Genomic DNA, 56,569 nt, shown 5'->3' with positions numbered 1-56,569 from the left:
CGCCGTCGCCGCATGTCCGCGGCGATCACGGTCGGCAATATCGCGGTCAGGCGCAACGCTTTCGTCAGCAAGGCCCCCTGTGTGGGCGTACCGCCGAGGTCATCTTCCGCGTCCTCGGCCCCCAGGTAGCTCACCACCGTGCGCACCACGTCCATCGGATGACAGGACTCCGGCATCTTCTCGACCAGCGACAGGATCGACCGGTCGACGCGCCGCTGCGCGCGCTCGCGCTGACACAGCAACTCCAGCTGCGCGACATCGGGCAACTCGCCGTACCAGAGCAGGTACGCGACCTCCTCGAAACCGCAGTGCCGCGCCAGGTCCGGTACGGCGTAGCCGCGATAGGTCAGGGAGTTGGTCTCCGGCATCACCTTCGAGATGGCGGTGGTGTCGACCACCACTCCGGCCAAGCCCTTCTTGATCTCGGTCATGTCGGTGACCCGCTCCCGGTGAAGGTGAATATTCCGGCGTCGAATTCGGTGTACTCCCGGTAGCGCAGCAGCTCGTAGAGCCGGGACCGGTGCTGCATGGTCCCCAGCAGGGCGGATTGCGTTCCGGTGCGGGCGATCTCGCGCAGCCCGTGCTCCACGGCATACATCGCCAGCCGCAGCGTGGTCACCGGATAGATGACCGCGTTGTAGCCGATCTCCTCGAGAGTGGATGCGGAAAGCAGCTCGGACTTGCCGAACTCGGTCATGTTGGCCAGCAGCGGAACTCCCACGGCGGAACGAAATTTCGTGAACTCCGCGGCGTTCGCCAGCGCTTCGGTGAAGATCAGATCCGCGCCCGCGTCGGCGTAGGCATCGGCCCGGTCGATCGCGGCGGCCAATCCTTCGGTGGCGCGCGCGTCGGTGCGGGCACAGATGACGAAGTTCGGGTCGCGCCGGGCCGACACGGCGGCCCGCAGGCGCCGCACCATGTCCTCGACCGGGACCACGGCCTTGCCGTCGAGGTGCCCGCAGCGCTTGGGGTTCACTTGATCCTCGATATGGCAGCCCGCCAGGCCCGCGTCCTCCAGAAGGGTCACCGTGCGCGCGGCGTTCATCGGCTCCCCGAAACCGGTGTCGGCGTCGACGAGCACCGGGAGATCGGTGACCCTGGCGACCTGCCGACCACGGGCGGCAACCTCGCTTGCCGTGGTCAGACCGATGTCGGGCAACGCCAGCTCGGCCGACATCACGGCGCCGGAAAGGTAGACGCCCTCGAACCCGATCTCCTGGATCAGGCGCGCCACCAGCGGATCGAACGCGCCCGGTAGTCGCTGGATGCGACCCGACTCCAGACCCGCCCGGAACGCCACACGCTTCTGCGCCGCGCTCGTCACGGCGGCCAGCAGGCCGGTCACCGCGCCCACCGTCCTACCCTCGGACCATGACCGACGAACCCCTGCGCTACCGACTCATCACCGGCGTGGACGACGCACGATTCTGCGCGCGGATCAGCGCCCTGCTGGCGCAGGGGTATCGGCTGCACGGCTCGCCCGCGATCACCTTCGACGGCAAGAACGTGATCGCCGCGCAGGCGGTGATCCTGGACGACAACTAGCGCAGCCATCAGAAGATGCCCTCCGGAGTGCGCGGCGCCCGATCGAGCACCGCGCCGGACACGGTGAAGTTCAGCTGGTCGAGTTCTCCGGCGGCCAGTTCGGGCGTCCGCTGGGCCGCGTCGAGGAAGCGGTCCTGCTCGGCCGCATCGAGCACCCCTTCGGCGAGGGTGCGGAATTTCTCGATGTACTCCGCCCGGCCGAAGGGGCGTGCGCCGAGCGGATGCGCGTCGGCGACAGCCAGTTCGTCGACGATCGTCTCGCCGCTGGTCAGCGTCACCACCGCTCGCGCGCCGAACGCCTTCTCGCCGGGGTCGGTCGCGTGGTAGCGCCTGGTCCATTCCGGGTCCTCGGTGGTGCTGATCTTGCGCCACAGCGCGACGGTGTCCGGCCGCCGCGCCCGCTCCGGCGCGTACGACCGCTCGTGATGCCAGCTTCCGTCTTGCAGCGCCACCGCGAAGATATAAGGCACCGAATGATCGAGTGTTTCGCGACTGGCGTGCGGATCGAACTTCTGCGGATCGCCGGATCCGGTGCCGATCACCACGTGCGTGTGGTGGCTGGTATGCAGCACGATCGAGGCGATCCGATCCAGATCGCCGATTCGCGAGCGCATCCGGCGCGCCAAGTCGATCGGCGCTTGGCTTTGGTATTCGGCCGAATGCTCCTTGGTGTAGCTGTCCAGGATCGCGCGCTTGGCCTCACCTGGACCGGGCAGCGGCACACGGTATTCGGCGTCCGGGCCGCCGAGCAGGCGGGCGAGCACCCCGTCGGCGCCCTCCCAGATCGGCGCGGGCGCGGTTTCACCACGCAACGCCCGATCCACCGCTTCGACCGCCATCTTGCCCGCGAAGGCGGGAGCGTAGGCCTTCCAGCTGGAGATCTCCCCCTTGCGGGACTGCCGCGTCGCGGTAGTGGTGTGCAACGCCTGGCCGAGGGCCTGATAGATGGTTTCGGTGTCGAGCCGCAGCAGCGTCCCGATGCCCGCCGCGGCGGACGGGCCGAGGTGAGCGACATGATCGATCTTGTGCTCGTGCAGGCAGATGCCGCGCGCCAGGTCGATCTGGATCTCGTAGCCGGTGGCCAGCCCGCGGATCAGATCGGCGCCGCTGCGGCCGAGATGCTGGGCGACGGCGAGGATCGGCGGAATGTTGTCGCCCGGATGCGAGTATTCCGCGGCGAGAAACGTGTCGTGGAAGTCCAGTTCACGCACCGCGACACCGTTGGCCCAGGCGGCCCACTCCGGCGAAACCCGCTGCCGCGCGGGCAGTCCGAACACCGTCGCCCCCGAACGGCCCGCGCGCGGCCGGTAGGGCTGCGCGGTGGCCTGGGCACGCGCGGCGGTCACCGGGCGGCGGGTCAGCGCGGCGGCGGCCACGGCGGCGTTGTCGATGATCCGGTTCACGATCATCGCGCCTACCTCGGCGGTCACCTCGACCGGATCCGCGGCGACCTCGGCGATCTTGGTGGCGAGATGTTCCGAGCGCGGGAACTCCTCGGCGGCGGCGCGTGCGCGTACGATGTGTCTCTTCATGCATCCTCCCGGAGCGTGTACGAATCCACTCTTCGCACGCTACGCAGGCCGGACATATTGCTGAATACCTCGCAAAAGCATATTTTCGCGGGAAACAAACCCCGATTTTGCGATGATTGCGAATAGGCGCCGTTACCATCGTGCACGTGCGCAAGATGTATGCGGGCGCCCGGCTTCGGCGGTTGCGCGAAGAGCGGAGGATGACCCAGGCGGCCCTGGCGAAATCGCTGGACCTGTCGCCCAGCTACCTCAATCAGCTCGAGCGCGACCAGCGGCCCCTCACCATTCCCGTACTGCTGAAACTCAATTCCACCTTCGACCTCGACGTTCAGTTCTTCGCCGCCGATTCGGACGCGCGCCTCGTGTCCGATCTGCACGAAGTGCTGGTGGACGCCGCGGGCGGGCACACCGCCCCGATTACCGAGGTGGAGGAGCTGGCGACCCGCCAGCCGGAGATCGCCAGGATCGTCGTGGCGATGCACCGCCGACTACGCGCGGCCACCGATCAGCTCGACCTGCTCTCGGCACGGGTGTCCGCGCCCGCCGGCGCGCCCGGGGTACCGATGCCCTACGAGGACGTGCGCGACTTCTTCTACGACCACCACAACCACATCCCGCAGCTCGACATCGCCGCCGAGCAGCTGTTCGAGAACTCGGGCCTGTCCATCGGATCGCTCGATCGCCAGCTCGCGCGGATCGCCGAGGAACGGGCCGGGGTGACGGTCCTGGTGCGCGGCGACGGCGCGGACCCCACCATCCCCAAGCGGCACTACGACTCGGAGAGCCGCACGCTGACGCTGGCCCGGCGATTGCGTCCCGGCCAGCGCGCTTTCCAGATCGCCACCACCATCGCCTTCCTGCTGTACGGCGCCGAACTGGACGCGGTGCTGGCCGAAACCCCGTCGCTGACCGGCGAATCCCGCACCCTGGCCCGGATCGGGCTGGCCAATTATTTCGCGGGCGCGCTGGTGCTGCCGTATGGGCGGTTCCTGCGGTCGGCGGAGGAACTGCACTACGACATCGACCTGCTCAGCTTGCGTTTCGAGGTCGGCTTCGAAACCATCTGCCATCGGCTCAGCACCCTGCAGCGGCAGGGACAGCGCGGCGTCCCGTTCTTCTTCGTCCGCACCGACCGTGCGGGCAATATCTCCAAACGCCAGTCCGCCACCGCGTTCCACTTCTCCCGGGTCGGCGGCAGCTGCCCGCTGTGGGTGGTGCACGAGGCGTTCGCCCATCCCGGCCGCATTCTCACCCAGATCGCCGAGATGCCCGACGGACGGCGCTATCTGTGGATCGCCCGCACGGCCGCGATCGCCCCGCACGGGTTCGGCACGGCGGCGAAGAGCTTCTCCATCGGGCTCGGCTGCGACATCGAATACGCCGAGCGCCTGGTGTATTCGGCGGGCTTGCAGCTGGACGACCCGGCCACCGCGGTGCCGATCGGCGCGGGCTGCAAAGTCTGTGAGCGTCCCGCCTGCCCGCAGCGCGCGTTCCCGCACATCGGCAGCCCGCTGGCGATCACCGAGCACACCAGTACCGATCTGCCCTACCCGCGCGTCGGCCGCTGACCGGCTTCGATCCTGGTGAGTTTGTCCGGATTGGACACGGCGTAGATTCCGCGGATCCGGTCGGTTGCCGGATCGATGTCGAGGACGAGGACCGCGAACGGCGCGCCCGCGGAGAAGATCAGCGCGGCCGGGTCGCCGTTCACGAACCGATATCCGACACCGAAATCGGGCACGTCGGCCAGTAGGTTCTGGCCGGTGAGCAGGCGAGCGACCTTGTCCCGGCCGTGGATCGGGCGCAGCGCGGCCCGCCGCTTGCCGCCGCCGTCGGACCAGAAGGCGACGTCCGGCGCGAGCAGTTCCAGCAGACCGGCCAGGTCGCCGTCCGCCTGGGCGGCGACGAGCTTCTCGGTCACCTGTCGCTGCGTGTGCGGGTCGGCTCGGTAGCGTGGCCGCCGCGCGTGGACGTGCTCCCTGGCCCGGTGGGCGAGTTGACGGATGGAGGCGGGGGTGCGGCCGAGGATCTCCGCGATGTCGGTGTGCGGATAGCCGAATACCTCATGCAGTACGAAGACCGCACGCTCGAGTGGGGTGAGCGTCTCCAGCACCACGAGCACCGCCATGGACACCGATTCGGCACGCAACGCGCCCTCCGCCGCGTCCTCGGTGAGCTGTTGCGTGTCGCTGACCAGCGGCTCGGGCAGCCACGGGCCGACATAGGTCTCGCGCCGCCGAGTGATCGCCGCGCGCCGCGCGAGCGCCTGGTTCACCGCGATACGCACCAGATATGCCCGCGGATGCCGGACTTCCTCGCTGCCCTCACTTACCCGGACAGCCCAGGAAAGCCACGTCTCCTGTAGCACGTCCTCGGTGTCGGCGACGCTGGCGAGCATGGCGTAGACCACCGAGAACAGCAGTTCTCGGTGGTCGGCGAACACCCGCGTGGCGGCTTCGTCGGCGGTCTCGGTCATCGGACTCCCGTTTCTGTGCGGACGACCGCGCTTGCATCGGTCTCACGCATAGGAGCGAGACAGCGCCGCGATATGTGACGTCCGGCTCCGAATTGTGATCCGTCTCTCGACACCGCGCCGCGATGTCACATCCAGCCGACGCGAAGCCTCTCGGTTCGCAACGGACGACAACGTCCGCATCGAGAGAGGACATCGGAGTGCTCGCACCCACCGAAACACCATCGTTCTTGGCGACCCGTCGCGGCAAACTCACGCTGGCGCTGCTGTGCACGGTCGCCTTCCTCGACTTCGCCGACGGCTCCATCGTGAATGTCGCGCTGCCGACCATCCAACGCGAACTCGGCATGTCGTTGCCTACGCTGCAGTGGGTCACCAGCGGATATCTGCTCACCTACGGCGGGTTGCTGCTGCTCGGCGGCAGGTTGGCCGATCTGCTCGGACGCCGCCGGATCCTGATCGCCGGGACCGTCGTCATCGGCGTCTCCTCCGCGCTCGGCGGGCTCGCCGACAGCAGCGGGCTGCTGATCGGAGCTCGCTTCGCACAAGGTATCGGCGCCGCGCTGATGCTGCCCGCCGCCCTGTCGATCCTCACCACCAGTTTCCGGGAGGGCTCGGATCGGCACACCGCGGTCGGAATCTGGGGTGGTGCCGCGGGTTTGGCATCGGCAGCCGGCGTGTTCCTCGGCGGGGTGATCACCGAGGGGCCGGGCTGGCGCTGGGTCTTCTACGTCAACACGCCGGTCTCCGTGCTGGTGCTGGTGGCCATCCCGCTGCTGATTCCGAACGATCAGCGCAATGACATCCGGCGCGGCTTCGACGTGCTGGGTACGGTCTTGGCGACCGCGGGCCTGATGACGCTGGTGTTCGGCTTGGTGAAGGCCCCGGATTACGGATGGGGCGACACGCGCACGATCGGCCTGCTCGGTGTGGCCGCGGTTCTGCTCGTCGCGTTCGTCGTCAACGAGCGCGCCACCGCCGACCCGCTGGTCCCGCTGTCGATCTTCGGCATCCGCGGACTGGCCGCGGCGAACCTGTCGCACCTGGTGATCGCCGCGGGCATGCTGTCGATGTTCTTCTTCGTCACGCTGTACATGCAGACGGTGCTCGGCTACGGCGAGTTCGAGGCGGGCGTCGCCTACCTCCCGGTGAGTTTGACCATCGGTGTGGCCGCGGGCCTGGCGACGAAGTTCTTCACCCGGACCGGGACGCGGATCTTCACCGTGGTCGGGTCGCTGCTGTGCGGGATCGGTGTCCTGCTGCTGTCGCGCATGTCGACCGACGGGTCCTACGTCACCGATCTGCTGCCGGGAATGCTGGTGATGTCGCTGGGCGCCGGTGGTGTCTTCGTCGCGAACACCACCGCGGCGAACGCGGGCGTGCCACCCGAGCAAGCCGGTCTGGCCGCCGCGCTGCTCAATACCGGGCAGCAACTGGGCGGGGCGCTCGGCCTCGCGGTGCTCACCGCCGTCGCGACCTCGCACACCAATGCTCAGCTCGCGGCGGGTCACGCGCCGATCGAGGCGATGAATGCCGGGTTCGGGCGGGCGCTGTTCGTCGGCGGAGTGATCGGCGTGGTCGCCGCGATCCTCGGGTTGTGGACCGTCAACGCGCGCGGAGATGCCGAATCCACGGCATCGGCCGCAGAGCCCGCGGCGGTCTGAGGTCGATAGGGGCCGGGAATCGAACGACTCCCGGCCCCAGTACCGACGTCGTCCACTACGCAGAGGCCGCACGATCCGCTGGCGACCCTACCTTCGTTCCTGAACGGGTTGCATAGACGCCGCTATCTACCGGGGACGCGGGGCTACTCGCGGGGCGAGCATGTGCAGCCAAATGAAATGTCGCCGAGGCGGGACGCGCTGATCTTTCCGCACCGGCGGCAGCGGGTGTGGTGTGGGTCGTCGGGCAGCGATGGATCCGTCAGTGGTCCGAGGTAGTCGAACCCGTGCTCCTCCGCGACTGCTTTGGCCTTCTCATGCGGGACCGGTTCGACGTTAGCCCACGCTCCTTGCATCGCGCTCGCGTCGGTCGCCCAACTCCGCCAATAACATGCTCGGCAGGTCGCCTCACCGTAGGCGTTCTTGTCGAGGGTGTAGTTGAAGCGGTAGTGCGCTTGGACGGCGCAGGTGAGGCATTCCGTCAATTGCCAACTGTCGGGATGTGAAAACGGCTCCAGGGGCTTGATCCCACCAGCACGCTGCAATTCGGTGACGTGCTCGGCGCACCAAGTCGGCTTCGATCGGGTCCTGAATGCGGCGGTGTTTGCGCATCCGTCGGCGGCGCATATCTGGTCCGTCGGAACGGGTTCGCGTCGCAGTGGTCTCGGCGGCTTGGGCGGCTTGGGCTTTGGACGCTCCGCCAGCGGCACTGAGCGAAGACGACTCGGGGTAGGTGCCACCGCAGGCGCTTCCGATTCATGATCATGGAAACGCGCCAGGATATCCGCTACGCCTAGTGGTTTCCCGTCCAGGCATCGAAGGAAGTCGTCCTCGGTCATCACTTCGATCCGTTGGCCTTTGTCTTGTAGCTGAAATGCCTTGCGTGCCTTGCCGGTGACGTTCGAGCCGGGTCTGAGAATGGCAGGGTTGATGTCGCCGACAACGAGTACGTTGGTTCGCCTCGTCACGTCGTTGTCTGCGACCGCGCCGATACGTGCGCACTCCTCCCACGCTATCTGGCGGGTCATCGACATCAGGGTGCCGGTGAACACGACGACATTTCCGTAGAGGTAGCCGTCGGGGTCAGCGTCCGGGTTCAGCTCAGGTCGGACGAGCCGCGAGGCGCCGCCTCCCGAGGTCGCAACGCTGCCCTTATAGAGACCGCTCACCATGCGACCGATGCACACACCCGCCATATCGGCCAGTTCGCCGAGGTCATCGACGCCGTTGTCGGTGGCGAGTCCACGAACAACATCCACGACCGCCCGGGCGTCGGCCAGAGGGTCGTGGTGGTCCTTGATCGTGCCGCCTAACGTCTCAAGGACGAAGGGCAAGCGGTACGACGGAAGTGATAGTGTCCGGCGTGCGAGGACCATCGTGCAGAGGAATCGAATCTCCGGCCATTCGATGTTGTCCACCGCGCAGGCGTAGCGGATCACACCGATGTCGAACGCGGCGTTGTGGGCGACCACTACGTCATCGCCGATGAAGTCGACGATATTGGGAAGGACATGCTTCCATCGGGGTTCGTTCGCAACCTTCTCCTCGGTAATGCCATGAACCCACGTGTTAAAGGGGGCGAAAATGATCGACCCCCTCGGGCGGTCGTATCAGCCAGCGGCGTTCTGCCACCGGGCATCCGTCGCGAACACGGACGAGGCCGACCGCGCATGGGGAGCCGCGATACGAGTTTGCGGTTTCGAAGTCGATGGCCGTGTAGTTGAGCATCAGGCCACCGATTCCGGTTCCACGCGCTTCGCGAACTCAGGTGGGAACTCCGCAAGCACGGGGCTCGCCAGTTCCTCGGGCATGATCCACGGGTTCACACCGGTCCGGGGGTCAACCGTTCGGCGGACGCGTTGCTGGTCGGTGGCCAGCCACGCCGTCCATACGTTCGCTACGTAGTTCGCGGCCGACAGTGCGCGGTACACGGGCTCGTCTCGTTCGTCAACAGTGAGTTTGGGTGCGACCGGGAAGTCCGGCATGACGAGATTCCGATTGCGAGTCCGTGCCGCGTAGTCGGCGACGGCGTCGGAGATCAGCCGCTGGTGAGCGGTTGTCTCGTCGATAAGGCGGTCGAAGGCGTCGAGACCAAGCGCGTGGACGAAAGCCAACGGTGGCGTCGTGCCGTGAGTGAGGACGACCGACCGATCGATGGTCAGCGCCCTGACCTTCGCATCGTGCCGTTCGTCATCATGCGAGATGACGACCGCGTTCGTATGGCTGACCAGAACACCCTCGCCGTGGCATGTATGCCACACGGCAGTTGCGTCTGCGGCCAGTTGCCTATCAACGATTGCGAATCCAAGCATGCCCCCTCCATCTCCTCGCGGTGACGCGTCGTTACTCTATGACGAGAGTCCGACAGCTACAGCGAATCGCACGAAACATGCTCGGCGCGTGCCATTCTCGGAGATGCCGGTGCGTCACTGCAGGATAAAGCGTCAGCCGTGCCCGCGCGGGGAACGACCCGGGGATGTCGATCACCAACCTCACATGCGGGGGAAACCTGCTCTGTCACAAGGTATTCGAGTGATTCGAAAACTCCAGGTAACGGATCAGTGCGGCTGCGTCTGGTGGAATCGCCAGGCATCGCGGACGATTTCCGTGATGTCGGGCTTCTCGGGTATCCAGCCCAGCTCGCGGTACGCCTTTTCGGATGACGCGTAGAGAGTCGCCGGGTCACCTGGCCGCCGCGGCGCGGTTTCGACCTCGAACGATACGCCGGTGACCTCGCTAACCGCCTCGAGCACCTGGCGGTTGGAGAATCCAATTCCATTGCCGAGATTGAAGATTCGGTGCTCACCGGGCCGGATGGCACCCAGTGCCAGTAGATGCGCGCGGGCAAGATCGGTGATGTGGATGTAGTCACGCACACACGTCCCATCGGGTGTTGGGTAGTCGTCGCCGAACAGCGAGAATTTGTCCACCCTGCCGAGAGCTGCGTCCAGCGCGAGCGGGATCAGATGGGTCTCTGGATCGTGGCGCTCGCCGATCATCGTTCCGTCGCCGCAGTCGTGCGCACCTGCGACGTTGAAGTACCGCAACGAGATGGCACCGAACGTGTCGCTCGCACGGGTGTAGCTGGTGATCGCCCGGTCAACGCTGAGTTTGGTGTCGCCGTAGGTGTTGACCGGGCTGGTCGGCGAGGTCTCGACGAGCGGCAGTTCGGTCGGCTCGCCGTAGACGGCTGCAGTGGAGGAGAAGACGAGCTTGTCGACCTCGGTGGCGCGCATGGCGTCGAGCAACGCGAGGCTTGCGCGGGTGTTGTTGTCCCAATGCCAGTCCGGGTGATGCATCGACTCGCCCGCCGCGATCAGCCCAGCGAAGTGGAGGACGGCGTCGAAACCGGCCCCGGGAGTGAGGACCTCCGCGATGTCCTGGACGCGCAATTCGACGAACTTCGCGCCGTCGGGTATCTGCTCGTCGGAGTTGCGGGACAGGTCGTCGACCACGACGACCTCGTGCCCGATGTCGAGCAGCATCATCGTGACAGTGGCGCCGACGAAGCCCGCGCCCCCGGTGACCAGTAGTTTCATCTGACCTGCACTTTCATGGCGAGTAGGTGATCGTGGATTTCCTGCTTGCAGTCGCCGAAATAGCTCTCCGGCGTCGTCCGCGGCCGACTGCCGGTCCAGCCTGTGATCCGCTCCCAGGCGCGACGCTTCACGGTAGCCAATGCCTTCGGATCGGGGTCAGCGATCCAGGTCTCCGCCATCGCGCGAGCTAACGCATATACCGCCTGATGATGGCGGGCGACGATCTGTCCGCTGCTGGTCGTCGCATACCGGCTGTAGTTGACCGCGTCGGCACGCGGTCGGCCGAACTCGCCGTCGAACCGTTGAAACGCATCGTGCAGATAGCTCCAGTAACGGCCAGGGTTCATCGGCGGTTGGGTGGGGTTGATCCGCCAGCGGAGTTCGGCGCGCATCTGCTCCGCCAGGTGAGGAGCCATCTGGCTGAAGTCATGGTGTGCGTATGCGCCATCGAGCATCCCGGCCGCCCGCAACACCTTCGTGCACAACCGGCTCACCGCCAGGTGGAAGCGTGCCGAGTCATGCCCCGCCAGCCACTGTTCGTGCAAGCCGAGCCAGAAATATGCCTGCGTGTAGTACAGCAGGATCTCGTAGGCATCTCGGGCCTCCAGCTCGACCGGGTCATGATCAGGTAGCCCATGCTCGGTAACGGCCAGGCCGATGTTCTTGAAGTCGTGCCCGAGAGAGGTCTGAATGGCACGGTAGTCACTGAGTGAGAGCTTCATCAGATCGACAGTGGGGAAAGACTTCTCGGCTAGCTTCACCAGCTCGAACACCGGAGTCGAGGGTTCGTCCCCGTAATGCACGTAAAGGAAATCGACGTCGCTGATAAGCAGGCGACCGGCATCATGTCGTATGAAGGTAGGTTCGCCGCGGGCGAGGCTGCCGCCGACGATCAGCCAGTCGTCGGGCGGAACGGATTGCCCGAGGCTGAGCAGGTCGGCGGCGATGCTCATTGCCGCGGGTTCGAGCTCTGCCGCGTCAGCTAGGCGGCCGGTGATGCGATGGGCCATGGCCCTGGTGTCCACGTCACGCCTCCCGCTCACCGGTTGCGACGCGCATGGCCGCCTTCGATTCCTGCTCGCTTTTCACAATCTCGGGCACGGGCAACAGCACCGGCCCGGACTGTACCGCCGCTGTCGGTTGTTCCTCGTGCTCTTTCTTCGCGTGGATGTGCGGGCACAGCGACGCACAGATGGTGCAGGGCGCTCCCTTCTTCAGACCGTTCGCGATGAAGACGTTGCCTGCGAGACCAGGGTAAAGAGCGTGGCCTGCTTGGGTTTCCCAGTCGTTCGCGCGCCGGGCGACGCTGATCGCACGTTGCCGGGCAATCTCGGCAGGCCAGCCGCGGACGAGATCGAGCGCGGTGATCGCGACCCGCACGTTGCGGATTGCTTCCGCGGTGTCAGCCGCGGTGGGCATCGCGTAGTGCTCGACCTGTGTGATCGAGGCGAACATGTCGCCGCCATGCTGACCGCCGTTGGCGACGCCGATCGTGTTGACGATGCTGTCGAGCGTCACCGCGTTGTCGACGACCATCGGCCCGGCCAACCACAGCGGTGCACCGCCGAGCGCGTCCTTGTAGGCCGGGATCAGTTCGGGGATGAGGTGTAGCGGAATGTGCCCGCCTGCTTCGCACAGGACTTGGACACCACCGGCAAGGGCCTCCCGGCGCAGCTTGGCCAGGAGTTCGATCTCGCGCCACTTCAGTTCGTCGCCCGCGTCGGCAGTGGCGCCGGGACGGAAGATATCGCCGAGATCGAGGACGACTTCGCGACGGCGGCAGATCTCGACGATGCCATCGAAGTACTCGATCAGCGGATTGTCGCAGTGGTGCATCCGCATATATCGCGCGATCAAGCCACCGCCACGCGAAGTGGTGGGCATGATCCGATCGGACTTCTCACTCAACTGCGCCAGCGCTGGAGTGATGCCCGCGTGGATGAGCACGAAGTCGACGCCCGGTGCCAGTCCAAGTTCGAATCGGTCCAGGAATTCGCTGCGGCCCAGCTGCTTTCGCGGGTCCGCGAACAGGTCGTAGGTCAAGCACGCACCCAGGGGCACGCCCACGACTTCTTTCAGATCGGCACGCAGCGCCACCCCTTCGGGATTTGTGGTCAGATCCATCACCGAATCAGGACCCGCAGCGAGGATGACCGACATGCTGTCGACGATGGCCTTCCGGTCGGTGTCGCGCGGCCCCAATCCGATAAGGCCCGCTACCTTGCGGCGGGTTCCGGTGCCGACGAGCAGCGGCCGGTAGTCCGTCATGTGTCGGCTTGCTTCGGAGCGAAGAAACACAAGTGTTCCGTCCGCGACTCGGCGCGCGGCGTCAGCGGGGTCGATCCCTTCCTTGCCGCAGGTCGACACGAATTGGGGATCTGTTGCGAAGTCGAGCATTTCGAAACTTCTTCCTTCAATCGGGGTTACTTCGGTGTGGTGCGTTGGGGGCGCCATGGAACCGGTGGCTGACCGTCGACAACTTCGGCGACCAGATCGGTCCAACGAACGGCGAGGCTGCTGGCCTCGCTCCATGCGTCGTGAACGCATTCCGCGGACCCGTGCTCGGCGGCGATCAAGACGAACTCGGCGCCCACATAGGCACAGGCCAGTTCGTCGACGGCTTTCCCCACGCGCTCGGCGGCCGTCGAGCGCGGACATACGTTGGCGGCGACCCAGCCGTTGATCATCACAACCAGCTCGCCTCTACGGCGGTCGATTCGTTCAGCGGCATCGGGATTGACGTGCCGAACCCGCTGCAAGTGTGCGAGGTTCTGCGCCCAGCGGAGGATCAAGTCGTCGCCGGGGTTGTGACCCGTCTCCCCGCGAAAAGCCTGAAGGAGGCGATGCCAGTCCGGGAGTGTCCGCCGGGCCGCAGTCCCCTCCATGAGGAGCGACCGGTATTTATCTCGCTCGGCTGCCATGGTGGTGGTCACCCCAGAACGCTGGAGAGCCGATTGAGCGCGGCGAGATATTGCCTACACTGCCCGCCGTGTCCGGCGTGCTTGCACAGTATGAAGTTGGCCCGGTCACGGCTCAGTTCCATGACCGGATCGGCCCGGCAGTCGCCGTGCTCGTGTTCCCACAGATCGGTAACGCTTGATGGCAAATACATGTCGGTGGCCTCCCTGGTAGCGGTGAAGGCAATCCAGCGCGGCCCGAATCTCCGCGGGGAATCAGGTCGGATCCGACGGACGGTGCGCTCTCAGAGCGCTGGATTGCCGAACTCAGCGTCGCCCGCAGCGGGGTGAAGCAACCACGAAGTAAATCCGCAACTTGGCGAAACATCGGTTAGCAAGGTCGATAGATCCGCCTCGGACTTCGTTGAACCCGTGTAGTTTTCGATGCACAGGGCGCGCCATGAGCAGGGGTTGGAGCTGGGCGGATGATCAATGTCCATCACTGGACCGGGATCGAGTGTCGATTGCTGCGCGAAGCCATGCGCATGTCGACGCTGGAGTTCGCAAGGACGCTGGGGTGCTCATCACGGAGCATTGAGCTGTGGGAGAACCAGGGCTCAGCTGCGCGGCTGCGCGCGTCCAGTCAGCGCCAGTTCGAGCGTGTTCTCAGCGAAGCATCCGCTGGTGTCGTTGCGAAGTTCGAGCAGGCGCTCAGTCACCGACCCAAGCAAGTCGACGGGTCCGATCCGAGTTCGCTCAGAACGGTTACCCTGGCGAGTGACACTCTCGATCAGCTCGCGCCGACCATGCTGGGTGTCGAAGATGCCGACCAGGTCTGGGTGCCGGCCCGGACCGCCGCTGGAGAGGTCGTCCTCGTGTCACTCCCACGTCGCACTGTAGTCACTGGTATCGGAGCCGGAGCGCTGGTCGCCGCTGTCGGCGTGAAGTCTTCGCAGTCGCGAGTCGATGAGCACTTGATCACGAGCATCGAAGCTGTATTGGAAGCCGCGAAGCGGCAGGATGATGCACTCGGAGCAGCGGCGGCGCTGGGAACGGTCCTTGCACAGGCCCGTCTCGTTGATTCGCTGATCGGCGACTGCCCGCCCCGGTTACGGTCGCGACTGATCAGCGTATACGCTGATCTGTGTCGATTCGCTGGATGGCTCCATTTCGATCTCGGGGATTTCGGTGCGGCCGGTCGCCTGTATGAAAAGGCAAGGATCGCTGCCCATGAAGCCGAGAATGTAAATCTTGGGGTATTTGTGCTTTCGCACATGAGTCATCTGGCTATCTGGCAGGGCCGAAACCGGATTGCCGTGGACTACGCCGCTGCTGCGATGCATTGGGCAGAGCAAAGCGAAGATCGCCTACTCCGCGCAGATACCGCCGAGATGGCGGCGCGTGCGTACGCGGGCATCGGCGCCGAGCGCGCCTGCTCAGCTGCCTTGCAGATCAACGCCGCCATGACCGAAGTTCCCGATGACGCGCGCGCGAAATCGCTTGCCTACTTCTACAGCCCAACACTCAGCGCGGCCGTGCACAGCCATTGCTACCTCCAACTCGGAAACGCCCGCAAGGCCGAGGAATCCGCGAGAGAGTCGATGGCGCTGACCGATGGTTCATTCATTCGAGACCGCGCATTCTCCATGATTGACCTGAGTCGGGCTCAGGTCGCATTGGGCAATATTGACGAGGCTGTCGATAACCTTGGACAAGCCGCAGCACTGGCATCGGCGACTCGCTCTGCGAGGCTCGCCACCAGTCTTCGACAAACGCGGTTGGGCTTGAACAATTGGGCTGATACAACTGAAGTAAAAGAACTGGATAGCCTTCTCGCCAACTACAAATTAGACAGTGCGACCGAATAAATCTCAAGGAATTCGATTTGTGCTGTCGGAGGCAAATGTTTCCGGCCGAGGAACCGCCACCCGAGGTTCAAATAAAAGCGTTGCGCCCCACTGGCATTCGGCAGCACAGCCACGGCGGCTCGCGGCTTGCCGCAGCCGTCGACGAGTTGGGCAAGCATCCGGCGACCGAGTCCATGTCGCCGCCAAGGCTCGTCCACCGCTATCCCGCTGACCGTGAAGGTGTCCTGCTCGGAAGCGCTCATCGGATGAACGTCCTTCCACCACTGGCCGTCAGCGGGAAACCCGTACGCGGCACCCACCACACAATTCGCTCTGCGAGCCACGATCAACTTGAATCCGGGCTCCTCGGCACGCGAGGCCAGTACCGCGCGATGCCGCTCTGACTGGACCTGACCCCAACCGTAAGGCGGCGCGGCAAACACCCGATCGAACAGTGCACACACGTCATCGAACGATGTGAGTCGACTGCTCGCTGTCCAATCGATATCCACATCATCGAGCATGCTTCCCACGATAGAGCCGACCGAGGCAACCCGTCCCTAGCTGCTGGCTCGGGTCACGGCGGCGCACCACGCGGTTTCGGTCGGCGAGTGATCCCAGGCTGCAGCGAGGTCCTGCCCCGCCGGTGGGTGGTGGAACGAACATTCGGGTGGCTGACCAAACACCGCCGCCTGATCCGCGACTATGAGACCACCACGAAGCGATGGTCTACATCGCCGCCATCCACACACTCACCCGCCGTCTGGCCCGCCACAGCGGGCCAGAACATCTGAGTTCTCAGATGGGCTCTAATGATTCCCTAACGATTACTCAAGAAGTGCTGAAGATCCGCTTTCTACTGTCGTTTGCACCGATCAAATCGAACGGCACCTCCGGCGAAGGAGAAAAAGCATGACGGCTCGCCTCAGAGGCGCAAGCCGCGTCGGCACCGTGCTCATCGGAACAACGCTCGCCGTGGTGGGATGTTTGGTGGTGGCGGGTGCCGCCGCAGCCCAGCCGCCGCAGCCGCCCGGCGGCCCGAACGGTCCGGTCATTGTCTGCATCAATCCGGATCCGGCCGCGCGGGCCCCGGTGCCGCCGGGCGTTGCGCTCGGAGAGTGCCCGCCCGATCCGGCGAGCACGGTCGTCATCGCCCCGGCCGAGCCCAGCGCACCGAACGTCCGGGTCCAGCTCGTCCCAGACGGTCCCGACAGACCGCAGCTGCGTATCGAAGGCCGTAAGCCGCAACCGTCCCGCCCGGCGCCCGGCGCATATCATGCCGCGGCAGCGCGGTCTGACAGCGGCGGTCGATCCAGGTCCATCACTATCGTGATCACATGACCGGACAGCGGATCTTGGTCGTGGACGACGAGGTTCGAGTGCTCGCGTCCCTGCGACGCGGGCTCGAACTCTCGGACTTCGACGTCGTTACCGCGGGTAGCGGCGCGGAGGCCCTGAGCCTGGTCCGCACAGCGGCACCCGACGCCATGGTGCTCGACGTGAACATGCCGGACCTGGACGGGGCAGGGGTCGTCACCGCGCTGCGGGCGATGGGCAGCGACATTCCGATCTGCGTGCTCAGCGCCCGTACCGCCGTGACCGATCGCATCGCCTGCCTCGAGCGCGGTGCCGACGACTACCTCACCAAACCCTTCGATCTCGGCGAACTCGTCGCCCGGCTGCGCGCACTGCTGCGCCGCCGTCCACTCGTGCGGCAGCCGACCGATCTGCGCCGCGTCGGGGACGTGTGCATCGACCGGGCCGGATATCGGGTGCTCGCGAGCGGGATGCCGATCGAACTCACCAAGCGTGAGTTCGAGGTGCTGGCCCTGCTGGCGGATCACGTCGGCATCGTGCTGAGCCGTGAGCAGATCCTGTCCGCGGTGTGGGGTTACGACTTCACCACCGACACCAATGTGGTCGATGTGTTCGTCTCCTATCTGCGTCGCAAGCTGGAGGCGTACGGCACGCCGCGTGTGATCCATACGGTGCGAGGCGTCGGATTCGTGTTGAGGGCGGAATCGTGAGCAGGATGTCTCCACGCAGAGCGGATCTCACGGACGGCGGAGCCGGCCACCGGGAGGACGCAATAGTGGGCGAGCAAGAAGCGAGCACAGCCGGTCACGCGTCAAGCGGAACCGCCGCAAGGCGCGATGCGGCGATCAGCGAAGCGCCCCGGTCGCTGTCGCTGCGGGTCCGGTTCGCTCTGGTATCGGGTGGCGTCGCCGCGCTGGTTGCGGTCACCCTCGGCATCACATACTTCGCATTGCTGGCCACGACCGGCCACCGGCAGCTGAACCAGACCATCTCGACGATGAATGTTCAGCTCGCCCAACGAGGGGAGGCCGGGCTCCTGCCACCGCTACCGAACGCACCCATGCTTCTGCCGCCTCCACCGAACGGACCCATGCTTCTGCCGCCTCCACCGAACGCACCCATGCTGCTGCCGCCTCCACCGAACGCACCCATGCTTCTGCCGCCTCCACCGAACGGACCCATGCTTCTGCCACCAACACAAATGTGGGTCGCACCAAACGAGGCGGTCGCGTCGGTCGCTGGGGCGCCAGGACTGCTGGTGCGGCTGAGCCCGGATCGCGACGCGGTGGTCGCGGCCATTCACCGCAGTCAGCTGATCGGTTTGGCAATCGGGGTCGGCGGGGTTGTCGCCGCCGTCGTCCTCGGCTGGTTCCTCGCCGGATATGCGGCGCGGCCACTGCGCCGTCTCGCCACCGCCACGCACGGCATCGACACTCTGGAGCGGCTGCCACCGCTGTCCGGACGCGGCGCCCGCGAGGCAGAGGAGCTGTCCGACGCCATCACCCGGATGCTGGCCAGGCTGGAGGCGGCACACGCTGAGTCGAAGCGGGCTCTTGCCGGCGCGCGGGATTTCGCTGCGGTGTGCGCACACGAACTACGCACACCGCTCACCGCCATGCGTACCGATTTGCAGGTGCTGGCCACCAAGGAGCTGCCCGCGGAGCAGCGGCGCGCGGTGCTGTCCGATGTCCTGCTCGCCGAACAGCAGATCGAGAACACGCTCGCCGATCTGGAGCGGCTGGCCGTCGGTGAACTCACCGAATCGGACGCGTTCGAACCGTTCGAGCTGTGTGAAACCCTCGATCGCGCGGTACAGGACGCCCGGCGGCGGCATCCCGGCGTGCGGGTCGAACTCACCGAATGTGTGCCGACCACCATCATGGGATTGGCGGGCGGGCTCATGCTCATCGTGACGAACGCCGTCGCCAATGCGGTGCAGCACGGGCAGGCCCGGACTGTCACCGTCGCGGCCCACCACGACGACGGCGCGGTCGACATCGTCATCGACGACGACGGACGCGGTATGCAGGGCGAGCTCGGGGCCGGGGCTTTCGACCGGTTCGTGAAGGGCCCCGGCTCGAGCGGTTCCGGGCTGGGTCTGGCACTGGTGCGTCAGCAGGCCGAAATCCATGCCGGCACAGCCGAACTCGAGCGTAGCCCGCGCGGCGGCGTCCGCCTTCGGGTACGGATCGCCACCACGCGATGAGTGCGCGGCGACTGCCTGTCGGATGTCGGGATGTGGAGTAGGTACCGATGCACAACACAGACCGCCTGCGGAAGAAGCCCCGGCAAAGCCGCGCGAAGGATACGCGTCGGAAGTTGTTGGAAGCGGCAGCTCAGCTTTTCGCCGAGCGGGGTGTGATGGACACGTCGACCAATCGGATCGCCGCGCATGCGGGAGTGAGTATCGGCACCTTGTACCGATACTTCGCGAACCGGGACGAGATTGTCGACGTGCTGCGACGCCAGCTGATCGACGAGCTCGAAGAGGACTTCACCGTAGCTGCCTTGGTTGGCGCATCGCTGCGACCGGCCGATTCGATCGCGGCCGGCATGCGCGCCGTAACCAGCAGGCTGGCCGTACATGCCGATTTGGTGCGAGCATTGGTAGCCGAATCGACCTTGCAAGGAAGCAGTTTGCCCGAGTTCGAGCGACGGCTGCGCCGGATCGTCAAGACATATCTGGCGAATGCGCTGGGGCAACTGCCGGGACAAGATCTAGAGACCATGGCCTTCGTGATTTCCAACGCCGGACTGGCGACCTGCTACCGGATCACCGCCGGCGACGCGATCGAGATGGACTACGAGAAGGTCATCACCGAAACCGCCGCAATGATCGGCACCTGGCTCGTCCAGACAGCACGATCCCTCGAAAAAGCTGACAGATGGTGAGTAATTCTGGTGCTCCGAGGCCCGGACCTTTTCGGCTTCGGGACCGGTTGCCGAGTTTCAACGGCGCGGACCGGGATGCGAAGCTGGTCGGCAGAGCACATGAAAAAGATGAGCGACCCTTTCGCAACAGTCCGTGGTACACGCTATCCAACACTGCCATGTCGGACGTTTTCGCAGGGCTTGCGACTATTTCCCAGTTTCGGTAATAGCCAGTAGAAGATGAGCTCGCGATTCCTCTATTCTGTATCAACTTCACCTGGCGAAAATCTGCACAGCGAAGGAGCCCAGCCATGTCGACAACGTCCTGTGTCGGCGAGGAAAACGCTATGGGAATGCCGATAGTTGGTGCGGGCCTACTGTCGGACTGTTGGGCGAGATGAGCGCCGTACCTGAAGAACGCCGAGCACCATAGCGGGAGATACCGCCGATATGACCGAACCACTGGACATCGATCTTGATCTGCTGCGGCAGTTGGCGATCCACCATGCGCAGGAGGCAGACAACATCCGCGCCAGGGTAGCGCCGCCCACAGAATGGCTCGACAGCTACCTCGCGCGCTACGGCAACATCGCACTCCCGGTGTATCACGCCCTGCTCCGCTACGTCGATGCCCGGCAGGAGAACGGCAACGCGCTCGCTGATACCCATCAACGCACCGCCGATCAATTGCGCACCGTGGCATGGCAGATGGAGTTGGCCGACCAGGAACACGGGCACAGTATTCAGCAAGCGGGTCGCGACCCAGGGCACTCGAATTCACCGCATCCCGCGTACAACACCGACACACCCGCAGTCTCCTCGAGCTATCCGATCTCCACCACATCTACGAACGTACTTGCCTCGGATCTCCGGTCGCCCGATATCTATGACGAATCCGCGACGGGGAAAACTGACAACACCGGCACGAATGACGGCACTGCAATGGCGAGGCCTGGCGTGGGTTTCGGCGGTCGGGACGACGGGCGAGAAACCACGCCGCCGCGCGCAACGGACAGCTCGGACGAAAAGGATCTCGATCTCGCCCGAAGGCAACTGAGCACAATTATCAACACCGCGCCGGATATGCGCGGCCTGGATTGGGCGGTATCGGTGATGCGTGCGGGCGATCTGGTGCAAACATTCGTGACATCGAATCACGGCCGCGGTTGGCTACCAGCGGGCGTACAACTCCCGAGCACGATCGCCACACCGTGGGCCCCGAAAATCGCCAACACCCTGGACGGGGCGGAGATCGCCTGGGAGGGCGCCTCCGACCCGGCGCGGATTCTGGTCGAATTCGGATCGGTGTGGGGGCCAAGGCACCAATCGCGGATGACGGCCCTCGTCACCACCGGCCCGTTGGACGAGAGCCTGCGCAGCGCCGTTCCCGACGCCGCTGTCGAAGGCGACATAACCCCTGGGCTGTATCCGGTCGACACCACCGCGGGCCTCGTCGACCGCCTCAGCATCTACAGTTCAGGCGGTCTGGACTCGGAAATCGACACGGTGCCGGACACCATGATCCGGGCCGGCATCGCCGGACTCGCCTCCGACGCCCACGCTCGAGTCGGGCGACGAAACCGGGATGGCGGCGAACTGCGCCAACTCCGCGAACGCCTCCTGACCCAACTCGCCCGCGGGCAGGCGATCCCGTCGGCGTGGTGGGCCGAGCTTCGCCACACCGACGCAACCAGAACTGAGCAACACCTCAGCACAGCCGCGTTCAGTGGCGCCGAACCGTCACCCGGCCAGGCCCCGGAAGTCGCACGGACACTCGCGCTCGAGCTTCATGCCGACGAACTTCTCCTGCTACTCGCCAACGAGCCGTCCCGCCAGCTGCTCCGTGATGCCGCCTACAGCTACGCGCAGATCGTTAACCACCCGCTGCTCGCCGCCGGCTCATCCGACGCCACGCCCGCGAGCCCGACCACGATTACGGCACCGACCACGGTCGCGCCACCGCCTCCAGTCAACCTGTCGAGCCCCGCGACTCAGGGCCACCGCGACATCCCCTTCGGAAGGGTGAGCCGATGAGCCCACCACCGGCACGGTATTTCCATAGAAGGTCTCGTCTCCGTACCGCCATTACTCTGGAGACAACGCGAACCGGCTTCGCGTCGATACGAATTCAGGAATAATCATGGCTCATCAAGGTCGGTTTCTCGTGCACTTGCCGCGCCCGGACGGCTCGGCGGATTTCCTGCACATCATCAAAAAATCCGAGGCGACGCTGCAAACAGCGGTCGACAGCATGGGTCCGGGTGATCCCGGAACCAAGGCCAGCGTCCACTTGATCGGTCCGGGGCACGACGCCGGCGATCCAGCAGGGACGGACGACCCGTTCGATCAGGCAGTACCGGGAGGCGAGAATATCGGCCGAGGTGCCATCGCCAACGGATACAAAGGACGCCACCACGCGGTTAAAATCTGGCGACGAGACCTCGATAGCGGCGATCGGATCGCCGGGTCCGCCGTTGACGACGCCGCCATGATCGGGCCACGCGCGTTGAACACCCTCCGGCACACGATCACAACCCTCGAGGATCAGCTGTCCGTTCCGGGCAAGTTGACCAAAGCTCAAGAAACGATCATGCGCGGTCACATCGACTCGGCGCTGGAGACCACTCATCACGTGGTGCTTCGGGCACGCCAGGAGTCCGAGGACAACGCCTTTCGAATCGACCAGAACATGCCAAAGAAAGTCAAGATTCGCAAAGTGCAGGATGGTCGCATCTTTGAGACAACTGACGACAGCCTGCCCAACGGCAGCGCGATGTATGACATGGAACAAGCCATTGGCAATGCCTCACACCCCGGGCCGATGCCAGACGGTGCCAAGTTCGTCCGAATGCGCGACGGCCATGGCTCGAACGGTGAGAGATTCGTCCACATGCGCGACGACCACGGCTCGAACGGTCAGAGATTCGTCCACATGCGCGACGACCACGGCTCGAACGGTCAGAGATTCGTCCACATGCGCGACGACCACGGCCCCAACGGCGAAAGATTCGTCCACATGCGCGACGACCACGGCCCCAACGGCGAAAGATTCGTCCACACCCTCTCGCCCGGGGTGGGCATGCCGATGCAGGGCCCGGTGAGCGGCGGCCAGTACTCGGGTGGCGGAGATGGCAGCAGCGCGATGTCCGCCTTGATGCCGCTGATACAGGCCGTGTCATCGCTCATGCAAAAACCCCAGCAAGGCGACTAGACGCATGGTCAGGATTTGGCCAGATACTCCAATCGCTCGGAATCCACGGCGGCATGCATCATGCTCGCCAAACCGGGGTGCCTGGTCAGGCCGGGGTCGGAGGCGACGACGGAGCGGGCGAATTCCTGGGCGGCGGTGATGACCTCCAGATCATCCAGCAGCGACAGCAGGCGCAGGGAGCGGGCCGTGCCGGACTGGGCGGCGCCGAGCACGTCGCCTTCGCGGCGGGTGCGCAGGTCGAGCACCGCGAGTTCGAAGCCGTCGGTGGTGGCGGCCACGGCGTCCAGCCGCGCCATCGCCGATCCGCCCGGCGCGGCGTCGGTGATCAGCAGGCACAGCCCCGGGTGCGTGCCGCGCCCGATCCGGCCGCGCAGCTGGTGCAGCTGGCTGACGCCGAAGCGGTCCGCGTCGACGATCACCATCACCGTCGCGTTCGGCACGTCGACACCGACCTCGACCACCGTGGTGCACACCAGCACGTCCACTGATCCGTCGTTGAACGCGCGCATCACCTGGTCTTTTTCGTCGGCGGGCAACCTGCCGTGCAGCAGGCCGACCCGCACGCCCGACAGCGGCCCGCCGCTCAGCATCTCGAACACGTCGAGCACCGCCTGCGTGGTCGGGCCCTCCTTCTCGCCGTCGCCGGACTTCGCGCGCCCGTTGCGGGACTTGCCCGTCCCCTCTTCGTCGTCGCCGATGCGCGAGCACACCACGTAAGCCTGGCGCCCGGCGGTGACCTCCTCCACGATCCGCTCCCACGCGCGATCCACCCAGTTCGGATGCTGCCTGCGCGGCACCACCTTGGAGACGATCGGCGAGCGGCCTTTCGGCAATTCGGTGAGCGTGGAGGTCTCCAGGTCGCCGAGCGTGGTCATCGCGATGGTGCGCGGGATCGGCGTCGCGGTCATCACCAGCAGATGCGGGCTCGCACCCGCTTTCGCCTTGGCGCGCAAGGCATCCCGCTGCTCGACGCCGAAACGATGCTGCTCGTCGACCACCACCATGCCGAGATCGAAGAACTCGACGTTGTCCTGGATCAGCGCGTGCGTGCCGATCACGATGCCCGCCTGGCCGGTCACCGCCTCCAGCAGCGCGGCCTTCTTGGCGGAGGCCGACATCGACCCGGTCACCAGCACCACGCGGGTCGCGTGTTCGGCCGCGCCGAGCTCGCCCGCGGCGCCCAGCTCGCCGAGCATGCCGCGTAACGACCGATAGTGTTGCGCGGCAAGCACTTCCGTGGGCGCGAGCAGCGCGCACTGCAATCCGGCGTCGACCACTTGGAGCATGGCGTGCAGGGCGACGATCGTCTTACCGGAGCCGACCTCCCCCTGCAGCAGCCGGTGCATCGGCTGCTCCCGGGACAGATCGGCGGAGATCTCGCCGACCACCTGCTTCTGCCCCGCGGTGAGCTCGAAGGGCAGCCGGTGATCGAACGCCGCGGCGATGCCGTCCGCGCGTGGCGGGCAGGCTCGCGCGCGACGGCCGGACACTTCGTGCCGCCGCTCGGCCAGCACCAGTTGCAAGGCCAGCGCCTCGTCGAAACGCAGCCGATCCCTGGCCCGATCGATGTCGGACTTGCGGTCGGGCAGATGGATCAGGCGCAGCGCGTCGGACAGGTTCAGCAGTGCGCGTTCAGCACGCATGGCTTCCGGCAGCGGGTCCTCGATGGGATCGAGCTGGTCGAGTACCTGGCGCACGCACGCGAGCACGTCCCAGCTCTGCACCTTCGCGGTCGCCGGATAGACCGGGATGAACTCCCGCTCCATGAACGAGCTGTCCACTCCCCCAGCGCCTTTCGCGCTCTCGGCGAGGCCGCGTAGATCCCCGCCGCCGCGCACCTTGGTCAGCGACCCGACCGAGTCGTCGCCGTCGGCCTCGGGCAGGATCAGGTAGCCGGGGTGGCTGAGGTTCCACTGACCGGGGCGCCAGTAGTTCACGGTGCCCGACATCATCGCCCGCAGTCCCTCGCGCACAACGTATTTCACCTTGTCACCATGGAAGAAGGTGACGTCGACGCCGCGGCCGGAGCCGGTGTCGAGGACCACCTTCAGCAGCGAACCGCGGCGATTGCGCATCGGCCGCAGCTCGGCCTTGGTGATCCGCCCGATGACCGTGATATGAGTACCGTCCTCGGGCGCCTCCTCGGTGAGCGGCTGGCCCTGGGTCGCATAGCGCAGCGGATAGTGCCGCAACAGGTCCTCGACGGTGTGCATGTCGAACGCGTCCGCCAGCGAGGCGGCCGCCTTCGCGCCCAGGATGTGGTCGAGCCGATCGCTCAGTGTCGCCATGCCCTACTCCACTCCGATCTGCACCAAATCGCCGTGCTGCCCACCGGAATACACGATCACCTCGACACCGGGGAAACCCTGCGCGATATGCGCGGCGAGTTCGGCGCCGAGTTCCTCCGGCGCCTCCGCGCCCATCAGCAGGGTGACCAGCTCACCACCGAAGGCGAGCAGCCGATCGAGCAGTGTCCGTCCGGCGGTGCGCACGTCGCGGTCGATCACGACGACCTCGTGGCCGACCAGCCCCAGCCCATCGCCCGATGCACAGGTGCCGACCAGGGTGAGCGCGCGCTCGGTGGCGGCACGCAGCGATCCCCACCGCGTCGTGGCGGCGGCCTCGGACATGGCGAAGGCATCGTCGACCGCGATCCGGCCGCGGTCGTGCACGGCCAGCGCGGCCAGACCCTGCACCATGGACGCGCTCGGCAGCAGCAGCACGTCACGATGCGCGTCACGGGCCGCGACGCCGACGGCGACCAGCTCGTGCGCGGGTAGCGCGCCGTTGGGCAGCACCAGCACCTCGCGGTTGGGCATCCGCCGGATCGCGGCCAGCAGCGTCGTCGCGGTGACCGCGGGGTCGGCCGCCAGCACCACCGCGCCCGCGTCCTCGAACAGGCTCGCGGCGCCGTCTCCGGCGACCACGGCCAGAATCCCGCGGTCTGCCGGGGGCCGCGATATCCACGCAGCGCCGAGAACGCCCGCCACCTGCGAGCCCGCAGCGGTAGATCCCACGACTGCGCCACCTGATGGTGCAGGTTCCACCCGTGCGGCGGACTCACGGCCGCTGCCTTCGGCCGCATCGGTCTCGTCAACGATGGCGAAGCTGCCGGTTCCCGCGCCTCCGCCGCGGCGGTCGGCCCACGGTACGACGGTTTCGTCGTGCCCCTCGTGGTGCGCCCCGAAAGCGACGTTCTCGATGCGGATCCGGCTGAGCGTGCCCGCCGCGATCCCCGCCTCCACCGCCGCGCCCGCGTCGGCACAGTGCACGTGGGCCGACCAGGACCGGTCGCCGTCGCCCACGACCACGACCGAGTCGCCGAGTTCGGCGAGGCGGGCCCGCAGCGCCGCCACTTTCGCCTCGTCGGCGTCGGCCAGCAGGTACATCACCTCGTATCGCGGCTCGGCGTCGACGGGAGCCGATCGCATCGCGGCCTCACGGGCCCGCGGATACTCCGGCCGCGTGGGCGCTTCGCCGCGGGTCACCGAGACCAGACTGTCCAACAGCACGACCAGTCCTCGGGCGCCCGCGTCGACGACACCGGCCGCGCGCAGCACACCGAGCTGAAAAGGCGTGTCGCCGAGCGCTTTGGCCGCGCCATCGGCCGCCGCGAGCGCAACGTCGCCCAGCGCCTGATCCGGGCAGGTCGCGGCGGCCGCGGACGCGCAGTCCAGGACGGTGAGGATGGTTCCCTCGATGGGCACGCTGAGCGCCTCGCGTACCAGCGCCGACGCCCTGGCGAGCGCGTCGCGCAGGCGGTCCGCTGTCAGCGGCCCGCCGCGCACCGCCTCGGCGACGCCGCGCAGCACCTGGGACAGGATGATTCCGGAATTGCCGCGTGCGCCGACCGTCGCACCGTGCGCCATCGCGGCGGCGACGGTATGGGCCGCGCTATCGGCGCTGTTCGCCGACGGGCTCGCCGCGGCCGCCTCCGCTGCCGCGACCGCGGCGCGCATGGTGGCAAGCAGATTGGTTCCGGTGTCGGCGTCCGGGACGGGGAAGACATTGAGCGCGTTGATCTCCTCGCGCCGCAGTTCCAGGCCGGTGAGGCAGGTGCGACCCCAGCACAGCAATGCCATGCCGTCCATCACATCCCGCGCTCCGGGCACGTCGACTCTCCCTTCCGCCACCTGCGCACCACCACCGACCGTCAGGTTAGCGGGCGGTGCCGACAGGGACCTGGCAACACCGTCCCACTACAATCGGGTGTGCCCAGCATCCGTTCCGGCACTCGTCCCCTGGGACCGGTTTGGTGGATCGGTGGCCGCACAGCTACCCTTGCAGGGTTGCCTCGCGCGGCCGTCGCCGGTCTGCGCTGGTCGGCTTCCGCCGACAGGGCACACTTGACATTGCACCGGGACAACGCCGCATCGCGAAGGCGGCGGTCCCCACATGACATGAAGGAGTTCGCGACTATGGCTGCCGTCTGCGACGTCTGCGCCAAGGGCCCCGGCTTCGGGAAGTCGGTCTCGCACTCGCACCGGCGCACCAACCGTCGTTGGAACCCGAACATCCAGACCGTTCGCGCACAGGTCGCGCCGGGCAACACCCGCCGCATGAACGTGTGCACCTCCTGCCTGAAGGCGGGCAAGGTCGTCCGCGGCTGATTCCGGCCTCCGGCCGACCAGCACCACCGGCACACGCCCCGGCACCCGTCTCGGGTGGTCCGGGGCGTCGTCATGACTGCGGCGGTTCGGCGAGCATGGCCGGTATGACCGACCATCCGTGGCGGATTCTGCCGCTGGCCGCCGAGCACACACGCAGCCTCGCCGAATGCCATATCGCCTGCTGGCGCGAGGCCTATCGCGACCTGGTACCCGCGCACGTGCTCGACGCGTTCGACGTCGACCGCCGGGCCGCGCAGTGGGAGCGCGACCGTGTGCGGCATCCCGGCCGCACGTATGTCGCGATCGTCGCCGACGCGGTGATCGGATTCGCCAGCGCAGGCCCGTCTCGCGACGCGCACGCCGTGGCCCCGTGGGAATTGCACGCCCTCTATGTCCGCACCCCCTGGCACGGCAGCGGCGTAGCCGACGACCTGATCCGCGCCGCGCTCGATCCGGCCGCCGCGTGCTCACTGTGGGTGTTCGAGCAGAATCCCCGCGCGCAGGCCTTCTACCGCAGGCACGGATTCATGCTCGACGGCACCCGCAAGGTCGAATCGTTCACCTCCGCGATCGAGGTGCGCATGGTCCGCCCATCGAGGACGCACGGCGACTTCGCACCGGCCGAGGCCCCGGATGGCACCGATTAGGGTGCAGACATGACCTCCACTGAGCAAGCCGAGTACGTGACGACCGTGGACGGCGTTCTCCGGATCACCATCGCCACCGCCGCGAACGGCACGTCGATGGACTTCGCCGGCATCAACGCGGGCACCGCCGCACTGGGCTCGCTCGGGGCCGACGTGGGCGCGGTGCTGCTGCGAGGCACCGGCGCGAACTTCTGCGCGGGCGGCGATGTGCGCGGCTTCGCCGCGGCGCCGGACCGCTCGGCGCACATCCACGGTCTCGCCACCGACCTGCACGAATTCGTCCGCGCGCTGGACGCAACGCCCGTCCCGGTGGTGGCCGCGGTGCAGGGCTGGGCCGCGGGCGCGGGAATGAGCCTGGTCTGCCTGGCCGACATCGCGCTCGGCGGTCCGGGCACCAAGCTGCGCCCGGCCTATCCGGGCATCGGACTGAGTCCCGACGGCGGCATGTCCTGGACACTGCCGCGCCTGGTCGGTGCGGGACGGGCCAGGGAGATCCTGTTGACCGACGCCGTGCTGGACGCCGACGACGCGGTGCGCCTGGGCATCTTGAGCAGGCTGGTCCCGGATACGGACATCGCCGACGAGGCACAGCGCCTCGCGCGCACTCTCGCCACCGGACCGCGTTCCACCCACGCGAGCATCAAATCTCTGCTGCGGGAATCGAATTCGGCGACGCTGAGCGATCAGCTGGACCGCGAACGGGACGGCATCGCCGCGGCGGCGAACTCGCCCGCCGGTCGCGAGGGCGTGGACGCGTTCGTCGCGAAGCGCAAGCCCGACTACACCGGGCTCGCCTGAGCCCGCGTCATTCCCGGATCGAGAGCACGAATTTCGCCACCGCATCGGTGAACGAGTCGTTGTCGTCACCGGCCGCGGTGTGCGCGGCGCCACCGATCTCCACGAGCTGGGCATGCGGCACCAACCGCTGGAACGCCTCGGCTCCCTCGGGACTCACCACGTCCGAACGCATACCGCGCACCAACAGCACCGGAATGCTCAGGATGCGCGCCGCGTCCTCCATCTGCTCGATCATCGCGGACGGGTCCTCGAGCCGGCCGCCGAGCATGTCCGGATCCCAATGCCAGTACCAGCGGCCGTCGCGTTCGCGCAGGTTGCGCAGCAGACCGTCGGTGTTCTTCGGGCGCGGGCGGTGCGGCAGGTACGCGGCGACCGCGTCGGCCGCCTGCTCGAGGCTGTCGAAGCCGTCGCGATGCTTGCCCATGAAGTCGATCACCCGTGCGACGCCTTCCGGCTCCGGCCTGGTCACGATGTCGACCAGCACCAGGGCGATGATCGCCTCCCCGCCGGGCCGCGCGGTGGCGAGCAGTCCGGTGATGCCGCCCATGCTGGCACCCACCACCACCGCGGGCGCGCCGAGTTGTTCCAGCACGAGCAGCAAATCCTGGACCATGGTGTGGCGCCGGTAGTCGCCGTCGGGCGCCCACTGGCTGTCGCCGTGGCCGCGCGCGTCCAGGGTGATGACGCGCATCCCGGACGCGCCCAACCGCGCGCCGGTCTGCTTCCACGAGTGACGGTTCTGGCCGCCGCCGTGCAGGAAGACGACGAGCGGGCCGTCGACCGGGCCGAACTGGTCGGCGGCCAGCTCGATTCCGCCCGAACCGCGCAGCCGGAGCCGAGACGGTTCGAGAAGATCGTTCGCATTACTCACGATCTGTAGGATCGCACAACACCGGCCTTCGGCGGGGCGAACCTGACGAATCGGTCGCTCAGCAGGCGAGGTTCCCCGCGAAGACCAGGCATGCGATCTTGGCGTGCACCGACGAGGAGATCGTGGAGGAGCCGCTGGAGGTGTACTCCTCGGCGACCGGAGCCGTGGTGGTCTCCGTGGCGGGCTCGAGCCGCAGTGGGGCGGCACCCGCGACGGCGGCGCCGCTGGTGAGCGCGGCGCAGACGGCCAGGGTCGCGGTGGTGCCGCGCAGCGCGCCGCGGACGGTGGTGTTGTGCATGGAAGAGCTCCTCACTCGTTTTCTCTCGGTCGATCACACACTGGCGCCCGATTCAGGGCAGGCGCCAGTCAACCGGTTCGGCCCCTAGTTCGTCGAGTAGTTCGTTCACTCGCGAGAAGGGGCGCGAACCGAAGAACCCGCGCGACGCGGACAACGGCGACGGATGCGCGGACTCGATATAGGGGATCTCGGACTCGATCAGCAGCGGCTTCAACGTCGCCGCGTCCTTGCCCCAGAGGATCGCCACCAGCGGCTCGTCCCTGGCGACCAAGGCCCGGATGGCCTGGTCGGTGACCGCCTCCCAGCCCTTGCCCCGATGCGAGGCCGGCTTGCCGGGCGACACGGTGAGCACTCGGTTCAGCATCAGCACCCCCTGGTCCGACCACGGACTCAGATCGCCGCAGGACGGCGTGGGGTGGCCGAGGTCCTTGCTGTACTCGGCGAAGATGTTGGCCAGGCTGCGCGGAATCGGCGAAACGTCCGGCGCCACGGAGAAACTCAGGCCCATCGGGTGGCCGGGTGTCGGATAGGGATCTTGGCCGACGACGAGCACATGCACGTCGTCGAACGGACGCTGGAAGGCGCGCAGGACGTTCTCACCGGCCGGTAGGTAGCCACGGCCCGCCGCGTTCTCGGCACGCAGGAACTCGCCCATGGCGGCAATCCGATCCGCCACCGGCTCGAGTGCCTTCGCCCATCCCGGATCCATGATTTCCGACAGTGGTTTCGTGCCCATGACCGCACAACTTAGCGTGGTTCGTCTCCGGTTGCCCAGGCCGCCCCACGGAACGATTCCCACCCACCGGCGCCGGTCTGCGCCACGCCGTCGACGGTGAGCCTGTGACCGGCCACAACCTGCCCGATCGCGACCCATCCCGCGGGTAGTGGACGGGCCGGCGCCCAGGTGCCCGCGAAGGCGTGGTCCTCGCCTCCGGCCAGGATCCATTGCGCCGCATTGGCGTCCAGCACGGCGGCGACGCGTTCCAGCGCCGGATCACGCAACGCCGCCGAATCCAGATCGATTCCGACGCCGGAGGCCGCGGCGACATGGCCCAGATCCGCGAGTAGCCCGTCGGACACGTCGGTCAGCGCGTGCGGCCCTGCCTCCGGCGAACCGGTCGTGACCGGCCGGCCCGGCTCACGCCGAAGCGCGTCCAGCACGGCGTTGTAGGGCGGCTGCGGAACTCGATGTGCGGCAAGCGCTTCCGCGACCTCGGCACCGGTCACACCGGCGGTGAACGCGTCGAGTCCGGCGGCCGACCAGCCGAGGCGGCCCGCGACCGCGACGATATCTCCCACGCGTGCACCGGATCTCGTGATCGGCGCGCCGCCACACAGGTCGCCGAAGGCGGTGACCGAGATGACCAGCTCGCGGCTGCGGACCAGGTCGCCGCCCGCGATGGACGCGCCCGCCCTCGCGGCCTCGGCCCACATCCCGTCCGCGAGGCCGTCGACCAGCTCGAGCGGGGTGTCGGCGGGGCAGCCGAGCGCGACGACGAACGCGGTCGGCGCCGCGCCCATGGCGACCACGTCGGCGGCGTTCTGCGCGATCGCCTTGCGGCCGATGTCCTCGGGGCCGGACCAGTCCAGCCGGAAATGCCGATCCTGCACCAGCATGTCGGTGGTGACCACGAACCGGCCGTCCGGAGCCGCGACCAGCGCCGCATCGTCGCCGGGGCCGAGCAGCACGCCCGGCGTCTGCACCCGCCCCGCGTTGATGCGATCGATCAGCGCGAACTCCCCCAGTTCACGCACTGTCCTCGGGCCCGTGCTCGCGCTGATGACCGATCCTTTCCGGCGCGCCGCTTGCTGGAACGAGGCCGACGGTACCCTTTCGCCAGGCACTCGAGTACCACCGGGCCGGTCCACCGGGTGGCCGCGCACCCGCGGTCCGGCCGACGCCCGATGCGCGCGAATAGGAAGGATCGGTGAGCATGGCGGCGGATTCGTCGAACCGCGATTCGACGGAACACGAGGACGAACACGCGGATGCCGCGAAATCCGCGTCCGATGCCCCGGACGCCGTGGGGGAAGACGGTCCGGCGACCGACGCCGGTCGCACCCAACCGGACGCGCCGACCGCCACCGAGCCGGCGAAATCGGACGCCGACGATGCGGATGGCGAAGCAAAGGAGCCGGACCGCCCGGCCGCCGCATCACCTCAGTACTCCCCGGCCCTCATCGCCACCGCCGTGGCGCTGCCGGTCGTCCTGGTCGTCGCGGTGCTGGTGGCCGCGGTGCTGGCGCGCCGCGCACCCGTCGAACGGGAACCGCTGGTCCTCGGCCCCGTTCCCGCCCCGGCCGCGGACGGTCCCGCCTGCGCCGCTCTGCTGCCCGCCCTGCCCGCGGACCTCGGCGAGTTCAGCAAGTCGACCCTCGTGGAGCCCGCTCCGCCCGCCACCCGAGCATGGCAGCGCACGGACGGCGGCGACCCCATCGTGCTGCGCTGCGGCTTGGACCGCCCGCTCGAGTTCAACCGCGCCTCGCCTTTGCAGATCGTGAACGGCGTGCAGTGGTTCGAGGCCCGGGACCAGGTAGCGAAGGCGAGCACCTGGTTCGCCGTCGACCGGAGCACCTACATCGCCCTGACCGTCCCCGACGGTTCGGGACCGACCCCGCTGCAAGAGGTCTCCGACACCATCACCGCCACCCTCCCCGCACAACCGATCGACCCGGGACCGCTGCCCAACTGACGCGCTCTGGCAAGGCTCGAGTGCAGCCGCTCGGCGAGGGCCGTCATCCGCGCCAACCCGCGCCGCCAGCAGCGGGCGTCGCACTCGGTGCCGCGGGAATCCGGTCAGCCTGGCCAGTGTCCGGAGGGCCACTCGCGGGCAGTCATCGCGGATTCGGCCGCGCCGCGACCCATCTCCCGTGCTCGACGCTCCGGGGCCGGTGGCCGAGTCCGACGCGGGCGGATCGGCGCATTTGTCCCGCGACGGCCGGCCGTTCCCGCGCGCCGACGATCGACGTATGGGCCTGCCGCGCGTTCGATGCCGCAGCAGTCCAGGTCGCATGCACCCGACGCGTTTTCCTGGCCCGCGCGACTTTCGCGGAGCCCGGGGACGCACCACTCAGCGCAGGCCGGTGCCGCGGGCGAGGGCCGTTTCGATGAGCGTGGACACCAGCGTGGCGAAGTCGACTCCGGTGGCCTCCCACATGCGCGGGTACATGGAGATCGCGGTGAAGCCGGGCATGGTGTTGATCTCGTTGATCACCGGCCCTTGCTCGGTGACGAAGAAATCGACCCGCGCCAGCCCCTGGCAGTCGAGAGCCTGGAAGGCACGCACCGCCAGTTCCCTGATCCGGTCGGAGACCTCGTCGTCCAGCTTGGCCGGGACGTCGAATTCGCAGACGTCGTCAAGGTATTTGGTGTCGAAGTCGTAGAACTCGGGCGCGGCGGCGGTGCTGTCGTCCTCCGGCATCCGGATCTCCGCGACCACGCTCGCCGAGACCCGCCCGTCCGGGAATTCCAGGACACCGCACTCTACTTCGCGTCCGACGATGCCCGCTTCCACGATCACCTTCGGATCGTGTGCGCGCGCCGCGGCGATCGCCGCGTCCAGCTCGTTCCAGTCGGTCACTTTGGTGATGCCAATCGATGACCCGCCGCGCGCGGGCTTCACGAACACGGGCAGTCCCAAGCGCTGCCGGTCCTCCTCGGCGACCGTCGCGGCGCCGGGCCGCAGCACCACTTGGGTGCCGATCGGCAGTCCCTCGGCCGCGAGCAGCTTCTTGGTGAACTCTTTGTCCATGCCCGCCGCGCTGGCCAGCACCCCTGGCCCTACATAGGGGATTCCGCCGAGCTCGAGCATCCCCTGCAGGGTCCCGTCCTCGCCGAACGGCCCGTGCAGGATCGGGAACACCACATCGACCGAACCGAGGGCGGCGGCCGGATCGTCGAGCGCGATCAGCGCCCCCGGGCGGCTCGGGTCGGCGGCCAGGGTCAGCACCGTGCCGGTGGCGTCCACCGACGGCAGGGCGCGGTCGTGAATGCCGAGTGCGGCCACGTCCGAACCACCGAGCACCCAGCGGCCCGCCGTGGTGATGCCGATGGGCACGACCTCGTACTTCTCCGGATCCAGATGGCGCAGCACGCTGCCGGCCGATACGCAGGACACGGCGTGCTCGTTACTGCGTCCGCCGAACACCACCGCAACCCTGATCCGGTTCCTCATGCCCGGAACCGTACCCGTTTCGGCGAGCGTACCCACCGTTGACCGTCCGGCTGCGGCGATATCCGCCCCGGGCCGGGCGGATCCGGATCACTCCGGTTTGATCCGCCGTCCGAGCAGCTTGTCGACGGCTTCGCGGACCGAGAGCCCCTCATGGCAGACCTGGTGCACCGAGGTGGTCAGCGGCATCTCGACCCCGTGCCGCTCGGCCAGCGCGCGAATCGATGTGCAGGACTTCACACCCTCGGCGACCTGGCCATGAGTGGCGGACTGGGCGGCATCCATCGACCCGCCCGCGCCGAGCACGTGACCGAAGGAGCGGTTGCGCGACAGCGGCGAGGTGCAGGTGGCGACCAGGTCGCCGACGCCGGCCAAGCCGGCCAGCGTGGCGGGTTCCGCGCCGAGGGCCACCCCGAGCCGGATGATCTCGGCCAGACCGCGGGTGATCAGGCTGGCGATCGAGTTGTCGCCGAGACCCATTCCCGAGGCGATGCCGCAGGCGAGCGCGATGACGTTCTTGCAGGCACCGCCGATCTCGCAGCCGATCACATCGGTATTGGTGTACGGCCGGAAATATCCGGTCGCGCTGGCGTGCTGCACCGCGACCGCGCGGTCGGTGTCCGAGCAGGCGATCACGGTCGCGGCGGGCTGACCCACCGCGATCTCGCGCGCCAGGTTCGGCCCGGACAACACCGCGATCCGGTTCTGGTCCGCGCCGGTGACCTCCCCGATCACCTGGCTCATGCGCAGCAGCGACCCGGTCTCGATGCCCTTGGCCAGGCTCAGCAGCGTGGCGTCCGGAGCGATCAAACCCTTCCACTCCGCGAGGTTGACCCGCAGGGATTGGGATGGCACCGCCAGCACCACGATCTCCGCCCCGTCCAGCGCCACCGCGGGGTCGTGGGTGGCCGCGATCGGCGGCAGCGGAATATCGGACAGGTAATCGGGATTGCGATGTTCGGAGGCCAGCGTCGCGGCGACCTCGGGCCGCCGGGCCCAGATCGTGACCTCGGTTCCCGCGTCCGCCAATACCTTCGCGAACGCGGTGCCCCACGATCCCGCGCCCAGCACCGCTGCCCTCGTCATCAGCCCAATATGCCATGGAAGGATTGCACGCATGCGCCCGCACTCCGTGCATGCCGTGATCGCGGTCAAGAGCCTCGATCGGGCCAAGAGCCGACTGGCCGACCGGCTGCGCCCGGAGCACCGGGCGCGGCTGGTGCTGGCCATGCTCGCCGACACCGTGACCGCCACCGGAGCGGTCACCGCTGTGGTATCCGTGACCGTGGTCACCCCCGACCCAGCGGTCGCCGATCTGGCTCGTACGCTCGGCGCCGACGTCCATCCGGAGCCGCGCGAGCGGAACGCCGACGGACTGAACACCGCCTTGGCCGCCACCGCCGCCGCCTTGCGCGCCGCGCACGGCCCCATCGACCTGCTCGCCTTGCAGGCCGATCTGCCCGCGCTGCGCCCGGAAGAGCTCTCGGACATGCTCGCCACCGCCCCGCCCGGAGTGCGGTCGATCGTGGTCGACCACGCGGGCAGCGGAACCGCCGCGCTCGTGGTCCGCGACCCGGTCGCCGCGCTCGACCCGCGCTTCGGACCGGGGTCGGCCCGCAGTCATATCGCCGCGGGTGCGGTCGATCTCGCCGGGGACTGGCCGGGACTGCGCCTGGACGTGGACACCGCCGAGGATCTGGACCGCGCCGTAGCGCTCGGGGCCGGCGATGCGACCCGCGCTGTCCTGCATGACATCGGTTGGCCGGGCGTCGTTCACGAGCACGTTCCCCACGTGTGCTAGGCGGTCGCCGCGGTGGCGTGAGACATACGTCAATCCGTCCTGGGGGCTGCACACCCCCTCTTCGGTAAGGGATGATCGTTGACGTGAGCGATACGGAAACCGTCAAGCAACAGCCGTTGCTTCCCACCCCACCCCCGGCGGCGACACCCCTGTCCGCCGACTCGGCGGCGCCCCGGTTGCCACGTGATCGCTACCTGAATCGTGAATTGAGCTGGCTCGACTTCAACGCCCGGGTGCTCGCCCTCGCCGAGGATGCCTCGCTTCCGTTGCTGGAACGCGCGAAGTTCCTCGCGATCTTCGCCTCCAACCTGGATGAGTTCTACATGGTGCGGGTGGCGGGCCTGAAACGGCGCGCCGAGACCGGTCTGCTCGTGCGCTCGGCCGACGGCCGCTCCCCCGGCGAGCAACTGGAGCTGATCGCCGCGCGCACCCAGGAGATCGCGGTGCGGCATGCCCGCGTCTTCCTCGACAGCGTGCTGCCCGCGCTGACCGCCGAGGGCATCGCCATCATCGACTGGTCCGACCTGGACGACGACGAACGCCAGCGCCTCTCGGGCTACTTCCAGGATCAGGTCTTCCCGGTCCTCACGCCGCTCGCGGTGGACCCGGCGCACCCCTTCCCCTACATCAGCGGGCTGAGTCTCAATCTCGCCGTGACGGTGAAGGACTCCACCACCGGCGGCGAGCATTTCGCGCGCGTCAAGGTGCCCGACAACGTCGACCGGTTCGTCCGCGTGCGCCGCACCGAATCGGGCTCGCCAATCGCGGCTTTCCTGCCGATGGAGGCGCTCATCGCCGCACATCTGGACCTGTTGTTCCCCGGCATGGAGGTGGTCGAGCACCACTCGTTCCGGATCACCCGCAACGCCGATTTCGAGGTCGACGAGGACCGCGACGAGGACCTGCTCCAAGCGCTGGAACGCGAACTGGCCCGGCGCCGGTTCGGTTCGCCGGTGCGGCTGGAGGTCTCCGACGACATGACCGAGCACATGCTCGATCTGCTCCTGCGTGAGCTGGATGTCGACCCCGCCGACGTCGTCCAGGTGCCCGGCCTGCTCGATCTGTCCTGCCTCTGGCAGGTGTACGGCGTGGACCGGCCGAATCTGAAGGACACCCCGTACGTCCCCGCGACGCCCCCCGCGTTCGGCGAGCGCGAGACGCCGCGCAACGTGTTCGCGGCGCTGCGCGAGGGCGACGTGCTGGTGCACCACCCGTACGACTCGTTCTCCACCAGCGTGCAGCGGTTCATCGAACAGGCCGCCGCCGACCCGCAGGTGCTCGCGATCAAGCAGACGCTCTACCGCACCTCCGGCGACTCCCCGATCGTCAACACGCTGATCGACGCCGCCGAGGCGGGCAAGCAGGTCGTCGCCCTGGTGGAGATCAAGGCGCGCTTCGACGAGCAGGCCAACATCAAATGGGCGCGCGCGCTGGAGCAGGCGGGCGTGCACGTCGTGTACGGCCTGATCGGCCTCAAGACGCACTGCAAGACCTGCCTGGTGGTGCGCCGGGAGGGCGCGACGATCCGCCGCTACTGCCACATCGGGACCGGCAACTACAACCCGAAGACCGCCCGCCTCTACGAGGACGTCGGATTGCTCACCGCCGCACCGGAAATCGGCGCCGACCTGACCGATCTGTTCAATTCGCTGACCGGTTACTCGCGAAAAGAGAACTACCGCAACCTGCTTGTCGCCCCGCACGGCGTCCGCTCGGGCATCATCGAGCGCATCCAGCGCGAAACCGAGCTGGCGTCCGAAGGATACGACGCCCGAATCCGGCTGAAGGCCAATGCGATCGTCGACGAGGAGATTATCGACGCGCTGTACCGAGCCTCGCAGGCGGGCGTGCCGGTGCGGATCGTGGTGCGCGGTATCTCCGCGCTCCGGCCCGGCGTGCCGGACATGAGCGAGAACATCGAGGTGCGCTCGATCCTGGGCCGGTTCCTGGAGCACTCGCGCGTCCTGCACTTCCAGGCGCAGGACGAGTACTGGATCGGCAGCGCCGACATGATGCACCGCAATCTCGACCGCAGGGTCGAGGTGATGGCGCAGGTGAAGGATCCGCGGCTGACCGAGCAGCTCGGCGACGTGTTCGACTCGGCGCTGTCACCGACGACGCGCTGCTGGGTGCTGCAGCCCGATGGCACCTGGCGTGCCTCGCCGTCCACCGGCAGCGTCTCGGGGGTATCCGGAAACGGCGACAAGATCAGAGACCATCAGGAGTTCTTGATGCGGCTGCGGAGACCCGAACAGCAGTGAGCGGGGAAACCGGATTCGAACAGGAGGGGGGCCCGTTCTGGGATCCCCGCGTCACCGCCAATATCCACGCCGCGGGAGCGGTGCTGTGGCGGGTAACCGCACAGGGAACGGTGGAGATCGCGGTCGTCCACCGCCCCAAGTACGGGGACTGGTCCCTGCCGAAAGGCAAGCTGGACCCCGGCGAGACCCCGGTGCTGGCCGCCGTCCGTGAGGTCCGCGAGGAAACCGGGCTGGAGGGCAAGCTCGGCCGCTACCTCGGCCACGTGACCTACCCGATTCCCGGCCATCGCAAGCTGAAACGGGTCGACTACTGGGCCGCCGAACTGGTCGGCGGGGAGTTCGCGGCCAATTCCGAGGTGGACGTGCTCAGCTGGTACCCGCTCGACCGCGTGATGGACCAGCTGTCGTATCCGATGGACCGCCAAGTGGTGCGCGCCTTCACCCGCCTGCCCGCGCGCACCAGCACCCTGCTGCTGGTGCGGCACGCGAAAGCGGGCCGCAGGGATCGCTTCACCGGACCCGACGAGCAGCGCCCGCTCGATCGCGACGGCAAGGAACAGGCACAGGCGCTGGTGCCGAATCTCCTGGCGTTCAAGGCATCCGAGATCTACTCGGCCGATCCGCTGCGGTGCGTGCAGACGATGGCGCCGCTGGCCGAGCGGCTCGACGCCGAAATCGCCGTCGAGCCACTGCTTTCCGAGCAAGGCTACACCGCCGACCCGGACAAGGCCCGAGAGCGTTTTCGAAACATCGTGTCCGACAAGGCCGTTCGCGTCGTATGCAGTCAGGGAAAGGTGATCCCGGACCTGCTGGGGTGGCTGGCCGAACGAGACGGCGTCGCGCTGCAGTCGGCGCGCAACCGCAAGGGCAGTGTGTGGGTGCTGTCATTCGTCGGGCAACGCTTGGTGGCCGCCGACCATCTGGATCGATCGCTGTCGGCCTACGCTGTGAAGGACCGACAACATTAGACGGCCCGCCGGGTGGCGAGCACCGCCTACCGCCGGCAGCTACTGGTTACGAACATCCGAAAACGGCCCCGGGTGTTTCCCGGGGCCGTCTCGACGTTGAGGCGAATGGGCCCAGTCTTCGGGGCCGCGCATTCGGCGCCGATCCGGCGGTGGCTCGAGATCAGCGGGCGCGACGAGCCGGGGCCTTCTTGGCCGCGGTCTTCTTCGCAGGTGCCTTCTTGGCGACGGTCTTCTTGGCGGCGGTGGTCTTCTTGGCCGCCGAGGCCTTGGTGGCCGTCTTCTTTGCCGGGGCCTTCTTCGCGACCGCGGTCTTCTTCGCGGGCGCCTTCTTGGCCGCGGTCTTGCGGGCGGTGGTCTTCGCCGGTGCCTTGGCCGCGGCTTTGCGCGCCGTGGTCTTGGCAGGCGCCTTGGTGGGGGTCGCCTTCTTCGCGGCGGTCTTCTTCGCCGCCGTCTTCTTCGCCGCCGCCTTCTTCGCGGCCACCGGCGCACCCACACCGCGTTTGACGGCAGGGCCGGTCGCGGCCAGCTTCTGCTTACCCGCGATCACCGCCTTGAATTGAGCGCCAGGACGAAACGCGGGCACCGATGTGGGCTTCACCTTCACGGTTTCGCCGGTGCGCGGGTTCCTGGCGACTCGAGCCGCACGCTTGCGCTGTTCGAACACACCGAATCCGGTGATTGTGACGCTCTGACCCTTGTGCACCGCGCGCACGATGGTGTCGACCACATGCTCGACTGCCGCGGTGGCCGTGCGCCTGTCCGTACCCAACTTTTCGGTCAGAACGTCGATCAGTTCCGCCTTGTTCATTGAATCCTCCGCAGACTAATGGCCCGTCGTCGGACCGACTAGGTACCACGGTAAACCCACTTTGGGCAAGAGTCTATGTGCCACGCCAAAATTCATGTGGTTTAGCACACGTCCAGCTACCGCAACTCAGGCTGCCCAGCTAACCGCCAGGGGTGATTACGTCTGCGAAATATGTGCCGGGAGGGTGGCGGGTTTCCATGTTGGCCTTGCCTTTTCGAACCGGTCGATGGCGTCTTCCTGCCGCAGCGTCAGCCCGATGTCGTCCAATCCCTCCAGCAGACGCCACCTGGTGTAGTCATCAATATCGAACGGCAACACGACGGTTCCAGCCGCCACAGTGCGCGCCCGGAGGTCCACAACCAATTCCAAGCCGGGCTGTTCCTCGAGCAACTTCCAGAGCATTTCGACATCGTTCTGTGACATCTGAGCGGCCACCAGCCCGCCCTTACCCGCATTGCCGCGGAAGATGTCGGCGAACCGGGACGAGATGACCACCCGAAAGCCGTAGTCCGACAGCGCCCAAACTGCGTGCTCACGCGAGGATCCGGTACCGAAATCCGGACCCGCGACCAGCACACTACCCCTGTTGTATGGCTCGATGTTGAGAATGAAGTCGGGATCGGTGCGCCATGCGGCGAACAACCCGTCCTCGAATCCCGTACGAGTCACCCGCTTCAGGTAGACGGCGGGGATGATCTGATCGGTATCGACATTGGAGCGGCGCAGCGGCACCCCGATGCCCTTGTGCACGGTGAAGGCTTCCATAACGAATCTCCTGGGTTTGATTGAGGGAATCGGGGCCGGTCAGTCCAGATCCGCAGGCGAGGACAGGGTTCCACGGACCGCCGTCGCGGCCGCTACGAGGGGAGAAACCAGGTGCGTACGGCCGCCTTTGCCCTGCCTTCCTTCGAAGTTGCGGTTCGAGGTGGAGGCACAACGCTGGCCGGGCGCGAGCTGGTCCGGATTCATTCCCAGGCACATTGAGCAGCCCGCCTGCCGCCATTCGGCGCCCGCCGCGGTGAAAATCTCACCGAGTCCTTCTTTTTCCGCCTGTGCGCGAACCCGCATCGACCCCGGTACAACCAACATTCGCACGCCGTCGGCGACATGACGTCCCTTCAAAATCCCGGCCACCGCACGCAAATCCTCAATGCGTCCGTTGGTGCACGAACCGACGAATACGGTGTCGATCGGCACTTCCCGAAGTGGAGTACCCGGCTCCAAGTCCATGTAACGCAGCGCTTTCTCCGCGGACTCGCGGGCCACCTCGTCGGCGATCGCGGCCGGGTCGGGCACCGCCTCGCCCAGGGGGGCGCCCTGGCCCGGATTGGTGCCCCAGGTGACGAACGGGGTCAGCGCGGAGGCGTCGATGTGCACCTCGGCGTCGAAAACCGCGTCCGCGTCGGTCTTCAGCGCCTCCCAGGCGGCCACCGCTGCGTCCCAGTCGGCGCCCTGCGGGGCGTGTGGGCGCCCTTTGAGGAATTCGTAGGTCGTCTCGTCCGGGGCGATCATGCCGGCCCGAGCGCCCGCCTCGATGGACATGTTGCAGATCGTCATTCGGGCCTCCATGGACATGGCCCGGATGGCCTCGCCCCGGTACTCCAGGACATAACCCTGCCCGCCGCCCGTGCCGATCTTCGCGATGACGGCCAGGATCAGGTCCTTGCTCGTCACGCCGGGGGGCAAGGCGCCGTCGACGGTGATCGCCATCGTCTTGAACGGGCGCAGCGAGAGGGTCTGGGTGGCAAGCACATGCTCGACCTCGGAGGTGCCGATACCCATCGCCAGCGCGCCGAACGCGCCGTGCGTCGAGGTGTGGCTGTCGCCGCAGACCACCGTCATTCCCGGCTGGGTCAGGCCGAGCTGCGGGCCGACCACGTGCACGATGCCCTGGTCCAGGTCGCCCATGGGATGCAGCCGCACACCGAATTCCGCGCAGTTGTGCCGCAGCGTCTCCACCTGGGTGCGCGAAATGGGGTCGGCGATCGGCTTGTCGATATCGATCGTCGGCACGTTGTGGTCCTCGGTCGCGATCGTGAGATCCGGCCGTCGCACCGGCCTACCCGCGGCGCGCAGCCCGTCGAAGGCCTGCGGACTGGTCACCTCGTGGACGAGGTGCAGGTCGATGTAGATCAGGTCCGGCTCGCGCGAGGCACCCTCACCCTCCCCGCGAGCGACGACATGCTGGTCCCATACCTTCTCGGCCAGCGTGCGCGGTTCGGCCATAGTCGATCACCTTTCGGACGAAGCAGCCGTTCCGCGATCTGGACTTCGATGCGGCGACGGTTGCACAAGTTGGGATAGCTACGCCTGGTCGGAACGCTGATGACCGGAATCCGCGTTGGTGGATTTCTCAGCATCCGAGACGCTAGTATCGTTCTATGAGACAGCATAGCGGCATCGGCGTCCTCGACAAAGCAGTGGCGGTCCTGTACGCCGTAGCCGAGCATCCCTCCGGTCTCAACGAGCTGTGCGCGCGCACCGGCCTGCCCCGCGCCACCGCGCATCGTCTCGCCGTCGGATTGGAGGTGCATCGCCTGCTCGCCCGCGACAGCAACGGGACGTGGCGCCCCGGACCCGCCCTGGCCGAGCTCGCGACCAGCGCCAATGACCCGCTCCTGGAGGCCGCGTCGGCCATTCTGCCCCGCCTGCGCGAGATCACCGGCGAAAGCGTCCAGCTCTACTGCCGCGACGGCAACGCGCGCGTGTGCGTCGCGGCGCTGGAACCCCCCGTCGGCCTTCGCGACACCGTTCCGGTCGGATCTCGGCTTCCGCTCACCGCGGGCTCGGCGGCCAAAGTCTTGCTGGCGTGGGCCGACCCGGAACTCCAGCGCACCATCCTGGCCGACGCGGTATTCGGCGAGCGCGCACTGGCCGAGGTGCGCAAGCGCGGCTGGGCCCAGAGCGCCGCCGAGCGGGCGGCCGGTGTGGCAAGCGTTTCCGCGCCGGTGCGCGACGCGGGGGGCACCGTGGTCGCGGCGGTGTCGGTGTCGGGCCCGATCGATCGGATGGGCCGCAGGCCGGGCGCGCGCTGGGCGGCGGATCTGGTCGCGGCCGCCGAGGCGTTGCACAAGCGCCTGTAACGCGTTTCAGTTCGAACTCTCTAGAGTTGGCCCATGGGAGTCAACCAACGGGCACAGATCGTGATGTCCGACACCGAGATCACCGAGTTCCTGCAGAGCAGCCGGATCGCCACGCTGGCGACCATCGGCCCGACGGGCACGCCGCACCTGACCGCGATGTGGTACGCGCTCATCGACGGCGAGATCTGGTTCGAGACCAAGGCCAAGTCGCAGAAGGCGGTGAACCTGCGCCGCGATCCGCGGGTCTCCTGCCTGGTCGAGGCCGGTGACACCTACGACCAGCTGCGGGGGGTCTCGATCGAAGGCCGGGCCGAGATCGTCGAGGACGCCGAGAAACTCTTCGCCGTCGGCGTGAGCGTCTGGGAGCGCTACACCGGCCCCTACAGCGAGGACGTGCGCCCGATGGTGGAGTCCATGCTGCACAAACGGGTCGCCGTCCGCGTCGTGCCCGAGCGCACGCGCAGTTGGGATCACCGCAAGCTCGGCCTCCCACCCATGCCGCTCGGCGGGACCACCGCGCACGCGCTGGACTGAACAAAGCACGCTCGGGCAGCACGCCGCGCCCGGAATCCAACTGACACAACCACCTCGCATGGGATAGGCGTACCTCCGCATTCGCTCCGGCCGTGCGCGTTCTGCGTACCTCCATGCCTTCGCTCCGGCCGTGCGCGTTCTGCGTACCTCCATGCCTTCGCTCCGGCCGTGCGCGTTATGCGTACCTCCATGCCTTCGCTCCGGCCGTGCGCGTCGTGCGTACCACCGCGCCTTCACTCCGGCCGTGCGCGTCGTGCGTACCTCCATGCCTTCGCTCCGGCCGTGCGCGTCGTGCGTACCTCCATGCCTTCGCTCCGGCCGTGCGCGTCGTGCGTACCACCGCGCCTTCGCTCCGGCCGTGCGCGGACTTAGGACGGACTACGTCCGACAGCGTCCATTAGTGTCGAGGTGTTCGACATGAATCGGCCGTGCATCGCCGCCCGCGAGGCGCGCTGCACGGCCGCGACGACGAGGAGCAGGCGATGGCGGATTCGGATAAGTCCAATGGCTCCGACGAGGTGAAGCGCAAATTCCGGGAGGCACTGGAGCGCAAGAACCAGCAGCACGCCCGCGCGGCCGACCACCTCGACGGACGGTCCAAGGCGTCCGCGGCACACACCGCGGCCGCCCACAAGCGGGAATTCCGGCGCAAGAGCGGATAGTCCGCAACCACGACGAAGGCCCTCCAGCAAGATCGCTGGCGGGCCTTTCGTTTCGCCCCCGCCGGCCGAAACGATCCGGAGCAAGCTCCCGCAACCGCCCCGGGCGAAGCCCTCCAACAGGGGAACTGGAGACGAACCCCTACAACAGGCGGAACCGGAGACGAACCCCTACAACAGGCGGAACCGGAGACGAACCCCTACAACAGGGGAACCGAGGCGAGCCCTCCAACAGGGGGGCCAGGGGGCAAAGCCCCCAGCCGGGGCCCCGGGGCGAAGCCCCCCGGGTGGGGGTCCGGGCGAGCCTCAGGTGGGTGTGGGGGTTGCACCCCCACAAGACATAGCGAAACGAGAAAGGCCCACACCCTTGTGGGCATGGGCCTTCGACTCGTGTAGCCCCGACGGGATTCGAACCCGCGCTACCGCCTTGAGAGGGCGGCGTCCTAGGCCGCTAGACGACGGGGCCAGGACTGCTTCTCACTGCCGTGAGGAGCGCCGTGGTGATCTTTCGATCAGGAGGCTCGGCCAGTTTAACCGGCCGAAGCTCGGCGACCAAATCGCCGGTTGCTGTCATGATTTCGGCCGCGTACCGAAGTCGAACAACACTCTCCGCTGGGGTACCAGGACTCGAACCTAGAATGGCTGAACCAGAATCAGCTGTGTTGCCAATTACACCATACCCCAATGACCAGGTCGTTCCGCCTCGCGTCTGGATGACTCGAGACCGTGTTCCGGGCCGAGAAGAAGAGTACCAAACGGCTACCGGTCTACTACAAATCGCCTGGTCAAAGCCATATTTTCGGCGTTACGACCCCGCTTCGCCCGGTGCTGTCCAGCTCAGCGCCGAGCGCAGCCGGTCCAGGGTGACGTCCCGGCCGAGCAGTTCCAGCGACTCGTACAGCGGCGGGCTGATATGCGATCCGGTCACCGCGACCCGTACCGGCGCGAAGGCCTTGCGCGGTTTCAGCCCCAGATCTTCGATGAGCGCCTTTTTCAGCGACTCTTCGATCGCCGGGGTCGTCCACTCCGGCAACGGTGTTACCGCGGCAATAGCGGCTTGCAATACCTCGGTGGCGTCGGGCCCGAGATTCTTGGCGCCCGCGGCGGGGTCGATCGCGAACTCATCCGCGGGTGCGAACAAGAAACGCAACAGTTCCCAGGCGTCCGCCAACACGACGATCCTGGTCTGCACGAGCGCGGCTGCCGCGGCGAACACCTTCTCATCGATTTCCGCACCGATATGACCGTGCTCGGTGAGATACTCCCGAAGCCGGTGTGTGAAATCGCCCGGCTCCAGCAACCGGATGTGTTCGGCGTTGAGCGCGTCCGCCTTCTTCTGGTCGAAACGGGCCGGATTCGAATTTACTTTCGAAATATCGAAGGCTTCCACCATCTCCGTCATCGTGAACACGTCGCGGTCTTCGGAGAGGCCCCAGCCGAGTAGCGCGAGATAATTCAGCAAACCCTCGGGAATGAATCCGCGGTCGCGGTGGGCGAATAGATTCGACTCAGGATCACGCTTGGACAACTTCTTGTTGCCCTGCCCCATGACGAAGGGCAGATGACCGAACTCCGGCGTGAAATCGGTAACTCCGATCCGGCGCAGTGCGGCATACAGCGCGAGCTGCCGCGGGGTGGAGGAGAGCAGGTCCTCACCGCGCAGCACGTGGGTGATCCGCATCAGCGCGTCGTCGACCGGGTTGACCAGGGTGTACAGCGGGTCGCCGGTACCGCGGGTGAGCGCGAAATCCGGCACGGAGCCCGCCTTGAACGTGGTCTCGCCGCGCACCAGATCGTGCCAGGAAAGGTCCTCGTCGGGCATTCGCAGCCGGATCACGGCGGGTCGCCCCTCGGCTCGGTACGACTCGATTTGCTCGGGCGTCAGGTCGCGGTCGTAGTTGTCGTAACCGAGCTTCGGGTCGCGTCCAGCAGCCCGGTGGCGAGCCTCGACTTCCTCTGGCGTGGAGAATGATTCATATGCTTCCCCGGCCTCCAGCAAACGCCGGACCACGTCCAGATGCAGATCTTTTCGCTGCGACTGGCGATACGGTTCATAGGGCCCGCCGACCTCCGGGCCCTCGTCCCAAGTGAGGCCGAGCCAGCGCAGCGCGTCGATAATCGCCCGGTAGGACTCCTCGGAATCGCGTGCGACATCGGTGTCTTCGATACGAAAGACGAATGTGCCACCGTGATGGCGGGCGTAGGCCCAGTTGAACAGCGCCGTCCGGATCAGGCCGACGTGCGGTGTTCCGGTCGGCGACGGGCAGAATCGGACCCGTACTTCAGTCATGGCTCTCTTTCGATCAGCGTTTGGCGGCAACGGGATTGGTGAGCGTTCCGATCGCATCGACGGTCACCGACACCTGCTGCCCGTCCTGCATCGGGCCGACGCCCTCGGGGGTGCCGGTGAGGATCACGTCACCGGGCAGCAGCGTCATCACGGTGGTGACCCACTCGATGAGCTTCGGAATGTCGTGCAGCAGAAGCGAAGTGCGGCTGCGTTGGCGCACTTCGCCGTCGAGCTCGGTGACGATCTCCAGATCCGAAGGGTCGACAGTGGTTTCGATCCACGGACCCAGCGGGCAGAACGTGTCGTAGCCCTTCGCCCTGGTCCACTGGCCGTCGTGGCGCTGCTGGTCCCGGGCGGTCACGTCGTTGGCGACGGTATAGCCGAGGACGACGTCCAGCGCGCGGGCGGCGGGCACGTCCTTGCACGGGCGGCCGATGACGATGGCCAGCTCTCCCTCGTAGTCGACCTGAGAAGCGCTGGGCGGCAGGATGATCGGGGCGTTCGGCCCGACGATCGCGGTGTTCGGCTTGAGGAAGATGACCGGGTCTTCCGGTGCGGGACCGCCCATTTCGGCGGCATGGGCGGCGTAGTTCTTGCCGACGCAGACCACCTTGCTGGCCAGGATCGGGGCGAGCAAGCGCACGTCGGCCAGCGGCCAGCTCCGGCCGGTGAACGTCGGTGTGCCGAACGGGTGTTCCGCGATCTCCTTGGCGATCGCCGACCCCGCCACGCGCAGGCCCGCATTCCCACCAACACTGTCGCTTACGTCGCCTTCGATGCTCACGAAGGCGACCCCATCGGGACTGGCAACTCGACCTAGACGCATGCCCGGCAGTCTATCGACCCACCGCCACCTGCCCGAACGCGCCCGACCGAGTGGTACGGAATTTTCCGAGCCGCTCCGGCGACCGCACTGTGAGCAGTCCGACAGCCGCAGCCGTCGATGCGCGCGGCGGCGCGGGTGTACGGTGAGCACCGAGGTTCACAAAGTGGGAATTTAATCCCAAATATTGAGATTTTGAGGTGAGGCCGATGGCGACCGAGACCCAGATCGACGAGGTTCGGCGCTGGTCCATGCTGGGTCTCGGCGTCTTCGCCCAAGCCTCCAGCGCGGTGTTCATCCACGGTGTGCCGTTCCTGCTCCCCGCGCTGACCGACCGCGGCATGCCGCTGGCCACGGCAGGCCTGCTGGTGGCCATGCCGACCGTCGGACTGGTGTGCACGCTCATCGCGTGGGGTTACGTGGTCGATCGGGTCGGCGAGCGCAAGGTGCTGGTCGGCGGCCCGCTGCTGATGCTGGCGGCGGGATGCGCAGCGGCGGCGACCACCGACCACATCGCCTTGGGCGCGCTGCTGTTCCTCGGCGGTATCGGGGCGGCCAGTACGAACGGCGCCAGCGGGCGGGTGATCGTCGGCTGGTTCCCACCGCATCGGCGCGGACTGGCGATGGGGATCCGGCAGACCGCGCAGCCACTCGGGGTCGGCGTCGGCGCGTTGGCGATTCCCGCGATGGCCGCTGCCTACGGTGTGCCCGCGGCCATTCTGGTTCCCGCGCTCATGGCGGGCCTGGCGGCCCTCGGCTGCCTGACGGGCATCGTCGATCCGCCGCGCCCCGCGCGTTCCGCCGCCGATCCGGCCTTGCGCGCCAACCCTTATCGCGATGACGCCACCCTTTGGCGCATCCACTTGGTGTCGGTGCTGCTCGTCGTGCCCCAGGGCACCGTGTGGACGTTCGCGCTGCTGTGGCTGCACCGCGACGTCGGCTGGTCGCTGGCCGCCGCGGGCGCGCTGGTGACATTCACGCAGATTCTCGGCGCGCTCGGCCGCATCGGCGCGGGCGCGTGGTCGGATCGGGTCGGCAGCCGGATGGGCCCACTGCGCACGGTCGCGATCGCCGCGGTGCTCTCGATGGCGGCCTTGGCCATGACCGCGTGGACCCACTGGTGGTGGGCCGCCATCCCGCTGCTGATCGCCGCGTCCGTGATCACCGTCTCCGACAACGGACTGGCCTTCACGGCGGTGGCCGAAATCGCGGGCCCCTACTGGAGCGGTCGCGGCCTCGGCATCCAGAACACCGGACAGAACCTGGCCATGGCCGCCATCCCTCCCGTATCCGGCGCACTCATCACCGCGAGCGGCTTCCCCGCCGCCTTCCTCCTCGCCGCCGCAGCAGCGGTAGCCGCCGTCCCACTGGTACCCGCTGACCCCGAATAAGCCTGTCCCGCAACCTCTCCCGCCGACGAACAGATACCACGAGTGAGCAGGGGATCGACGTCCCCCGAGGTCGAGGTTCCACTTGCCCGCGCCCGCGTCGCCGAACGTCGGTGCCGCTGGGCCATCCGCGGCGCCCAGGGGATGGGCAGCGCGGGGCCCTACGCCAACCTCGCGCCATAGCGGCATGTGGACACCGCGATGCCGACCGGAGAGAGGCGCGGACACGAAGTCCGTGACGGCGGCCAGCGGAGCCGCCGAGGACGGTGGCGCCCACCTCGAGAGACGTATGCCGCCGGAACACCGGCGAGCGACGGTCGCCTGATACCGACCCGAGACGACAAGCAAAGGGCCCGGACAAGTGAAGGTCCCGCTCCCGGATCGGAGGCGGGACCTTCGGGTGCGTCGATGTCAGACGGCGGCGGCGATGCGGTCGCCGACCTCCACCGTCGACGCGCCGCCGGAGCGAGAAGCGAGATCCTTGGCCACCGCGGACTCGATGCGGGTGGCGGCCTCGGTGTCACCGAGATGGTTCAGCAGCAGGGAGACCGAGAGGATCGCGGCGGTCGGGTCGGCCTTGGACTGGCCGGCGATGTCGGGGGCGCTGCCGTGCACCGGCTCGAACATGCTCGGGTTCGTCCCCGAGGCGTCGATATTGCCGCTGGCGGCCAGGCCGATGCCGCCACTCACGGCGGCGGCCAGGTCGGTGATGATGTCGCCGAAGAGATTGTCGGTGACGATCACGTCGAACCGGCCGGGATCGTTGACCAGGTGGATGGTCGCCGCGTCGATGTGCTGGTAAGCCGTTGTGACATCGGGGAACTCGGCCGCGACCTCGTCCACGGTGCGCTGCCAGAGCGAGCCGGCGAAGGTGAGCACGTTGGTCTTGTGCACCAGCGTCAGGTGCTTGCGCCGGGCCTGCGCCTTGGCGAAGGCGTACCGCACCACGCGCTCGATGCCGAACCGGGTGTTGGTGCTCACCTCGGTCGCCACCTCGTGCGGGGTGTCGACGCGGATCGCGCCGCCGGTCCCGGTGTAAGGCCCCTCGGTGCCTTCGCGGACCACTACGAAGTCGATGTCGGGGTTGCCCGCCAGCGGGCTGGTCACGCCGGGGAACAGTTTGGACGGCCGCAGGTTCACGTGGTGATCCAGCGCGAACCGGGTGCGCAGCAGCAGCCCGCGTTCGAGCACGCCGCTGGGCACCGACGGATCACCGATCGCGCCGAGCAGGATCGCGTCGTGCTGCTTCAGCTCGGGCAGCACCGAGTCCGGCAGGATCTCGCCGGTCGCGTGGTAGCGCCGCGCGCCGAGGTCGTATTCGGTCTTCTCGACACCGGGCACGACCACGTCGAGCACCTTGAGCGCCTCGGCGATGACCTCGGGCCCGATCCCGTCACCCGGGATGACAGCAAGCTTCATGACAAATGCTCCGTTCGATGTTTGCCGGTCGCGGCCGCCACGAGATGCGGCACGTGGTTCGACCGTCGGGTGAACACGACATTCCGGCCGGGTGACCGCAGCACCGTCACGGTACTCGGCGCGGCCGGACGATCGAGAATTGGGCGGCGGACACGAAGGGCGCACCGCACATACATGAGAGCGGACCGGCTGGGCGGACCCGGAGGGAGCTACAGAGGCCGATCCGGGACCGGCAAACAGGCACCGCTCACGTCCCGACCGACAGGCACCGCTCACGTCCCGACCGACAGGCACCGCTCACGTCCCGACCGACAGGCACCGCTCACGTCCCGACCGACAGGCACCGGTCACGTCCCGACCAATAGGCACGGGGCCACGGGCCGACCGACAAGCGACGCCGCGCACGAATTCGTCGCGCGCGGCGTCAGCTTCTCCGCTCTCGGGGGGTGACCCCCGATCCGATCAGAACAGATCGACCAGGACGATCTTGCCCGCGCCGACCGACTCGGCGATCGCGGCCTGCACATCGCCGGGCACCTCGCGGGCGACCCGCAGCACCACGGTCGCGCCTTCCTTGTCCACGTCCTGGGTCAGCTGCGCGGCCAGGATGTCGATCCCGGCCTCGCCGAGCTTGGTGCCGATCTTGCCCAGCGCGCCCGGCCTGTCCTCGTAGTTCAGGATGGCCAGGTTGAGGCCCTCGGCGCGCATGTCGTAGTTGCGGCCGTTGATGTTGACGATCTTCTCCACCAGCTGCGGCTCGGTCAGCGTGCCCGCCACGTTCAGGGTGGAGCCGTCGCCGAAGACGGCGCGCAGGTCGACCACGCTGCGGTGGCTCGGGCTCTCCGACGCCGTGGCGACCTGGGTGCTGATCCCGCGGTCCTTGGCCAGGGCCGGCGCGTTGACGAAGGTGACCTGGTCCTCGACGTGCGCGGAGAAGATGCCGCGCAGCGCGGACAGCTCCAGCACGCCGACCTCCTGGGAGGCCAGCTCGCCGCGCACCTGGACCTCGACGCTGACCGGCAGCTCGTTGGACAGCGCGCCGAGCAGGGCACCCTGCTTGCGCACGATGTCCAGCCACGGCGCGACCTCTTCGCTGACGGTGCCGCCGGTGACGTTCACCGCGCCGGGCACGAACTCCCCGGCCAGAGCCAGCAGCACCGACTTGGCGACGTCGGTGCCCGCGCGGTCCTGGGCCTCGGAGGTGGAGGCGCCCAGGTGCGGGGTCACGACGACCTGCGGCAGATCGAACAGCGGGCTGTCGGTGCACGGCTCGGTCTCGAAGACGTCCAAGCCGGCGGCGCGCACGTGACCGGACTTGATCGCCTCGGCCAGCGCGGCCTCGTCGACCAGGCCGCCGCGGGCGGCGTTGACGATGATCACGCCCGGCTTGGTCTTGGCGATGGCCTCCTTGCCGATGATGCCCTTGGTCTCGGGGGTCTTCGGCAGGTGGATGGAGATCAGGTCGGCGCGCTCGAGCAGTTCGTCGAGGGGCAGCAGCTCGATGCCGAGCTGCGCGGCGCGCGCCGGTGAGACGTACGGGTCGTAGGCGACGACCTTGGTCTCGAAGGCGGCCAGGCGCGCGGCGAAGAGCTGACCGATGCGGCCGAGACCGACCACGCCGACGGTCTTGCCGAAGATCTCCACACCGTTGAACTTGCTGCGCTTCCAGGTGTGCTCGCGCAGGGTGGCGTCGGCGGCGGGGATCTGGCGCGCGGCGGACAGCAGCAGGGTGACCGCGTGCTCGGCGGCGGTGTGGATGTTCGAGGTGGGTGCGTTCACGACCATGACGCCGCGCTCGGTGGCGGCGGGCACGTCGACATTGTCCAGGCCGACGCCGGCGCGGGCGACGATCTTCAGGTTCTTCCCGGCTTCCAGGACCTCGGCGTCGACCGTGGTCGCCGAGCGTACGAGCAGCGCGTCGGCTTCGGGCACCGCGGCCAGCAGGGCCGGCCGGTCGGGACCGTCGACCCACCGAACCTCGACACCGTCACCGAGCGCGTCGACGGTCGACTGGGCGAGCTTGTCGGCGATCAGAACTACAGGACGGCCTGCTTGGCTCACGTGGGTTACTCCTGGGGAATGGGGTCGGCAATTTCCGCCGACCAGCTTAGTGCGCGCGGTTTCGGCCGCTCCTACCACCTGGTAGGCGGCTGTCCTCAGTCACCACGCTGGCAAAAATATGCAGACCGGTCTACAGTCTTGGCATGGGCGTGAAAGGCACCGAGACCCGCGGCAAACTGGTCGACGCGACGCGGGCGCTGGTCGAGCGGCACGGCTACTACGGCGCGGGCCTCAACCAGATCCTCGCGACCAGTGGCGCGCCGCGTGGCTCGTTGTACTTCCACTTCCCCGGCGGCAAGGACGAATTGGTCGCGGTGGCGATCGCCCAGGCGGGCAAGGACATCGCGGCGCTGATCGACACCATCGAGCCCGGCGATACCGCCGCGGCGGCGACCAGGCTGCTGCAAGCGTTCGGCGATCGCCTGGAAGCCTCCGACTGGCAGCAGGGCTGCCCGGTCGCCACGGTCGCCCTGGACGTGGCGGCCGCGAACGACCCGATCCAAGCCGAGTGCGCCGCCGCCTACACGGCATGGGAGGAGGCGTTGCGCATCCGCCTGCGGGCCGACGGCCGTGACGACGCCGACGACTTGGCCGCCGGGGTGCTCGCGATGGTCGAAGGCGCGCTCCTACTGGCTCGTGCGCAACGCAGCCGCGAACCCCTGGAACGGGTGGAGCGCACCCTGCGCAACCTGCTCTGAACCCAATAGCCCCACACCCATCTTTTCGCAGGTCCACAGAATATGTAGACCGGTCTAGCAAGGAGCATCTCATGTCCGACAGCATCGTGTTCGGCGCCGCGGGATTCCTCGGCCGCAACGCGGTCGCCCGCTTGCTCGCGCAGGGACATTCCGTCGCCGCCGCATTGCGGCCGGGGAGCGAGGAGCGGCTCACCGGCTGGCTGCGCAGACGCGGAGTGGAGGCGAGCAGGCTGGAGATCGTCGCGTGCGATGTCACCGCGCCGGATCTCGGCCTGCCCGCCGGATTCGACTCCTCCGGCATCCGCGACGTGTACAACTGCGCGGCCCGCTTCGCCTTCGGACTCGCGCCCGAGGACGCGTACGCGGTCAATGTCACCGGGGCGCTGCGCGTGCTCGACTGGGCGGCAGCCCTGCCGGACCTCCGGCGCGTCGTGCACATCACGGGATACCGGATCACCGTCGAGGAATCCGAGGAACAGCATTACGAGAACGGCGCGTACGGCGCGTCCAAGTTCGAGTCGGATCCGCTGCTGCGTCGGCGCGCGGCCGAACTCGGCGTCGCGCTGACCATCGCGAACCCGAGCAGTGTGATCGGCCCCGGCCAGTACATCGGGTTATCGAGCATGGTCGAGGATCTGTGGAATGGAAAGCTCCCGGCGATTCCCGGCGGCGCGGAGACCTTCGTGCCGATCGTCGACCTGGACTACTTCACCGATTTCCTGATCAGCCTGCCCGCCCTCCCCGATACCGCGGGCCGGTCCTACACCGTCCTCGACGGAGCGACTCCGGTGTTGCCGAAGCTGATTCGGCTGGTGGCAGACCACCTGGGGGTCCGTGCACCACGGTTCTCGATTCCGGCCGGCGTGATCTCCAAGCTTCCCCGCGCGTTGACCGGCGCCGATCCGGAGACGATGACCTTCATCGCCGACGACCGCTACGACACTTCCGCGGCGGAGGAGGTCGCGCGACGCGCCGGGCTCACCATGCCGCCGACCGAAGCGACCATTCTCGCGTGGGCCGATCATCTCGTGGCCAGCCGTTTCGGCGCGGTGATGGACGATCCGACCGCCGGATTCGACCACGGCGTCTGGGTGAGCGGTGAACGTGAACGTCCGGCTTACGTCTTGACGCACGGCCTTCCGCTGGACGGCGAGTCCTGGAACACGGTGCGCGCCGAATTGGACGGGCCGAGTCTCGCCATCGACCTTCCCGGGCTCGGGCGTTCGGCGCCCGGCGACATCGATGCGGCGCTGCCGCGGTTGCTCGCCTCGGTCCATACCCGGCCGGTGCTGGTCGGCCATTCGCTCGGCTGCGGGCCGGTGCTGCGTTACGCGGCCGAGCATCCGGAACGGATCTCCGGTGTGGTCCTGGTGGCGCCCGCGTTCTTGCAACCACGGGCCGGGATGCTGCTGCGCTCGCCGCTGATGACACCGGCACTGCGCCGAATCTCGGCCGCCGCCTTGGCGAAACGGCTCGGCGTGCCCGAAAGCCCGGCGATCACGAGCGCCGCGGCGAATCTACGCAGACCCGGTGTCGCCGCACGAACCATTGGCGCGCTGCGCCGCGCGAGCGCCTCCGCGCGGCGCGAGGAGTTGCGCGCATTGCTCGACCGGGTCGATGTGCCGGTGCGAATCGTCAACGGTTCCGCGGATCCGATCACCATCCCGACATCGAGGGAGTCGATCTCGATCGAGGGCACCGGGCACTACCCGCAGCTGACCCATCCGGAGCAGCTTGCGGCCGAACTCGTCCGGATGTCCACCGTCGGCGCTCGCAACTGATCTCACTCGAGCGTCACCCGGGTCCGAACTCGCGCGAACGTCGGCAGCCACAGCGCGCCCTCTGCGACCTCCGTGCCGTTGGTGGGTGGCGGACCTCGGACAGCGGCGGGCCCCCGCGCCAGCTCGGTGCGGGGGCCCGCTCGATCACGCCATCCGCCGGCGCGAGAACCGGTCGATCTCCTCGACCGTCACGTCGGTCAGCGGCCGCCGAAGGAGCCCGTCCACAGAGTGTCGACGAGACCGTGCAGCGCGGCGCCGAGGGTGTTGAAAAGACCGTTCACAGCAGCGCTACCGGTGTCGATGATAACGGGGATCATGGAAATACCTTTCCTCGGAATATTACCCAGTCGAACTGGCTGACATGGAGCACATCGAGGGCCGGACCGCGACGGTTACGGAATTCGAATAATTAGTGATGCAGGGCACGTCGTCATACCGATCGTGATTCATGCCACTCTCGATCATGGCAATACGCTGCACTTTTAGTCGTTTGACCAGGTCATGGCAGTGCTCTGGCGCGAATCGTTTTCTAAACTAAGGACTCTATGAGAATATTCTGAGAATTCGCCCACCGCCGATTACCCGGAAATCCCGGGCAGCCGTCCCGCCCGAGGCGGACCATTCAACAATAGAGCTTCCGAATAACTGCCGATTCCCTCGTTGTTCAGACCCTGTAAATATCGGAGCCATGGCGGCGGCGATATCCGAGGCCGGAACCGGATTCGCGCTATTAGTGGCCCGGTCCAGCCGACAGTGATCCGCGCCACATCGTCGGAACGCCCCCGTGGCGACGGCGACACGGGACATTCCGCACCGGCGGTCACGCACGGTCAGCTCGCCCCGAACTTCTCGGCCATGTAGTCGGCACTGAACTGCTCGGCGTACTCCCGGCTCGGCGGAACCTCGGTGATCACGTCGATCAGCACGCCGCCGGGGTCGGCGACGATGAAGTGGCGCCGACCGAATTCCTCGGTGCGGATGCCCATGCATGAGCCGACTACTCTTCGCGGCGAAAGAGTATGGCGCCGTGGGTCTTTGAGAGATAGTCGCGGCAACGGGGGTGACCAAAGGCGCGCTCTACCACAACTTCGACAGCAAAGCCGCGCTGTTCCGAGCGGTGCTCGACCAGGTACGGCAAGAGGTCGGCGAGCGGGTCGCCACGGCTGCGGAGGCCCAGTCCGACGCTTGGTCCCGGCTGGTCGCGGGCTGCGAGGCATTTCTGGCCACCTGCACCGCTCCGGAGATTCAGCGGATAATGCTCGTGGACGGCCCCGCGGTACTCGGCTGGCACGAATGGCCAGCCATGGACGAGGCCAATTCCGCCCGCCACCTCGGCGAGGCGCTACATACGCTGGTGGAGGAAGGTGTGCTCGCGCGGCGACCGATCGAACCGCTGACCCACCTGCTGTCCGGCGCGATGAACGAGGCCGCGCTCTGGCTCGCCTCGACCGACGATCCGGGGACGCTCGCCGAGACCACTACCGCACTGCACCGCCTGCTCGACGCGCTGCGCGCCCAGCCCGCCTGAGGCGATCGGCGCAGTGAAAAGCTCCTGAACAAGGGAAAGGCCCCACACCGTTCGGTGCGGAGCCTTTCGGAAGCTAAGTCGCGATCAGAGAACGCGGACGTCCTGGGCCTGGGGACCCTTCTGTCCCTGGCCGATCTCGAACTCCACGCGCTGCCCCTCATCGAGGGACCGGAAACCT

At 67.4% G+C, this 56,569-nt stretch carries 51 protein-coding genes, 2 tRNA genes and 1 pseudogene (2 of these 54 cut by a window edge); 24 read left to right on the top strand and 30 right to left on the bottom strand.

The window, feature by feature from the left end; all coding sequences use genetic code 11:
- A protein-coding gene (locus ACWPXK_RS11545; RefSeq protein ID WP_454196051.1) for a bifunctional 2-methylcitrate synthase/citrate synthase crosses the window boundary here: on the bottom strand, positions 1-431 show its beginning. Its footprint begins 694 nt before the window's first position; 431 of the gene's 1,125 nt are visible here — the first part of the coding sequence; it begins with the start codon at positions 429-431; its stop codon lies beyond the left edge, outside the window.
- Complete coding sequence (gene prpB / locus ACWPXK_RS11540; protein ID WP_454196422.1) at positions 428-1,345, bottom strand: methylisocitrate lyase; 918 nt, start codon at positions 1,343-1,345, stop codon at positions 428-430. The genes ACWPXK_RS11545 and prpB overlap by 4 nt, the downstream gene beginning before the upstream one ends.
- 26 nt (positions 1,346-1,371) lie before the next feature.
- On the opposite strand from prpB, the gene ACWPXK_RS11535 reads away from it, so the two are divergent.
- A complete protein-coding gene (locus ACWPXK_RS11535; RefSeq protein WP_454196050.1) occupies positions 1,372-1,545 on the top strand; it encodes a DUF1737 domain-containing protein in 174 nt (57 codons plus the stop codon).
- Between the two features lie 8 nt (positions 1,546-1,553).
- On the opposite strand, the gene ACWPXK_RS11530 is transcribed toward ACWPXK_RS11535, so the two are convergent.
- Entirely contained in the window at positions 1,554-3,077 is a 1,524-nt protein-coding gene (locus ACWPXK_RS11530) for an MmgE/PrpD family protein (RefSeq protein WP_454196049.1), read from the bottom strand.
- A 146-nt stretch (positions 3,078-3,223) separates the two neighbouring features.
- Here ACWPXK_RS11530 and ACWPXK_RS11525 point away from each other — a divergent pair, with 146 nt between their 5' ends.
- Entirely contained in the window at positions 3,224-4,645 is a 1,422-nt protein-coding gene (locus ACWPXK_RS11525) for a short-chain fatty acyl-CoA regulator family protein (RefSeq protein ID WP_454196048.1), read from the top strand.
- On the opposite strand, the gene sigJ is transcribed toward ACWPXK_RS11525, so the two are convergent.
- Positions 4,624-5,553, bottom strand: coding sequence for an RNA polymerase sigma factor SigJ (gene sigJ, locus ACWPXK_RS11520; RefSeq protein ID WP_454196047.1), 930 nt, complete (start codon positions 5,551-5,553; stop codon positions 4,624-4,626). The two genes, ACWPXK_RS11525 and sigJ, sit on opposite strands and share 22 nt — an antisense overlap.
- A gap of 197 nt (positions 5,554-5,750) precedes the next feature.
- On the opposite strand from sigJ, the gene ACWPXK_RS11515 reads away from it, so the two are divergent.
- Positions 5,751-7,214: an MFS transporter gene (locus ACWPXK_RS11515; protein ID WP_454196046.1), complete on the top strand. Its 1,464-nt coding sequence runs from the start codon at positions 5,751-5,753 to the stop codon at positions 7,212-7,214.
- Positions 7,215-7,357: 143 nt separating this feature from the next.
- Here the strand turns inward: ACWPXK_RS11515 and ACWPXK_RS11510 are convergent, their stop codons facing one another.
- The 6 genes from ACWPXK_RS11510 to ACWPXK_RS11485 form a co-directional block, all read right to left on the bottom strand.
- A complete protein-coding gene (locus tag ACWPXK_RS11510) occupies positions 7,358-8,797 on the bottom strand; it encodes an exonuclease domain-containing protein (protein WP_454196421.1) in 1,440 nt (479 codons plus the stop codon).
- Between the two features lie 141 nt (positions 8,798-8,938).
- The gene (locus tag ACWPXK_RS11505) at positions 8,939-9,523 is read right to left on the bottom strand and encodes a hypothetical protein (protein ID WP_454196045.1); all 585 of its coding nucleotides are present in this window, start codon (positions 9,521-9,523) and stop codon (positions 8,939-8,941) included.
- 246 nt (positions 9,524-9,769) lie between these two features.
- Positions 9,770-10,750 (bottom strand): UDP-glucose 4-epimerase GalE, encoded by a 981-nt coding sequence (galE, locus tag ACWPXK_RS11500; RefSeq protein WP_454196044.1) that lies wholly within the window; start codon positions 10,748-10,750, stop codon positions 9,770-9,772.
- Positions 10,747-11,775: a hypothetical protein gene (locus tag ACWPXK_RS11495; RefSeq protein ID WP_454196043.1), complete on the bottom strand. Its 1,029-nt coding sequence runs from the start codon at positions 11,773-11,775 to the stop codon at positions 10,747-10,749. The genes galE and ACWPXK_RS11495 overlap by 4 nt, the downstream gene beginning before the upstream one ends.
- Position 11,776: 1 nt before the next feature.
- Positions 11,777-13,147, bottom strand: coding sequence for a phosphomethylpyrimidine synthase ThiC (locus ACWPXK_RS11490; RefSeq protein WP_454196420.1), 1,371 nt, complete (start codon positions 13,145-13,147; stop codon positions 11,777-11,779).
- Between the two features lie 26 nt (positions 13,148-13,173).
- Positions 13,174-13,683: a DUF4254 domain-containing protein gene (locus ACWPXK_RS11485; protein WP_454196457.1), complete on the bottom strand. Its 510-nt coding sequence runs from the start codon at positions 13,681-13,683 to the stop codon at positions 13,174-13,176.
- A gap of 449 nt (positions 13,684-14,132) precedes the next feature.
- Here ACWPXK_RS11485 and ACWPXK_RS11480 point away from each other — a divergent pair, with 449 nt between their 5' ends.
- Positions 14,133-15,515: a helix-turn-helix domain-containing protein gene (locus tag ACWPXK_RS11480; RefSeq protein WP_454196042.1), complete on the top strand. Its 1,383-nt coding sequence runs from the start codon at positions 14,133-14,135 to the stop codon at positions 15,513-15,515.
- On the opposite strand, the gene ACWPXK_RS11475 is transcribed toward ACWPXK_RS11480, so the two are convergent.
- Positions 15,488-16,018 carry a GNAT family N-acetyltransferase gene (locus tag ACWPXK_RS11475; protein ID WP_454196041.1) on the bottom strand — a complete coding sequence of 177 codons (531 nt, stop codon included), beginning with the start codon at positions 16,016-16,018 and terminating at the stop codon, positions 15,488-15,490. The two genes, ACWPXK_RS11480 and ACWPXK_RS11475, sit on opposite strands and share 28 nt — an antisense overlap.
- A gap of 105 nt (positions 16,019-16,123) precedes the next feature.
- Here ACWPXK_RS11475 and ACWPXK_RS11470 point away from each other — a divergent pair.
- The 6 genes and pseudogenes from ACWPXK_RS11470 to ACWPXK_RS11445 form a co-directional block, all read left to right on the top strand.
- Positions 16,124-16,269 (top strand): annotated as a pseudogene (locus tag ACWPXK_RS11470) (transposase); the annotation flags it as partial.
- Positions 16,270-16,831: 562 nt separating this feature from the next.
- Positions 16,832-17,521 carry a response regulator transcription factor gene (locus ACWPXK_RS11465; RefSeq protein ID WP_454196040.1) on the top strand — a complete coding sequence of 230 codons (690 nt, stop codon included), beginning with the start codon at positions 16,832-16,834 and terminating at the stop codon, positions 17,519-17,521.
- Positions 17,522-18,012: 491 nt separating this feature from the next.
- Entirely contained in the window at positions 18,013-19,017 is a 1,005-nt protein-coding gene (locus ACWPXK_RS11460) for a sensor histidine kinase (RefSeq protein WP_454196039.1), read from the top strand.
- Between the two features lie 47 nt (positions 19,018-19,064).
- Complete coding sequence (locus tag ACWPXK_RS11455; protein WP_454196038.1) at positions 19,065-19,703, top strand: TetR/AcrR family transcriptional regulator; 639 nt, start codon at positions 19,065-19,067, stop codon at positions 19,701-19,703.
- A 429-nt stretch (positions 19,704-20,132) separates the two neighbouring features.
- A complete protein-coding gene (locus tag ACWPXK_RS11450; RefSeq protein WP_454196037.1) occupies positions 20,133-21,716 on the top strand; it encodes a type VII secretion target in 1,584 nt (527 codons plus the stop codon).
- 106 nt (positions 21,717-21,822) lie between these two features.
- Complete coding sequence (locus ACWPXK_RS11445) at positions 21,823-22,893, top strand: hypothetical protein (RefSeq protein ID WP_454196036.1); 1,071 nt, start codon at positions 21,823-21,825, stop codon at positions 22,891-22,893.
- 8 nt (positions 22,894-22,901) lie between these two features.
- Here the strand turns inward: ACWPXK_RS11445 and recG are convergent, their stop codons facing one another.
- Together recG and ACWPXK_RS11435 are read right to left on the bottom strand one after the other, a co-directional pair.
- Positions 22,902-25,181, bottom strand: a complete 2,280-nt coding sequence (recG, locus tag ACWPXK_RS11440) for an ATP-dependent DNA helicase RecG (RefSeq protein ID WP_454196035.1) — start codon at positions 25,179-25,181, stop codon at positions 22,902-22,904.
- 3 nt (positions 25,182-25,184) lie between these two features.
- Complete coding sequence (locus tag ACWPXK_RS11435; protein ID WP_454196419.1) at positions 25,185-26,984, bottom strand: DAK2 domain-containing protein; 1,800 nt, start codon at positions 26,982-26,984, stop codon at positions 25,185-25,187.
- Positions 26,985-27,311: 327 nt separating this feature from the next.
- Between ACWPXK_RS11435 and rpmB the strand changes: the two genes are divergently transcribed.
- The 3 genes from rpmB to ACWPXK_RS11420 all read left to right on the top strand — a co-directional run bounded on the left by rpmB (position 27,312) and on the right by ACWPXK_RS11420 (position 28,948).
- Positions 27,312-27,503, top strand: a complete 192-nt coding sequence (rpmB, locus tag ACWPXK_RS11430) for a 50S ribosomal protein L28 (RefSeq protein ID WP_011210730.1) — start codon at positions 27,312-27,314, stop codon at positions 27,501-27,503.
- A gap of 104 nt (positions 27,504-27,607) precedes the next feature.
- Positions 27,608-28,150, top strand: coding sequence for an N-acetyltransferase family protein (locus tag ACWPXK_RS11425; RefSeq protein WP_454196034.1), 543 nt, complete (start codon positions 27,608-27,610; stop codon positions 28,148-28,150).
- Positions 28,151-28,159: 9 nt separating this feature from the next.
- Positions 28,160-28,948, top strand: coding sequence for an enoyl-CoA hydratase/isomerase family protein (locus ACWPXK_RS11420; RefSeq protein ID WP_454196033.1), 789 nt, complete (start codon positions 28,160-28,162; stop codon positions 28,946-28,948).
- A 7-nt stretch (positions 28,949-28,955) separates the two neighbouring features.
- Here ACWPXK_RS11420 and ACWPXK_RS11415 read toward each other — a convergent pair whose 3' ends face one another.
- From ACWPXK_RS11415 to ACWPXK_RS11400, 4 genes are read right to left on the bottom strand one after another with little or no spacing between them, the layout of a single operon-like run.
- Positions 28,956-29,819 (bottom strand): alpha/beta fold hydrolase, encoded by an 864-nt coding sequence (locus ACWPXK_RS11415; RefSeq protein WP_454196032.1) that lies wholly within the window; start codon positions 29,817-29,819, stop codon positions 28,956-28,958.
- 58 nt (positions 29,820-29,877) lie between these two features.
- Positions 29,878-30,117 (bottom strand): hypothetical protein, encoded by a 240-nt coding sequence (locus ACWPXK_RS11410; RefSeq protein ID WP_364331109.1) that lies wholly within the window; start codon positions 30,115-30,117, stop codon positions 29,878-29,880.
- Positions 30,118-30,169: 52 nt separating this feature from the next.
- Entirely contained in the window at positions 30,170-30,853 is a 684-nt protein-coding gene (locus ACWPXK_RS11405) for a uracil-DNA glycosylase (protein ID WP_454196031.1), read from the bottom strand.
- An 11-nt stretch (positions 30,854-30,864) separates the two neighbouring features.
- A complete protein-coding gene (locus tag ACWPXK_RS11400; RefSeq protein WP_454196030.1) occupies positions 30,865-31,872 on the bottom strand; it encodes a thiamine-phosphate kinase in 1,008 nt (335 codons plus the stop codon).
- A gap of 179 nt (positions 31,873-32,051) precedes the next feature.
- On the opposite strand from ACWPXK_RS11400, the gene ACWPXK_RS11395 reads away from it, so the two are divergent.
- Positions 32,052-32,810, top strand: a complete 759-nt coding sequence (locus tag ACWPXK_RS11395; RefSeq protein ID WP_454196418.1) for a DUF3515 domain-containing protein — start codon at positions 32,052-32,054, stop codon at positions 32,808-32,810.
- A gap of 378 nt (positions 32,811-33,188) precedes the next feature.
- On the opposite strand, the gene ACWPXK_RS11390 is transcribed toward ACWPXK_RS11395, so the two are convergent.
- Together ACWPXK_RS11390 and ACWPXK_RS11385 are read right to left on the bottom strand one after the other, a co-directional pair.
- A complete protein-coding gene (locus ACWPXK_RS11390) occupies positions 33,189-34,292 on the bottom strand; it encodes a D-alanine--D-alanine ligase family protein (RefSeq protein ID WP_454196029.1) in 1,104 nt (367 codons plus the stop codon).
- 87 nt (positions 34,293-34,379) lie between these two features.
- Entirely contained in the window at positions 34,380-35,375 is a 996-nt protein-coding gene (locus ACWPXK_RS11385; protein ID WP_454196028.1) for an NAD(P)H-dependent glycerol-3-phosphate dehydrogenase, read from the bottom strand.
- 31 nt (positions 35,376-35,406) lie between these two features.
- Between ACWPXK_RS11385 and cofC the strand changes: the two genes are divergently transcribed.
- The 3 genes from cofC to ACWPXK_RS11370 all read left to right on the top strand — a co-directional run bounded on the left by cofC (position 35,407) and on the right by ACWPXK_RS11370 (position 39,319).
- Positions 35,407-36,090 carry a 2-phospho-L-lactate guanylyltransferase gene (gene cofC, locus ACWPXK_RS11380; RefSeq protein ID WP_454196027.1) on the top strand — a complete coding sequence of 228 codons (684 nt, stop codon included), beginning with the start codon at positions 35,407-35,409 and terminating at the stop codon, positions 36,088-36,090.
- A gap of 71 nt (positions 36,091-36,161) precedes the next feature.
- On the top strand, positions 36,162-38,351 hold the full coding sequence (locus tag ACWPXK_RS11375; protein ID WP_454196026.1) for an RNA degradosome polyphosphate kinase: 2,190 nt from the start codon (positions 36,162-36,164) through the stop codon (positions 38,349-38,351).
- Positions 38,348-39,319 carry an NUDIX hydrolase gene (locus tag ACWPXK_RS11370; protein WP_454196025.1) on the top strand — a complete coding sequence of 324 codons (972 nt, stop codon included), beginning with the start codon at positions 38,348-38,350 and terminating at the stop codon, positions 39,317-39,319. The genes ACWPXK_RS11375 and ACWPXK_RS11370 overlap by 4 nt, the downstream gene beginning before the upstream one ends.
- A gap of 160 nt (positions 39,320-39,479) precedes the next feature.
- Here ACWPXK_RS11370 and ACWPXK_RS11365 read toward each other — a convergent pair whose 3' ends face one another.
- The 3 genes from ACWPXK_RS11365 to leuC form a co-directional block, all read right to left on the bottom strand.
- Positions 39,480-40,127, bottom strand: a complete 648-nt coding sequence (locus ACWPXK_RS11365; protein ID WP_364331083.1) for an HU family DNA-binding protein — start codon at positions 40,125-40,127, stop codon at positions 39,480-39,482.
- A 156-nt stretch (positions 40,128-40,283) separates the two neighbouring features.
- Positions 40,284-40,892 (bottom strand): 3-isopropylmalate dehydratase small subunit, encoded by a 609-nt coding sequence (leuD, locus tag ACWPXK_RS11360; RefSeq protein ID WP_454196024.1) that lies wholly within the window; start codon positions 40,890-40,892, stop codon positions 40,284-40,286.
- A 39-nt stretch (positions 40,893-40,931) separates the two neighbouring features.
- Positions 40,932-42,353: a 3-isopropylmalate dehydratase large subunit gene (gene leuC, locus ACWPXK_RS11355; protein ID WP_454196023.1), complete on the bottom strand. Its 1,422-nt coding sequence runs from the start codon at positions 42,351-42,353 to the stop codon at positions 40,932-40,934.
- Between the two features lie 155 nt (positions 42,354-42,508).
- Between leuC and ACWPXK_RS11350 the strand changes: the two genes are divergently transcribed.
- From ACWPXK_RS11350 to ACWPXK_RS11340, 3 genes are all read left to right on the top strand, one after another.
- Positions 42,509-43,210, top strand: a complete 702-nt coding sequence (locus ACWPXK_RS11350) for an IclR family transcriptional regulator (RefSeq protein WP_454196022.1) — start codon at positions 42,509-42,511, stop codon at positions 43,208-43,210.
- 33 nt (positions 43,211-43,243) lie between these two features.
- Entirely contained in the window at positions 43,244-43,744 is a 501-nt protein-coding gene (locus tag ACWPXK_RS11345) for a pyridoxamine 5'-phosphate oxidase family protein (protein WP_454196021.1), read from the top strand.
- A 482-nt stretch (positions 43,745-44,226) separates the two neighbouring features.
- Positions 44,227-44,406, top strand: a complete 180-nt coding sequence (locus ACWPXK_RS11340; RefSeq protein ID WP_454196020.1) for a DUF5302 domain-containing protein — start codon at positions 44,227-44,229, stop codon at positions 44,404-44,406.
- Positions 44,407-44,796: 390 nt separating this feature from the next.
- Here ACWPXK_RS11340 and ACWPXK_RS11335 read toward each other — a convergent pair.
- The 4 genes from ACWPXK_RS11335 to ACWPXK_RS11320 form a co-directional block, all read right to left on the bottom strand.
- Positions 44,797-44,869 (bottom strand) — tRNA-Glu (locus ACWPXK_RS11335).
- A 146-nt stretch (positions 44,870-45,015) separates the two neighbouring features.
- Positions 45,016-45,087, bottom strand: a tRNA-Gln gene (locus ACWPXK_RS11330).
- A gap of 121 nt (positions 45,088-45,208) precedes the next feature.
- Positions 45,209-46,693, bottom strand: a complete 1,485-nt coding sequence (gene gltX, locus ACWPXK_RS11325; RefSeq protein ID WP_454196019.1) for a glutamate--tRNA ligase — start codon at positions 46,691-46,693, stop codon at positions 45,209-45,211.
- A gap of 13 nt (positions 46,694-46,706) precedes the next feature.
- Positions 46,707-47,519: a fumarylacetoacetate hydrolase family protein gene (locus ACWPXK_RS11320; RefSeq protein WP_454196018.1), complete on the bottom strand. Its 813-nt coding sequence runs from the start codon at positions 47,517-47,519 to the stop codon at positions 46,707-46,709.
- A 206-nt stretch (positions 47,520-47,725) separates the two neighbouring features.
- On the opposite strand from ACWPXK_RS11320, the gene ACWPXK_RS11315 reads away from it, so the two are divergent.
- Complete coding sequence (locus ACWPXK_RS11315) at positions 47,726-48,907, top strand: MFS transporter (RefSeq protein ID WP_454196017.1); 1,182 nt, start codon at positions 47,726-47,728, stop codon at positions 48,905-48,907.
- A 408-nt stretch (positions 48,908-49,315) separates the two neighbouring features.
- Here ACWPXK_RS11315 and ACWPXK_RS11310 read toward each other — a convergent pair whose 3' ends face one another.
- Complete coding sequence (locus tag ACWPXK_RS11310) at positions 49,316-50,323, bottom strand: 3-isopropylmalate dehydrogenase (protein ID WP_454196016.1); 1,008 nt, start codon at positions 50,321-50,323, stop codon at positions 49,316-49,318.
- Between the two features lie 462 nt (positions 50,324-50,785).
- Complete coding sequence (gene serA / locus ACWPXK_RS11305) at positions 50,786-52,384, bottom strand: phosphoglycerate dehydrogenase (protein WP_454196015.1); 1,599 nt, start codon at positions 52,382-52,384, stop codon at positions 50,786-50,788.
- Between the two features lie 143 nt (positions 52,385-52,527).
- Between serA and ACWPXK_RS11300 the strand changes: the two genes are divergently transcribed.
- Both ACWPXK_RS11300 and ACWPXK_RS11295 read left to right on the top strand, forming a co-directional pair.
- Complete coding sequence (locus ACWPXK_RS11300) at positions 52,528-53,082, top strand: TetR/AcrR family transcriptional regulator (RefSeq protein ID WP_454196014.1); 555 nt, start codon at positions 52,528-52,530, stop codon at positions 53,080-53,082.
- A 71-nt stretch (positions 53,083-53,153) separates the two neighbouring features.
- On the top strand, positions 53,154-54,863 hold the full coding sequence (locus ACWPXK_RS11295) for an alpha/beta fold hydrolase (protein WP_454196013.1): 1,710 nt from the start codon (positions 53,154-53,156) through the stop codon (positions 54,861-54,863).
- A gap of 830 nt (positions 54,864-55,693) precedes the next feature.
- On the opposite strand, the gene ACWPXK_RS11290 is transcribed toward ACWPXK_RS11295, so the two are convergent.
- Positions 55,694-55,849 carry a hypothetical protein gene (locus ACWPXK_RS11290; RefSeq protein WP_454196012.1) on the bottom strand — a complete coding sequence of 52 codons (156 nt, stop codon included), beginning with the start codon at positions 55,847-55,849 and terminating at the stop codon, positions 55,694-55,696.
- Positions 55,850-55,905: 56 nt separating this feature from the next.
- Between ACWPXK_RS11290 and ACWPXK_RS11285 the strand changes: the two genes are divergently transcribed.
- Positions 55,906-56,391, top strand: coding sequence for a TetR/AcrR family transcriptional regulator (locus tag ACWPXK_RS11285; RefSeq protein ID WP_454196417.1), 486 nt, complete (start codon positions 55,906-55,908; stop codon positions 56,389-56,391).
- 84 nt (positions 56,392-56,475) lie between these two features.
- On the opposite strand, the gene ACWPXK_RS11280 is transcribed toward ACWPXK_RS11285, so the two are convergent.
- Positions 56,476-56,569: the 3' end of a cold-shock protein gene (locus tag ACWPXK_RS11280; protein ID WP_014987157.1), read on the bottom strand. It continues 110 nt past the right edge of the window; only the last 94 of its 204 coding nucleotides appear in the window; its start codon lies off the right edge, out of view — the gene reads right to left on this strand; its stop codon occupies positions 56,476-56,478.

It is taken from the genome of Nocardia sp. Marseille-Q1738 (genome assembly GCF_965283145.1).
This window is presented reverse-complemented; position numbering and strand designations above follow the sequence as displayed.

Excerpts from the sequence above, each read along its gene's own strand:
- ACWPXK_RS11375 (WP_454196026.1), top strand. The coding sequence starts at position 36,162 with ATGATCGTTGACGTGAGCGATACGGAAACCGTCAAGCAACAGCCGTTG.
- leuC (WP_454196023.1), bottom strand. The coding sequence starts at position 42,353 with ATGGCCGAACCGCGCACGCTGGCCGAGAAGGTATGGGACCAGCATGTC.
- ACWPXK_RS11530 (WP_454196049.1), bottom strand. The coding sequence starts at position 3,077 with ATGAAGAGACACATCGTACGCGCACGCGCCGCCGCCGAGGAGTTCCCG.
- ACWPXK_RS11445 (WP_454196036.1), top strand. The coding sequence starts at position 21,823 with ATGGCTCATCAAGGTCGGTTTCTCGTGCACTTGCCGCGCCCGGACGGC.
- ACWPXK_RS11505 (WP_454196045.1), bottom strand. The coding sequence starts at position 9,523 with ATGCTTGGATTCGCAATCGTTGATAGGCAACTGGCCGCAGACGCAACT.
- ACWPXK_RS11350 (WP_454196022.1), top strand. The coding sequence starts at position 42,509 with ATGAGACAGCATAGCGGCATCGGCGTCCTCGACAAAGCAGTGGCGGTC.
- ACWPXK_RS11320 (WP_454196018.1), bottom strand. The coding sequence starts at position 47,519 with ATGCGTCTAGGTCGAGTTGCCAGTCCCGATGGGGTCGCCTTCGTGAGC.
- ACWPXK_RS11310 (WP_454196016.1), bottom strand. The coding sequence starts at position 50,323 with ATGAAGCTTGCTGTCATCCCGGGTGACGGGATCGGGCCCGAGGTCATC.
- gltX (WP_454196019.1), bottom strand. The coding sequence starts at position 46,693 with ATGACTGAAGTACGGGTCCGATTCTGCCCGTCGCCGACCGGAACACCG.
- ACWPXK_RS11420 (WP_454196033.1), top strand. The coding sequence starts at position 28,160 with ATGACCTCCACTGAGCAAGCCGAGTACGTGACGACCGTGGACGGCGTT.
- ACWPXK_RS11480 (WP_454196042.1), top strand. The coding sequence starts at position 14,133 with ATGATCAATGTCCATCACTGGACCGGGATCGAGTGTCGATTGCTGCGC.
- ACWPXK_RS11435 (WP_454196419.1), bottom strand. The coding sequence starts at position 26,984 with ATGGACGGCATGGCATTGCTGTGCTGGGGTCGCACCTGCCTCACCGGC.
- ACWPXK_RS11345 (WP_454196021.1), top strand. The coding sequence starts at position 43,244 with ATGGGAGTCAACCAACGGGCACAGATCGTGATGTCCGACACCGAGATC.
- ACWPXK_RS11425 (WP_454196034.1), top strand. The coding sequence starts at position 27,608 with ATGACCGACCATCCGTGGCGGATTCTGCCGCTGGCCGCCGAGCACACA.
- cofC (WP_454196027.1), top strand. The coding sequence starts at position 35,407 with ATGCGCCCGCACTCCGTGCATGCCGTGATCGCGGTCAAGAGCCTCGAT.
- galE (WP_454196044.1), bottom strand. The coding sequence starts at position 10,750 with ATGAAACTACTGGTCACCGGGGGCGCGGGCTTCGTCGGCGCCACTGTC.
- ACWPXK_RS11405 (WP_454196031.1), bottom strand. The coding sequence starts at position 30,853 with ATGGGCACGAAACCACTGTCGGAAATCATGGATCCGGGATGGGCGAAG.
- ACWPXK_RS11300 (WP_454196014.1), top strand. The coding sequence starts at position 52,528 with ATGGGCGTGAAAGGCACCGAGACCCGCGGCAAACTGGTCGACGCGACG.
- ACWPXK_RS11465 (WP_454196040.1), top strand. The coding sequence starts at position 16,832 with ATGACCGGACAGCGGATCTTGGTCGTGGACGACGAGGTTCGAGTGCTC.
- ACWPXK_RS11395 (WP_454196418.1), top strand. The coding sequence starts at position 32,052 with ATGGCGGCGGATTCGTCGAACCGCGATTCGACGGAACACGAGGACGAA.
- ACWPXK_RS11315 (WP_454196017.1), top strand. The coding sequence starts at position 47,726 with ATGGCGACCGAGACCCAGATCGACGAGGTTCGGCGCTGGTCCATGCTG.
- ACWPXK_RS11365 (WP_364331083.1), bottom strand. The coding sequence starts at position 40,127 with ATGAACAAGGCGGAACTGATCGACGTTCTGACCGAAAAGTTGGGTACG.
- ACWPXK_RS11455 (WP_454196038.1), top strand. The coding sequence starts at position 19,065 with ATGCACAACACAGACCGCCTGCGGAAGAAGCCCCGGCAAAGCCGCGCG.
- ACWPXK_RS11490 (WP_454196420.1), bottom strand. The coding sequence starts at position 13,147 with ATGCTCGACTTCGCAACAGATCCCCAATTCGTGTCGACCTGCGGCAAG.
- recG (WP_454196035.1), bottom strand. The coding sequence starts at position 25,181 with ATGGCGACACTGAGCGATCGGCTCGACCACATCCTGGGCGCGAAGGCG.
- ACWPXK_RS11390 (WP_454196029.1), bottom strand. The coding sequence starts at position 34,292 with ATGAGGAACCGGATCAGGGTTGCGGTGGTGTTCGGCGGACGCAGTAAC.
- ACWPXK_RS11535 (WP_454196050.1), top strand. The coding sequence starts at position 1,372 with ATGACCGACGAACCCCTGCGCTACCGACTCATCACCGGCGTGGACGAC.
- rpmB (WP_011210730.1), top strand. The coding sequence starts at position 27,312 with ATGGCTGCCGTCTGCGACGTCTGCGCCAAGGGCCCCGGCTTCGGGAAG.
- ACWPXK_RS11450 (WP_454196037.1), top strand. The coding sequence starts at position 20,133 with ATGACCGAACCACTGGACATCGATCTTGATCTGCTGCGGCAGTTGGCG.
- ACWPXK_RS11340 (WP_454196020.1), top strand. The coding sequence starts at position 44,227 with ATGGCGGATTCGGATAAGTCCAATGGCTCCGACGAGGTGAAGCGCAAA.
- leuD (WP_454196024.1), bottom strand. The coding sequence starts at position 40,892 with ATGGAAGCCTTCACCGTGCACAAGGGCATCGGGGTGCCGCTGCGCCGC.
- ACWPXK_RS11475 (WP_454196041.1), bottom strand. The coding sequence starts at position 16,018 with ATGCTCGATGATGTGGATATCGATTGGACAGCGAGCAGTCGACTCACA.
- ACWPXK_RS11460 (WP_454196039.1), top strand. The coding sequence starts at position 18,013 with ATGTGGGTCGCACCAAACGAGGCGGTCGCGTCGGTCGCTGGGGCGCCA.
- ACWPXK_RS11290 (WP_454196012.1), bottom strand. The coding sequence starts at position 55,849 with ATGGGCATCCGCACCGAGGAATTCGGTCGGCGCCACTTCATCGTCGCC.
- ACWPXK_RS11295 (WP_454196013.1), top strand. The coding sequence starts at position 53,154 with ATGTCCGACAGCATCGTGTTCGGCGCCGCGGGATTCCTCGGCCGCAAC.
- ACWPXK_RS11410 (WP_364331109.1), bottom strand. The coding sequence starts at position 30,117 with ATGCACAACACCACCGTCCGCGGCGCGCTGCGCGGCACCACCGCGACC.
- sigJ (WP_454196047.1), bottom strand. The coding sequence starts at position 5,553 with ATGACCGAGACCGCCGACGAAGCCGCCACGCGGGTGTTCGCCGACCAC.
- ACWPXK_RS11385 (WP_454196028.1), bottom strand. The coding sequence starts at position 35,375 with ATGACGAGGGCAGCGGTGCTGGGCGCGGGATCGTGGGGCACCGCGTTC.